General features: G+C 31.1%; 55 protein-coding genes (1 of these 55 running past the window's edge). 14 read left to right on the top strand and 41 right to left on the bottom strand.

Going from position 1 to position 57,671, the window contains the following annotated elements:
• Positions 1-684, top strand: the 3' portion of a protein-coding gene (locus K0040_RS11155) for a MerR family transcriptional regulator (protein WP_228108880.1). Its footprint begins 177 nt before the window's first position; only the last 684 of its 861 coding nucleotides appear in the window; its start codon lies beyond the left edge, outside the window; the stop codon is at positions 682-684.
• Between the two features lie 201 nt (positions 685-885).
• Here the strand turns inward: K0040_RS11155 and K0040_RS11150 are convergent, their stop codons facing one another.
• The 14 genes from K0040_RS11150 to K0040_RS11090 all read right to left on the bottom strand — a co-directional run bounded on the left by K0040_RS11150 (position 886) and on the right by K0040_RS11090 (position 15,370).
• Positions 886-2,067: a CaiB/BaiF CoA transferase family protein gene (locus K0040_RS11150; RefSeq protein WP_228108879.1), complete on the bottom strand. Its 1,182-nt coding sequence runs from the start codon at positions 2,065-2,067 to the stop codon at positions 886-888.
• Positions 2,068-2,094: 27 nt separating this feature from the next.
• Entirely contained in the window at positions 2,095-2,472 is a 378-nt protein-coding gene (locus K0040_RS11145; protein ID WP_228108878.1) for an acyl-CoA hydrolase, read from the bottom strand.
• A 44-nt stretch (positions 2,473-2,516) separates the two neighbouring features.
• Entirely contained in the window at positions 2,517-2,993 is a 477-nt protein-coding gene (locus tag K0040_RS11140) for a beta-alanyl-CoA:ammonia lyase (RefSeq protein ID WP_228108877.1), read from the bottom strand.
• A 23-nt stretch (positions 2,994-3,016) separates the two neighbouring features.
• Positions 3,017-4,372, bottom strand: coding sequence for a branched-chain amino acid transport system II carrier protein (gene brnQ / locus K0040_RS11135; protein WP_228108876.1), 1,356 nt, complete (start codon positions 4,370-4,372; stop codon positions 3,017-3,019).
• A gap of 116 nt (positions 4,373-4,488) precedes the next feature.
• Complete coding sequence (acrA, locus tag K0040_RS11130; protein WP_228108875.1) at positions 4,489-5,595, bottom strand: acryloyl-CoA reductase electron transfer subunit beta; 1,107 nt, start codon at positions 5,593-5,595, stop codon at positions 4,489-4,491.
• A 22-nt stretch (positions 5,596-5,617) separates the two neighbouring features.
• A complete protein-coding gene (gene acrB, locus K0040_RS11125) occupies positions 5,618-6,421 on the bottom strand; it encodes an acryloyl-CoA reductase electron transfer subunit gamma (protein ID WP_228108874.1) in 804 nt (267 codons plus the stop codon).
• A 22-nt stretch (positions 6,422-6,443) separates the two neighbouring features.
• Entirely contained in the window at positions 6,444-7,586 is a 1,143-nt protein-coding gene (acrC, locus tag K0040_RS11120) for an acryloyl-CoA reductase (RefSeq protein WP_228108873.1), read from the bottom strand.
• 793 nt (positions 7,587-8,379) lie between these two features.
• Positions 8,380-9,051: a hypothetical protein gene (locus K0040_RS11115; protein WP_228108872.1), complete on the bottom strand. Its 672-nt coding sequence runs from the start codon at positions 9,049-9,051 to the stop codon at positions 8,380-8,382.
• Positions 9,052-9,056: 5 nt separating this feature from the next.
• Positions 9,057-9,383, bottom strand: coding sequence for a hypothetical protein (locus K0040_RS11110; RefSeq protein ID WP_228108871.1), 327 nt, complete (start codon positions 9,381-9,383; stop codon positions 9,057-9,059).
• A gap of 168 nt (positions 9,384-9,551) precedes the next feature.
• On the bottom strand, positions 9,552-9,680 hold the full coding sequence (locus tag K0040_RS20705; protein ID WP_265588869.1) for a hypothetical protein: 129 nt from the start codon (positions 9,678-9,680) through the stop codon (positions 9,552-9,554).
• A 742-nt stretch (positions 9,681-10,422) separates the two neighbouring features.
• A complete protein-coding gene (preA, locus tag K0040_RS11105) occupies positions 10,423-11,655 on the bottom strand; it encodes an NAD-dependent dihydropyrimidine dehydrogenase subunit PreA (RefSeq protein WP_228108870.1) in 1,233 nt (410 codons plus the stop codon).
• A gap of 46 nt (positions 11,656-11,701) precedes the next feature.
• The gene (locus tag K0040_RS11100) at positions 11,702-12,907 is read right to left on the bottom strand and encodes an FAD-dependent oxidoreductase (protein WP_228108869.1); all 1,206 of its coding nucleotides are present in this window, start codon (positions 12,905-12,907) and stop codon (positions 11,702-11,704) included.
• A 319-nt stretch (positions 12,908-13,226) separates the two neighbouring features.
• Entirely contained in the window at positions 13,227-14,342 is a 1,116-nt protein-coding gene (locus K0040_RS11095) for a nitronate monooxygenase (RefSeq protein WP_228108868.1), read from the bottom strand.
• Positions 14,343-14,344: 2 nt separating this feature from the next.
• Positions 14,345-15,370, bottom strand: a complete 1,026-nt coding sequence (locus tag K0040_RS11090) for a LacI family DNA-binding transcriptional regulator (RefSeq protein ID WP_228108867.1) — start codon at positions 15,368-15,370, stop codon at positions 14,345-14,347.
• Between the two features lie 246 nt (positions 15,371-15,616).
• Between K0040_RS11090 and K0040_RS11085 the strand changes: the two genes are divergently transcribed.
• From K0040_RS11085 to K0040_RS21285, 6 genes are all read left to right on the top strand, one after another.
• A complete protein-coding gene (locus K0040_RS11085) occupies positions 15,617-16,882 on the top strand; it encodes a Zn-dependent hydrolase (RefSeq protein ID WP_228108866.1) in 1,266 nt (421 codons plus the stop codon).
• Positions 16,883-16,932: 50 nt separating this feature from the next.
• Complete coding sequence (gene hydA, locus K0040_RS11080; protein ID WP_228108865.1) at positions 16,933-18,306, top strand: dihydropyrimidinase; 1,374 nt, start codon at positions 16,933-16,935, stop codon at positions 18,304-18,306.
• 9 nt (positions 18,307-18,315) lie between these two features.
• The gene (locus K0040_RS11075; protein ID WP_228108864.1) at positions 18,316-18,810 is read left to right on the top strand and encodes a DUF1097 domain-containing protein; all 495 of its coding nucleotides are present in this window, start codon (positions 18,316-18,318) and stop codon (positions 18,808-18,810) included.
• Between the two features lie 344 nt (positions 18,811-19,154).
• Positions 19,155-19,376 carry a DUF1659 domain-containing protein gene (locus K0040_RS11070; protein ID WP_228108863.1) on the top strand — a complete coding sequence of 74 codons (222 nt, stop codon included), beginning with the start codon at positions 19,155-19,157 and terminating at the stop codon, positions 19,374-19,376.
• An 85-nt stretch (positions 19,377-19,461) separates the two neighbouring features.
• The gene (locus tag K0040_RS11065; protein WP_228108862.1) at positions 19,462-19,686 is read left to right on the top strand and encodes a DUF2922 domain-containing protein; all 225 of its coding nucleotides are present in this window, start codon (positions 19,462-19,464) and stop codon (positions 19,684-19,686) included.
• A gap of 15 nt (positions 19,687-19,701) precedes the next feature.
• Positions 19,702-19,848, top strand: a complete 147-nt coding sequence (locus K0040_RS21285) for a YvrJ family protein (RefSeq protein WP_228108861.1) — start codon at positions 19,702-19,704, stop codon at positions 19,846-19,848.
• Positions 19,849-19,969: 121 nt separating this feature from the next.
• Here K0040_RS21285 and K0040_RS11055 read toward each other — a convergent pair whose 3' ends face one another.
• From K0040_RS11055 to K0040_RS11040, 4 genes are all read right to left on the bottom strand, one after another.
• Positions 19,970-21,022, bottom strand: coding sequence for an S-methyl-5-thioribose-1-phosphate isomerase (locus K0040_RS11055; protein ID WP_228108860.1), 1,053 nt, complete (start codon positions 21,020-21,022; stop codon positions 19,970-19,972).
• A 71-nt stretch (positions 21,023-21,093) separates the two neighbouring features.
• Complete coding sequence (gene mtnK / locus K0040_RS11050; protein ID WP_228108859.1) at positions 21,094-22,296, bottom strand: S-methyl-5-thioribose kinase; 1,203 nt, start codon at positions 22,294-22,296, stop codon at positions 21,094-21,096.
• A gap of 61 nt (positions 22,297-22,357) precedes the next feature.
• Entirely contained in the window at positions 22,358-23,686 is a 1,329-nt protein-coding gene (locus K0040_RS11045; RefSeq protein WP_228108858.1) for a Na+/H+ antiporter NhaC family protein, read from the bottom strand.
• Positions 23,687-23,903: 217 nt separating this feature from the next.
• The gene (locus tag K0040_RS11040) at positions 23,904-24,494 is read right to left on the bottom strand and encodes a class II aldolase/adducin family protein (protein WP_228108857.1); all 591 of its coding nucleotides are present in this window, start codon (positions 24,492-24,494) and stop codon (positions 23,904-23,906) included.
• A 215-nt stretch (positions 24,495-24,709) separates the two neighbouring features.
• Between K0040_RS11040 and K0040_RS11035 the strand changes: the two genes are divergently transcribed.
• Genes K0040_RS11035 through megL form a run of 3 tightly spaced genes read left to right on the top strand, consistent with a single transcriptional unit; the run spans position 24,710 to position 27,902 of the window.
• Complete coding sequence (locus K0040_RS11035) at positions 24,710-25,507, top strand: DeoR/GlpR family DNA-binding transcription regulator (protein WP_228108856.1); 798 nt, start codon at positions 24,710-24,712, stop codon at positions 25,505-25,507.
• Positions 25,500-26,666 (top strand): iron-containing alcohol dehydrogenase, encoded by a 1,167-nt coding sequence (locus K0040_RS11030; RefSeq protein ID WP_228108855.1) that lies wholly within the window; start codon positions 25,500-25,502, stop codon positions 26,664-26,666. Before K0040_RS11035 ends, K0040_RS11030 begins: the two co-directional genes overlap by 8 nt.
• A 48-nt stretch (positions 26,667-26,714) precedes the next feature.
• The gene (gene megL / locus K0040_RS11025; protein ID WP_228108854.1) at positions 26,715-27,902 is read left to right on the top strand and encodes a methionine gamma-lyase; all 1,188 of its coding nucleotides are present in this window, start codon (positions 26,715-26,717) and stop codon (positions 27,900-27,902) included.
• A gap of 133 nt (positions 27,903-28,035) precedes the next feature.
• Here megL and pflB read toward each other — a convergent pair whose 3' ends face one another.
• The 9 genes from pflB to K0040_RS10980 all read right to left on the bottom strand — a co-directional run bounded on the left by pflB (position 28,036) and on the right by K0040_RS10980 (position 38,486).
• Positions 28,036-30,264 (bottom strand): formate C-acetyltransferase, encoded by a 2,229-nt coding sequence (pflB, locus tag K0040_RS11020; protein ID WP_316720029.1) that lies wholly within the window; start codon positions 30,262-30,264, stop codon positions 28,036-28,038.
• A gap of 301 nt (positions 30,265-30,565) precedes the next feature.
• Positions 30,566-31,957 carry a GntP family permease gene (locus tag K0040_RS11015; protein WP_228108852.1) on the bottom strand — a complete coding sequence of 464 codons (1,392 nt, stop codon included), beginning with the start codon at positions 31,955-31,957 and terminating at the stop codon, positions 30,566-30,568.
• A 148-nt stretch (positions 31,958-32,105) separates the two neighbouring features.
• Positions 32,106-33,104 carry a 4-hydroxythreonine-4-phosphate dehydrogenase PdxA gene (gene pdxA / locus K0040_RS11010; protein WP_228108851.1) on the bottom strand — a complete coding sequence of 333 codons (999 nt, stop codon included), beginning with the start codon at positions 33,102-33,104 and terminating at the stop codon, positions 32,106-32,108.
• A 237-nt stretch (positions 33,105-33,341) separates the two neighbouring features.
• Positions 33,342-34,655, bottom strand: a complete 1,314-nt coding sequence (locus K0040_RS11005) for a four-carbon acid sugar kinase family protein (protein WP_228108850.1) — start codon at positions 34,653-34,655, stop codon at positions 33,342-33,344.
• Positions 34,656-34,671: 16 nt separating this feature from the next.
• Positions 34,672-35,433 carry a DeoR/GlpR family DNA-binding transcription regulator gene (locus K0040_RS11000; RefSeq protein ID WP_228108849.1) on the bottom strand — a complete coding sequence of 254 codons (762 nt, stop codon included), beginning with the start codon at positions 35,431-35,433 and terminating at the stop codon, positions 34,672-34,674.
• Positions 35,434-35,684: 251 nt separating this feature from the next.
• Positions 35,685-36,404 (bottom strand): amino acid ABC transporter ATP-binding protein, encoded by a 720-nt coding sequence (locus tag K0040_RS10995; RefSeq protein ID WP_265588868.1) that lies wholly within the window; start codon positions 36,402-36,404, stop codon positions 35,685-35,687.
• The gene (locus K0040_RS10990; protein ID WP_228108848.1) at positions 36,392-37,057 is read right to left on the bottom strand and encodes an amino acid ABC transporter permease; all 666 of its coding nucleotides are present in this window, start codon (positions 37,055-37,057) and stop codon (positions 36,392-36,394) included. The genes K0040_RS10995 and K0040_RS10990 overlap by 13 nt, the downstream gene beginning before the upstream one ends.
• A 1-nt stretch (position 37,058) precedes the next feature.
• Positions 37,059-37,883: a transporter substrate-binding domain-containing protein gene (locus K0040_RS10985; protein WP_228108847.1), complete on the bottom strand. Its 825-nt coding sequence runs from the start codon at positions 37,881-37,883 to the stop codon at positions 37,059-37,061.
• A gap of 69 nt (positions 37,884-37,952) precedes the next feature.
• The gene (locus tag K0040_RS10980; RefSeq protein ID WP_228108846.1) at positions 37,953-38,486 is read right to left on the bottom strand and encodes a CD3072 family TudS-related putative desulfidase; all 534 of its coding nucleotides are present in this window, start codon (positions 38,484-38,486) and stop codon (positions 37,953-37,955) included.
• Between the two features lie 308 nt (positions 38,487-38,794).
• Here K0040_RS10980 and K0040_RS10975 point away from each other — a divergent pair, with 308 nt between their 5' ends.
• Complete coding sequence (locus K0040_RS10975; RefSeq protein WP_228108889.1) at positions 38,795-39,331, top strand: CDP-alcohol phosphatidyltransferase family protein; 537 nt, start codon at positions 38,795-38,797, stop codon at positions 39,329-39,331.
• Between the two features lie 84 nt (positions 39,332-39,415).
• On the opposite strand, the gene K0040_RS10970 is transcribed toward K0040_RS10975, so the two are convergent.
• The 8 genes from K0040_RS10970 to xylB all read right to left on the bottom strand — a co-directional run bounded on the left by K0040_RS10970 (position 39,416) and on the right by xylB (position 47,902).
• Complete coding sequence (locus K0040_RS10970) at positions 39,416-40,120, bottom strand: fibronectin type III domain-containing protein (protein WP_228108845.1); 705 nt, start codon at positions 40,118-40,120, stop codon at positions 39,416-39,418.
• Between the two features lie 235 nt (positions 40,121-40,355).
• Positions 40,356-41,768, bottom strand: coding sequence for an MFS transporter (locus K0040_RS10965; RefSeq protein ID WP_228108844.1), 1,413 nt, complete (start codon positions 41,766-41,768; stop codon positions 40,356-40,358).
• 31 nt (positions 41,769-41,799) lie between these two features.
• Positions 41,800-42,750, bottom strand: coding sequence for a transketolase family protein (locus tag K0040_RS10960; RefSeq protein ID WP_228108843.1), 951 nt, complete (start codon positions 42,748-42,750; stop codon positions 41,800-41,802).
• Positions 42,751-43,596, bottom strand: a complete 846-nt coding sequence (locus K0040_RS10955; protein WP_228108842.1) for a transketolase — start codon at positions 43,594-43,596, stop codon at positions 42,751-42,753.
• A 2-nt stretch (positions 43,597-43,598) separates the two neighbouring features.
• Positions 43,599-44,255 (bottom strand): fructose-6-phosphate aldolase, encoded by a 657-nt coding sequence (fsa, locus tag K0040_RS10950; RefSeq protein WP_228108841.1) that lies wholly within the window; start codon positions 44,253-44,255, stop codon positions 43,599-43,601.
• Between the two features lie 53 nt (positions 44,256-44,308).
• Positions 44,309-45,784, bottom strand: coding sequence for an L-fucose/L-arabinose isomerase family protein (locus K0040_RS10945; RefSeq protein WP_228108840.1), 1,476 nt, complete (start codon positions 45,782-45,784; stop codon positions 44,309-44,311).
• A gap of 21 nt (positions 45,785-45,805) precedes the next feature.
• On the bottom strand, positions 45,806-46,420 hold the full coding sequence (locus tag K0040_RS10940) for a DUF4867 family protein (RefSeq protein WP_228108839.1): 615 nt from the start codon (positions 46,418-46,420) through the stop codon (positions 45,806-45,808).
• A gap of 12 nt (positions 46,421-46,432) precedes the next feature.
• A complete protein-coding gene (xylB, locus tag K0040_RS10935; RefSeq protein WP_228108838.1) occupies positions 46,433-47,902 on the bottom strand; it encodes a xylulokinase in 1,470 nt (489 codons plus the stop codon).
• A 165-nt stretch (positions 47,903-48,067) separates the two neighbouring features.
• On the opposite strand from xylB, the gene K0040_RS10930 reads away from it, so the two are divergent.
• Together K0040_RS10930 and K0040_RS10925 are read left to right on the top strand one after the other, a co-directional pair.
• Positions 48,068-49,084 (top strand): LacI family DNA-binding transcriptional regulator, encoded by a 1,017-nt coding sequence (locus K0040_RS10930; RefSeq protein WP_228108837.1) that lies wholly within the window; start codon positions 48,068-48,070, stop codon positions 49,082-49,084.
• A 214-nt stretch (positions 49,085-49,298) separates the two neighbouring features.
• Positions 49,299-49,907 (top strand): MBL fold metallo-hydrolase, encoded by a 609-nt coding sequence (locus tag K0040_RS10925; RefSeq protein WP_228108836.1) that lies wholly within the window; start codon positions 49,299-49,301, stop codon positions 49,905-49,907.
• Between the two features lie 60 nt (positions 49,908-49,967).
• Here K0040_RS10925 and K0040_RS10920 read toward each other — a convergent pair whose 3' ends face one another.
• The 6 genes from K0040_RS10920 to K0040_RS10895 all read right to left on the bottom strand — a co-directional run bounded on the left by K0040_RS10920 (position 49,968) and on the right by K0040_RS10895 (position 56,388).
• On the bottom strand, positions 49,968-50,612 hold the full coding sequence (locus tag K0040_RS10920) for an ABC transporter ATP-binding protein (protein WP_228108835.1): 645 nt from the start codon (positions 50,610-50,612) through the stop codon (positions 49,968-49,970).
• Positions 50,602-51,537 carry an oligopeptide/dipeptide ABC transporter ATP-binding protein gene (locus K0040_RS10915; RefSeq protein ID WP_228108834.1) on the bottom strand — a complete coding sequence of 312 codons (936 nt, stop codon included), beginning with the start codon at positions 51,535-51,537 and terminating at the stop codon, positions 50,602-50,604. The genes K0040_RS10920 and K0040_RS10915 overlap by 11 nt, the downstream gene beginning before the upstream one ends.
• Before the next feature lie 9 nt (positions 51,538-51,546).
• Entirely contained in the window at positions 51,547-52,410 is an 864-nt protein-coding gene (locus K0040_RS10910; RefSeq protein WP_228108833.1) for an ABC transporter permease, read from the bottom strand.
• Positions 52,410-53,402 carry an ABC transporter permease gene (locus tag K0040_RS10905; RefSeq protein WP_228108832.1) on the bottom strand — a complete coding sequence of 331 codons (993 nt, stop codon included), beginning with the start codon at positions 53,400-53,402 and terminating at the stop codon, positions 52,410-52,412. The genes K0040_RS10910 and K0040_RS10905 overlap by 1 nt, the downstream gene beginning before the upstream one ends.
• Before the next feature lie 94 nt (positions 53,403-53,496).
• Positions 53,497-55,131 carry an ABC transporter substrate-binding protein gene (locus K0040_RS10900; RefSeq protein WP_228108831.1) on the bottom strand — a complete coding sequence of 545 codons (1,635 nt, stop codon included), beginning with the start codon at positions 55,129-55,131 and terminating at the stop codon, positions 53,497-53,499.
• Between the two features lie 231 nt (positions 55,132-55,362).
• Positions 55,363-56,388 carry a YybS family protein gene (locus K0040_RS10895; protein ID WP_228108830.1) on the bottom strand — a complete coding sequence of 342 codons (1,026 nt, stop codon included), beginning with the start codon at positions 56,386-56,388 and terminating at the stop codon, positions 55,363-55,365.
• A gap of 103 nt (positions 56,389-56,491) precedes the next feature.
• Here K0040_RS10895 and K0040_RS10890 point away from each other — a divergent pair, with 103 nt between their 5' ends.
• Positions 56,492-57,418 carry a LysR family transcriptional regulator gene (locus K0040_RS10890; protein ID WP_228108829.1) on the top strand — a complete coding sequence of 309 codons (927 nt, stop codon included), beginning with the start codon at positions 56,492-56,494 and terminating at the stop codon, positions 57,416-57,418.
• Positions 57,419-57,671 lie beyond the last annotated feature (253 nt).

Here is a 57,671-nt window from a genome sequence, read left to right as displayed (position 1 = left end):
CTTAGAATGCTAGGATTTGGACTAAAGGAAATTCATAATATTATAAATGATAATAAAGCCCATATTTTAGAAGAAAGTGTTGATTCGAAATTAGTCGAAATTTCCGGGGAAATAAAAAAACTACAACAAAAGTATACAGAGGGCTGTACCTTTTCTCAAAGATTGAAAAAGGGCGTTGATTTTCTATCTTTGTACTCAAAAGACGAGGTTGAATCAAAAGGTATAACTATTGAGGAAATTCCTCCGTCTTACTTATTTTATACTAGAAAAGTTATGAAAAATTATTCAAACAAGGATGTTTCCTTAGAAAGATGGGTTGAGCTTATAAATTTATCTAATAAAATAAATATAGAAAATAAAGGTTCAATCCTTGTTACTTATTATTCAAATCCTTTAGAACAGTTTTTATACAAAGATATTGAGATTGAATTTGGTATGTATTTGGACGCTCCTATTGAATCTTGCAATTGTAAGAAGTTTGGTGGATTTACAGCAGCAACTACTGTTCATGTGGGAGATTATTCAAATATAATAAATACACATATAAAAATGATTCAGTATCTTAATAAAAATGGATACAATATTAATGGTAATATTTCTGAAGAGTTTATTATATCTCCTTTTGATGTAAACAACCCAAATGAACATGTGACAAAGATAATAATTCCTATAGAAAAGGTATAGCTCAAAAAAATCACTTCGTTCATATCGCCAACGAGATGCCTTTGAGCAACGTGTTGGCGAATCATTTTGCTACCGCTTTAAGCCACTGTGTGGGCGCTATGAAATTTCAGGCAACCCCGTTGCTCAAAAAGAGAAGTATATCATTTTGTTAAATGAATACTTCTCTTTTATTTAATCTATTATAAATAGTATAAGGGAAATCTATATTACACCTTCTTCTTTTAATGCTTTTACTTCTTCTTCACTTAGGCCAAATACTTCTGCGTTGTGTTGGCCAAGAAGAGGGGCTGGTGTGTCTACACTACCTGGAGTTTCGGAAAGTTTCATTACGCATCCTTGGAAATATTGATCTCCTGCAGTTGGATGTTCACAGTGTACCATCATCTCACGTGCTTGAATATGTGGATGTTCAATAGCTTCCTTAACATTTAAGATAGGTCCACATGGTATTCCTGCTTTGTCCATAATGTCTTCCATTTCTTTTTTAGTATAATCCTTACACCACTGACCAATTAAATTTTGTAAATCTGGAACGTAATTTTTACAACGTAAATCATTTGTTGTAAATCTTTCATCTTCCAATAACTCTTCATGATTTATTATTTTACAGAATTTTTCGAAAAGTCTGTCGTTACCAACTCCTACAGCAACAAATCCATCCTTACATTCAAATACATCAAATGGTGCTATTGAAGGATCTATATTTCCATTACGCTCTGGTATAATTCCTCCCACTGTATAGTTAACAAGGGCATTTTCAAGTAAACTAAATATTGTATCTATCATTGCTACGTCCACAAGTTGTCCCTGGCCAGTTTTTTCTTTATTATAAAGTGCCATTAATAAACCAACTGTTAAATAAATTCCAGCAACGTGGTCTGCAATAGATGGTCCAACTTTTACTGGATTAGTTTCTTTGTAACCAGTAAGGTTTATCATTCCACCCATGGCTTGTGCCACTATGTCATAACAAGCTCTATGAGATATAGGACTGTTTTGCCCAAATCCTGAACCTGATGCATATATTATAGAAGGATTTACTTTTTTTACAGATTCATAATCTATTCCAAGTCTTTTTGTAACTCCTCCTTTGTAGTTTTCTACAACTACGTCTGCATCTTTAACTAAGTCATAAAACATTTTTTTACCTTTTTCTGATTTAAGGTTAAGAGTAACACCTTTTTTATTACGATTTACATAGCAGTAAAAACCACTTTCTCCACTTTTTTCATCTATTGGACCCCATTCACGACATTGATCCCCATTAACAGGTTCTATTTTTATAACATCTGCACCATAGTCAGCTAAAATCATTGTACAAAACGGTCCATTTAATGCGGATGTAAGGTCTACAACTTTTAATCCTTCCAGTGCTTTTTTCATGATTATTACTCTCCTTTACCTCATATTTTAAAAAGTTTCATAAACAAATTGTCCTACTGTAGATAGTACTGGCTCTGGAAGTACATCTATAGAACTTGGGAATGGTGGGTCTTTAGGTACTTCTATAACTTTAAAAGCTCTTACTTCAATTAGTGCTTTGTTTCCTTCTATTTTTTTAGCTCTTGCTATATATTCCATATAGTCTCCTGCTTGAGATGGTGTATATAAACGTATTTTTTTAACTTCTACACAATGACCTGTATTTCCAAACACCTTAGCCATTAGTCTTACTGCTGTATCGTTCATAAGAGTAATATTTCTTGCTCCATTTATTAATCCACCAAGATAAAAAACATCTCTATTTGACATTCTATAACGAAATGTTACTGTCTGTTGTTCATTCATATCCTAACTCCCCTTTTCATATTATTTTTATTTAAATTTAGAACTTATATTTCAGCTTCTGCTTCCTCTGGAAAATCATCAAGTGGGAACCATGGATCTGTAACTAATCCTTCTGGTTGTTCTCCACGTTGTAAGTGTTTTTTAACTACTAAACGTACATATCCTTCTGTACAAAGTACTGGCTCATCAAACCAGATCATCTCACCTTTTTTACAATCTGTTTTTCCTTCACGAAATGCTGGTGTAGCAAGTTTATAAACTTCTATTTTACAGTCACGAGAAGAATTTCCAATTTTCACTAATGTCGCTTTGTAATCTACCATATCTCCCACATAAACATCTTTGTAACATTTTACATCGTGATATCCTAAGCAAAGTGACTCATCACCATCACATAAAATCATTTCCTCTGTTTCAACGTCACCTATAAAATCAAACTGACGTCCAATTGATATTAACCCATCTGGATTAGCTGCATCTGCAGTTGTCATGTTATAACTTAAATAAGATACTTTTCTCATAATAACTCCTCCAAATAATTTTTTTAACTAGCAACATCTTCTATCTTTGCTTTCTTGCATATAATTATTAAACTTCCAATAATAACAACTGCCATCGTCCATGGAAACCATGCAAGCTTCTCTGATGATAGAGGAAGTGCCTCATAGAACTTGTTTAAAAAACCTAAATTTATATTTAATTTAATTCCATAAGCGTAAATTGTATCAATAGCACCAAATATTAATGCTGTTATCATTGCATAAGAACATACTTTTAATTTTCTTTCGTCTTGGTTGTTTGGTACAAGAGCATAATATATTACAAGTACTATTGCTGCTGGGTATATTCCATCAAGTATTGGTCCTAAAAATGCAAGGATTGATGAAAGTCCCATACAACCAAATATTGTACTAAGTACTAATATTGAAATAGATGCCTTCTTGTAATCAACTTTTCCCTGTGTTGTGTCTACGAAAAATTCTGCACATCCAGAAGTCATTCCTATTGCAGTAGTAAGAGCTGCAAAGAACAGTGCTATTGAGAATAATATTCCACCAGCCTTTCCAAGTAACTGTGTGGAAACTTCAGTATAAAGAGCTGTATAAGTTAAATCTATCTGGCCTCCTGTTGAAGCACCTATTAGCATATGACATAGATGTGTAATAGTTAAAAGTGTAATACCTATTATGCCTACTCTAATAATATTTTTGCTCATACGCTTTTCTGAAACTCCCTTTTCTTTTAGTGAGTTTAATATAACCACACCAAATATTAGGGCACAAAGTATTTCCGCTGTTGCATATCCATTAGTAAAACCATAGGAGAAGGCTGAACCTTCATAAGTTTTTGCTACTGGTGTTGATATTGGATCTATAAGTCCTTTTCCTACAACTATAATTACTATAATAAGAAGTAGTGGAAATAAAATTTGAGAAATACGATCCATTGTTTTTCCTGGACTAATTAAAAACACATAAGTTACTATATAAAACAGTATTGTAAATATAATAAGAGGTAACTTAGCTTGTGGATTTAGTCCAAAGGCTTGAACTACTGAGTCCCATGCTGCTGCACTCATACGAGGTATAGCGTATAGGGGACCTAGTATAACAATTGTTAGTACAGTATAAAATTTTCCTAACTTTTTACCTAAAACACGATTTGCAATTTTACTATAACTACCATTTCCTCGTGATAATGCAATATACGCAAGTAGTGTAAGTAACAATGATGTAATAAATGCTCCAGCAAATGCTATTAATACAGAAGAACCACTTTCTCTTCCCCAGTTCATTGGCCAAACCATACTGGATGCTCCAAAGTGCATAGAAAACAATGCTCCGCCCATCATAAATAAAGCTGGTAGTTTCAAATCTCCATTTTTGTTTAAATTATTCATTATATCCTCCATAAATCTAATATTCAAATATTAAAGCTACAAAGGTATTTAATATGGATTTGCAATTAGATAACTAGTGTCACATATCTACCCTCATACATCTATTGCTTACTTATTTATTTATTGTTTTTAACTTCTTTTATGTTTTCTATCATCATTGGAACAATTTTAAATAAATCTCCACTTATACCAAAGTCAGCACAGTCAAATATTGGTGCTTTTTCATCTTTGTTTATTGCGATAATCAATTCTGAGTCTTGCATACCTGCTTTGTGTTGAATAGCACCTGATATACCTAAAGCTACATATACTTTTGGGTGAACTGTTTTTCCTGTTTGCCCTACTTGGTGATCTGCTGATAACCAGCCAGAATCTACAACAGCACGGCTACCTCCTACAACTCCTCCACCAAAAGCATCTGCAAGTTCCTTAGCAAGTTGTATTCCTTTTTCAATATCCTTGCTAATTCCACGTCCTACAGAAACAATCACCTCTGCTCCTATAAGGTCCACTATTTGTTTAGCTTCTTTTACAACTTCCAAAACCTTTGTTTGTAAGTCATCTTCACAAAGGCTAACTGGATATGTTTCCACTTCACAAGCTTTTGCTTTTTCTTCACTAAACTCACCTTTTTTCATAACACCTGGTCTAACTGTTGACATACAAGGTCTAAATCTAGGACATATTATTGTAGCCATTAAGTGACCACCAAAGGCAGGTCTTGTCATTTTTAAGTTTGTATCTTCCATTTTGAATTTTGTCTTTGACAAATCTAGTGTGGAAGATGTTTTTATAAAATCAACATAATTATTCATTTCTATATCTAAGTGTGTACAGTCTGCTGTAAGCCCTGTGTGTAGTCTAGCTGCACATCTTGGTGCCAAATCTCTTCCTATATTAGATGCACCGATCAGTACAACTTCTGGTTTTTTGTCCATTACCACATCACAAAATACCTTTGTATATGCATCTGTAGTATATTCTTTAAGATTTTCATCATCACAAATAATTACTTTGTCTGCTCCATAACCGCCAAGTTCTTTTCCAAGATGAGCTATATTATGTCCAAGGATTACTCCTATAAGTTTTGAACCTCTTTCATCAGCTAGCTTACGTCCTTCACTTATTAACTCAAAATTCGTGTTCATCATCTGTCCATGACGTTGTTCACAAAATACCCAAATATCTTTAAATTCTTCTATACAAGAACTATTGAACTTCATATTTGATTGTCTCCTTTCACAATTAAATAACATGTAGTTTTTCTAATTTACTAGTTAACTGGGCTACTGTTTCTCTACTATCACCTTCAAGCATTATTCCCACTCCCTTTTGTGGTGGTGTAAATGACTTAAATATATTAGTAGGTGAACCTTTTAGACCTATAGTATCAATATCAATTAATGGTTCCTCTTTTAATGCTTCAAAATCTAAAACAGTAAGTGGTTTTTTGTAACATTCCATAATTCCGTTTATAGTCATATAACGAGGCAATATATTGTCTTCTTTAACACATGTTATAAGACAAGGAGTCTTAACTTCTACCATCATATATCCATCTTCAAGCATACGTTTTATAGTTAATTTTTTTTCTTCTTTTTTTATTGTTGCTGCATAAGTAACTTGTGGAATATTTAGTTTTTCTGCAATTTGTGGGCCTACTTGTGCCGTATCTCCATCTATTGCTTGACGTCCACAAAAGATTATATCCTCATCACTTATGCCTAAGTGAGTAATTGCTGCTGCAATAATTTGTGATGTGGCAAAAGTATCAGAACCACCAAATTCACGAGAAGATATAAGTACTCCGTCATCTGCACCCATGGCAAGTATTTCTCTAAGCATTTTTTCTGCTTGAGGAGGTCCCATTGTTATTGCTGTTACCTGACATCCTAATTTATCTTTTATTTTAAGTGCTTGTTCTATAGCTATCATGTCATCTGGATTTATAATAGTAGACATGGAACCACGGTTAAGTGTTCCATCTGGGTTAACTGCTACTTTTCCAGATGTATCTGGTACTTGTTTAACACAAACATAAATTCTCATTGTTTTATACACTCCTTCTTCCTTATTTCATAACTGCTCTTGCTATAACTACCTTGTGAATTTCAGAAGTACCTTCATAAATTTCAGTAATTTTAGCATCACGATACATTCTTTCAAGTGGATAGTCTTTCATATAACCATATCCACCATGAATTTGGAGTGCCAAATTCGTTACAAAACGTGCATTTTCTGCAGCATTTAATTTACACATAGCCGCCTCTGTTGTGTGAGGTTTATCCGCATCTTTTAGATATGCTGCAAAGTATACAAGTGCCTTGGCTGCTTCTGTTTTAGTAGCCATGTCAGCTATATACCACTGAATTCCTTGTAAAGCTCCTATAGGTTTTCCAAATTGCACACGTTCTTTTGTATATTTAACTGATAATTCTAAAGCTCCCTCAGCCACACCTACTCCTTGTGCACCTGTTCCTATACGAGCACCATCAAGAGCTTGCATTGCTATTTTAAATCCTTGACCTTCTTTTCCTAGAAGGTTAGACGCTGGAACTCTACAATCTTCAAATATTAACTCAGCAGTTTCAGAACCACTTAGTCCCATTTTTGACTCTACTTTACCAATACTAAATCCTGGAGTACCTTTTTCAACTATTATTGCTGACATTCCCTTAAGTCCCTTTTCTGGCTGAGTAAGAGCAAATATTAGTAATATATCTGCACGGCTACCACCAGAGATAAAACACTTAGTACCGTTTAAAACATACTCATTTGTCCCAGGATCAAGTATTGCTGTAGTCTTTGCAGCACCTGCATCTGAACCTGCATTTGGTTCTGTCAGAGCAAAGGCTCCCAAAGATCCACCCTTAGTAAGTCTTGGTAGGAATTTTTGTTTTTGCTCTTCATTTCCAAATTTATAAATGGCATGAGGTGCAATTAAATGGATAGATAGTATTGCTGCAGAAGACATACATTTCTTTGCAAATTCAGAAACTGCTAATACCTCTTCCAAGGCACCGCCACCTGATCCACCATACTCTTTTGGAACACCTATACCCGTAAATCCTATATCAGCCATTTTCTTGAAATTATCAACTGGAAAAGTATGATCAATATCAACATCAGCTGCAACTGGCTCTAACACATCTTGTGCAAACTGTCCAGCTAGCCTTTTTATCATTTCCTGTTCTCTAGTTAATGAAAAATCCATATGTTATTTCATCCTTTCTTTTATCTATTCTCTATATACATTCTTGGCTTTGCTTTGCCTTGCCTCAAATTACTATCTTAATTAAGTTATATCTTATATAGCAACTGTACTGTCAACGAAGTAAAAGCACCTAATTTCAACATGTTTGTACTATTTATAAAAAACTCTCCCCCTACTGTACCTCTTATATGGATGAAAGTTTTACATATTTTACTTATAAAAATAAGGCAATTTCATATTTTGTACCAAAAAAAAACATGATTCTTTGGTAGAGTTTTTTTGAAAAAAGCCCTTAATTTTATATAAATCCTTCATGAAATCTTTTATAAAAAAGCAGATTAAATCTTATTGAAACGCCTATTCATTTTTATAAAGAGTTTAAGCACTATAGTTCTTCCACTAAAATAGAAAATAAAGATAGTAGATTGAAACAAGATTTCTCAATTAAACTTACAATAGTGTCTATTTTTCCCATAACAAAACAGCCTCCTATAATGATTAAGCATTATCATTATAGGAGGCTGTTGAATTTTATTATTTATAGAGTTTTTTACACACTGTATTGCTATAGAAAATTGAAATTACTATAAAGCACAATTTAAATTCTCGTTATAATAATTATAACTCCTACTTTTTATCATAATATAATATTTAATAAATTTATCTAATAATTAGATTTAGTTTAATGAAGGGGTATTTAGCTTAATCTAATAGGTCTTATTCTATCACTACAAACTGTTGTAATAGTCATTCTTAGATGAAAGCTCTATTAATTTATATTATAAATAGTGATCTAACCCATTGTCCAATATTGTTGCATACGAAATCCTGGACCAATTTGAGTATTACTATTTAGACCTGATAATATTTTATTATTACAGTAGTACTTAAATACTTGTTTTTTACCTCCTACAGGTACAACATTGCATGTAAGTGATGATCTGGTATTACTTCCAACACTTGATACATAAGACCCACTACTAGTCGATTTTGATACTGTATAACCAGTTCCTTTAGTAAAATTTGATATTGATATAGTAGATTTTATTGATTTATTTTTATCACTAGAAGCGCTAACTGTTAATTTTATTTTGATATTACCTGAAAACACTTTTTTACCACCTTTAGATACTGATATTGGATAAGTCTTAGTTACAGGATATTCATATCTTACATTAAAAGTAACCGCATTACTGACACCAATGTTTAATCTAGAATTTACTGCTTGAGCTTGTAGCACCTCAACGGCTTCTTCTCCAGTTAAACCTTTTACTTCTGTAGTAGGCACTCCTATAACCGTCGTATATTCCCCATCTTCTATAACTGTTTCCCCATTAGAAGTAGCACCATAATTTATATCATCTTCTTCATTAGCATAGGCATTTACTAATGAATTTGATATTGACAAACACCCTATAATGCTAAGTATCATAAATGTAGATATTATTTTCTTTATTTTTTTCATGCTTACTATTTTTCCCCCTTTGTTAGTATTAGTTTAATTGTCCCATTTGAATTGACAATTTCGCCTTTTTTTAAATCAACTTCTTTTCCCACCATATCATTTATGTTTGTAAATACTGCATCTGGATTATCTTTATCTCCAATTACTGTAGTATAGTTATCATCATCAGATGTTTGTTCTTTAGCTTCCACCTTATAAGTCCCCTCTGGTATGTCAGTTCCAACTTCAAAAGTCTTTCCTTGCTCCAATACATAAACTTTTTCTTTAGAACAACCCAAAGTAGTGAATAGCACTACTAAAATCATAACTGCTAATAAATTAAACTTTTTCATAACTTTCTATCCCCCCCTCTACTTTTCAAATTATAATATTTTTATATAATATTATAATTTAATAATAGCACAAGGATGTATCATTCGTAATATATATTTTTATATAAAAAATATATATTACGAATGATACATCTCCACATTACATCCAAAAGGTAGACTTGCAATAGATTATATATGATCAAAGTTCATATTATAAACTATAGAAAGTTCAATAATAATCCCATTTATTTTGTTAAATACACCTTGTGTTGCCAATCCTATTAATAAAATTGTGAGCATTGAAAGATCAATTAACATTTCTTAGGCCTCTAGAAATAAAATTTCATTTCCCTAATCATCTAAGGTCGGCTATATTTTAGTGCCTATTAACATAGGAAATGTTTCTATACAACCACCTACCAAATATCACTTAATCCACATAGAATATAAATAATATAATATTATCTTAAAAAAGGCGCTGTTATTAATACTAAACTTTCTTTCATTATTCATATTTAGCGAGAATGTGTATCACAAGTACCAAACTTCAACTAAAATTCACAACCTATAACAATTAGGACCTTTATTATAAATAATTGTAATATTCCTTTAGTTATTGAAAAAGTTTTTTTTATTTAGTTCACCATATAGGACACATACCACAACTATATCCAGATGAACATCTAACCCTACGCATCTTTCTATTATTGCTTCCATACTTCTTTCCATAATGAAATTTAAAGCGAAATTATAACAACTGCCATTAAAAATATCCTACCCATGCTTTTAGCAAAACGCCTTGTTCTTATCAATTACTATCCCTAATTTCCTTGGTCAAATAAAAAATTCGCTTCGCTTAAGCCACTGCGTGGGCGCTATGAAATTTCAGGCAACGACCTTGCTCAAAAATACATTTTTTACATTCCCTAAATGACTTGATATAACTTGATTCCAGAGTTTATCAACAGCGTAAATTTAACTATAATTTCCTTAAATGTAAAAAAAGAGTCATACCAAGCAGTTAAACTACTTGATGCGACTCTTTTAATTTATTTGAGTATTACATAACTATTTCTTTTTCTTTTCCATCTCTAAACATTATTTCGCCTTTGCCTATTGCTCCAACTGGACATACTAGACTACATAAGTGACATCCAACACACTTATCTTTGTTTAAAGATATTTCTCTAGTTTCTTCGTTGTATGTATATGCTTGATGTCCTCCATCAAAACAAGATACATAACATCTTCCACATCCTAAACATTTATCTTCATCTATTTCTGGATAAATAACAAATGTACGATCTATATCTTCAGCAGGTATTATGTTGCTATTTGCCATACCTACTAAGTCTTGTAATTTGTCTATTCCTCTTTCTTCCATAAAGTATGATAATCCACTTATCATATCTTCAACTATTCTGTATCCATATTGCATTACAGCAGTTGTAACTTGTAAGTTACTTGCTCCTAATAATATGAACTCTAATGCGTCTTTCCAAGTTTCTATTCCACCTATACCACTTATTGGAACATTTTTCAATTTATCATTTGTTCTCATTTGTTGTATAAATCTTAATGCTATAGGTTTAACAGCTTTTCCTGAATAACCAGATATAGAAGATTTACCATTAACTATTGGTAATCCTATCATTTTATCAAAATCTATACCAGTTATTGATTTTATAGTATTTATAGCAGATATACCTGCTGCTCCACCTTCCATAGATGCTATTGCTGGTATGTTCATATCACCTATATTTGGTGTCATTTTTGCTAGTATTGGTAATTTAGATCCTCTAGCTACTGCTTCACAGTATCTTTTAACTAATTCTGGGTTTTGACCAACATCAGATCCCATTGCATGACTAGTCATTTGAGGACATGAGAAGTTACATTCTATCATATCTGCTCCAGCTTCTGTAACTAATCTAGCTAATTCTTCCCATTCTTTTTCGTTTTCACCCATTATAGATGCAACGATAACTTTTGTAGGATAATTAGTTTTTAACATTTTTAAAGCTTCTAAACTTTCTTCTAGTGGATGTTCAGAAATTTGTTCCATATTTTTAAATCCAACAAACTCAGTACTTTCTTTTCTTAAAGCGTCAAATCTTGGAGAACAATCTGTTGGTATGAAGAAACCAAGAGTTTTAAATACAACTCCACCCCATCCAGTTTCTAAAGCCTTAGCACACATTTCATAACAGTTATCTACAGGTGAAGAAGATAGAAAAAATGGATTTTCACACTTAACACCACAAAATTCAATTGATAAATCTTTTTTAAACATTATTTGCCCACCTTTCTTTATTTAGGGATATTAATTATATTTTTTATTAGCATTTTTGCGAACATGTGTTATTTACATATTCAATAACTTTATTAGCTGCTTCTTTACCACTCTTTATTGCATAAACAACAGTTTTATCACTAGAAACCACGTCTCCAGCTGCAAATATTCCTTTTGAAGCATCTACTAAGTCTTCTATATTTCTTTCACTTTCTTGACTTATTGCTAATATATACTGATCACATTTCATTGTAATTGTTGTATCATTACCTAAACTTTCAAAAGTGGCTTTTTCAACTTTTGAATTTCCTTCTATACTAACTGGTTTGAATTTTACAAACATATTTACACCAGCTTCTTTTGTTTCAACTTTTTCATCTATGTATGCTGGCATTTCATTTTCAGTTCTTCTGTATAATATATTTACGTTTTCTGCTCCTCTTAATTTTGCAGTTCTAGCAACGTCCATGGCAACGTCTCCACCACCAATTACTATAACGTTTTTACCTGCATATAAGTTTTGTGGATCTTCTTTAACTCTTCTTAAATAGTCAACACCTATTTCCACATTTTCTAAATTCATTCCATCTATATTTAATGTTTTACCTTTGTGAAGTCCACATGCCCATATAACAGCATCAAAACCTTCACTTAGTAAATCATTTGGATTTTCTACTTTAGTATTGTTTTTAAATTCAACACCTAATTCTTTTACTTGATTTATTTCATGGTCAACTAATTCTTGTGATAATCTATCACTTGGTATTCCATATGATAAGTAACCACCTAATTTTTCATCTCTTTCGTAAACAGTTACATTACATCCTTCTTTTACCAATTCCAATGCTGCTGCAAGACCAGCTGGTCCAGATCCAACTACAGCAACTTTCTTGTCACCTTGTTTTCTTTCTCTTAACAACGGAACATTTAATGTTTTATCTAATTCCATTAAATATTCTTGAAGCATTTTTATTTTTATTGGTGTTTTTAGGTCAACTCTGCTACAAGCTCCTTCACAATATGCCTTTGATGGACATACCTTAGAACAAACTCCACCTAAAACATTGTTAGCTTTTATTGTTTCAATAGCCCCTTTTGGATTTTCAAATCTTAATGATCTTATAAATTTTGCTGGATCTGTTCCAGCTGGACAAGCTTTAGAACATGGTGCATCATGACATAGTAGACATCTAGAAGCCTCTTCACGTATTACTAATTCAAAATTCTTATCTGTTTTTTTATTTTGATCCATTTTTATTTTCCTTTCTAAACTATTTTTATTTTAAGCCACAATAAGGCTTTGTTGCATTCGTACATATACCTATACCTAACATATACCTATTTGCCTTACCCTTAACCCAATTGTTAATACTTCTTTTTGTTGTACTCCTTTCTTTAAGAACAAGGACTTTAATGTAAACGTTTACATTACGTTTATACTTAAGTTATAATTCCATTTTTTGTTAATGTCAACAAGAAAATGATTTTTTTGTTATTTTTTTGTTAAAGTTTTTTTGGGCCTAAATTAAAAAGGTGCCATATAATCCCTTATACAGCACCCTTTTAATATATTAATTTTCATCATAAATTTGTAATTTATTTGTAGGACAAATATGAACGCAAAGGCCACAACCTATGCATTTAAGTTTATCAATTTTTATTTTATTATTAACAGCTTCTATTGCATTTTCCAAACAATATTCAATACATAAATTACAATCTTCCTTGCAAGATTTGTCATCACATTTACATGTCATAGGTTGCAAAGATAATTCATCTAAAGGTTTTATCTGCTCTAAAGCCTTTCCACGTATTTCATCTATTGAGCTGATTTTTTTATCTGTACACCATTTTTCCAAATCATTTTCTATTTTTCCAATTATACTATCTCCATTTAACATAAGAGCTGTACCAATTTGTACTGCTGATGCGCCCAGCATCATATACTCTATTACATTTTCATAGTTTTCTACTCCTCCTACACCACAAATAGGAATATCAACTGATTGAGCAATAGATGCTACACTTGCCAAAGCAATTGGTCTAATAGGTGCTCCAGAATATCCACCATAGGTTGGTAGTAGGGGAACTCCTTTTTCAATATTTACACCTAAAATACATCTTATAGTATTTATGGCACTTATTCCACTTGCTCCAGCATTTTTTGCTGCTTTTGATACTTCACTTATATTATTTACATGTTGAGATAACTTTACCATAACTGGTATTTTAACATTTTCCACCACATGTTTTACTATGTCGTAAACAAAATTTTGATCAGAACAAGGAACTTCTACTCCTTCGCCTAAAGGACTTGATAAAGATATCTCAATGGCATCTGCACCATACTTTTCTAGTTTTTTTGCTAAATATGTAACTTCTGATGGTGAGTGACCTGAAATACTTGTAATAACAACTCCCCCATCACTTTTGGCTATCTTTAACTCTTCTTTCCATCTTTCCAATTGAAAACGACTATAAAATCTTATATTTTGCAATCCTTGACCATTGTATGCTACTTGTTCACTTATCTTCGAATATGGATCACTTACTATGGTTTCTGTAATTACAGCTCCTGCCCCAGCTTTTAAATTATTTCTTAATTTTTTCCCATCCCCATTCCAAGGGCCAGCTGAAACAATAATTGGATTTTTTAGTTTTAATCCCATGAAGTTCGTCTCTAACATAATTAAAATATCTCCCCTATTCTATTACCATATCCACATGATTTGCGTATTTTAATCTTTGTTTCTAGCATTATCTCTTGAGTAAAACTATCTTCAGACTCTTGGTTATTAATAATATCTATTAATAATCTAGCTCCCAAAACACCTTGCTTATGTAGAGGATTTATTACTGTTGTTAATTTTGATTCAATCATTCTAGAAAGCTGAATATTATCAAACCCTATAACAGCTATATCCTCTGGTACTTTTATATCGTTATCTCTTAACGCTGCCATTGATGCAAAAGCAAAAATATCATTTGCAGCAAAAATTGCTCTTGGAGGATTTTTTAGCTTAAGCAACTTCTTAGTTAGTAAATACCCTTCATCTAGAGATATTTGAGAATGTAGAATATAATTATTTTCAATATTAATATTACTATTCTTCAAAGCTCTCTTAAAACCCTCTAATCTTAGAGCGTTTTCTCTCTTTTCTTTTGGACCGTTTATTATAGCTATTTTATCATATCCAATGTCAATCAAATGCTTTGTAGCTTTGTAACTTGCTTTTTCATAATCAATTTTTACTGTATCAATCTCTTTACAAGCATTACTTTCCCCTATAGACACTATTGGAATTCCTTTGGATTTAATTGAAAGTAACTTCTTACGGCTTATTGAACTTGAAATAATTATTAGCCCATCAGTATTTCTTTTGATTAAGCTGTCTATACTCTCTTCTTCTTTTTGACAATTATAGGAACCATCACAAATAACTGTGATATAGCCACTTTCTGACATAATATCCTCAATACCTTTTATAATTTCCATGTAACTTGGATTTAATATGTCAGGAACAATTATTCCAATTGTTTCTGCTTTACCTATGTTCATACCTCTAGCAAACCAATTGGGTGTATAGTGACATTCATCTATAACAGCCTGAACTTTCTCCCTCGTTGCTTTTGCAACTGTTTCTGGATGATTTTGCACCCTGGATACAGTTGCTACTGATACACCAGCTTTTTTTGCAATTTCACGTATATCCATAATTTACCTTCCCCAACTATTTTATAATCTTTGATTCATTTTTATTTTAACTAAGTTTTCTTATTACTGCAACGATTTCAAATTGAGATTATTGTTATATAATTATCGTATTCCATTTTTGAATAGTTAAAAATTTATTCTTTTAGTTGACTTTCTAACTTAATAGCCTTATATATTTATTATAGAAAGCGTGTAAACGTTTACATTTTTTCTTATATCAATTTAATTATATGGAGGGAAGTTTGTATGTTTAGATGTAGTACTGAAAGAATGGAAGATAAAATAAAAACATTTTCAAAGTTTGGAGATGCTGGACATGGCGGAATAACAAGATATTCATTATCTCCTGAAGCTCTTCAAGCTAGAAATGAGTTTGTTAAAAGAATGGAAGCAATTGGTGCAGTTATAGAAACAGATGATATGGCCAACATGTACGCTACATTACCTGGTACAGATCCTAATGCAAAAAGAATTGTAATGGGTTCTCACTGTGACTCTGTAAAAAATGGTGGTAACTATGATGGTATTTTAGGAGTAATGGGCGCTATGGAAGTGTTAGAAACTGTTGCTGCTGAAAAAATTTCTCACAAACATCCACTTACTGCTATGATATGGACAAATGAAGAAGGTTCTCTATATCCACCAGCAATGATGTGTTCTGGTATAGTATGTCATGATGTACTTCCTGGTGAAATTGCTAAAAACTTTGAATATGATAATATGATGAATTCTAAAAGCGTGTTAGATAAAACAACTACTTTTGGTTCTCAATTAGCTAACTTCAAATACAAAGGTAAAAAAGAAAATCGTTTAAATGTTGATAAATATAAATGTATGTTTGAACTTCACATAGAACAAGGTCCTATCTTAGAAGATGCTGGCAATGATGTTGGTGTTGTTACTTGTGTTCTTGGAATGTTTAACTGCCGTATAAAATTCCATGGTCAATCTGATCATGCTGGTACAACTCCAATGCACAAGCGTCAAGACGCTTTATATGCTGCATCTCAAGCTCTTTGCTATCTACATGAAGAAATCGATAAATTAGGAAATAAAGAATTAGTTTATACAACTGGTGAAATAGTATGTCACCCATGTGTACATACAGTAATACCTGATTTTGTTGAATTCTCTATAGACGTTCGTCACGAAGATCAAGAATTATTAGCAAAAGTATATGAAATAGTTAAAAGTTTAGAAAGTAAAGAATGGGCTAGATGTAAATGTGAAGTTCAATTAGCTTGGAATAGAGACACTGTTTACTTCGATAAAGAACTAGTAAACTTTGTAAAAAAATCTGCTGAAGAATTAAATATACCTCACCAATACATTAACTCAGGTGCTGGACATGATGCTCAGTTCGTAAATTACTTAATGCCAACAACTATGATATTTGTTGTTTCAAAAGATGGACATTCTCACTGTGAACAAGAATACTCTACTCCAGAGCAATGTGCTAACGGAGCTACTGTTTTATTAAACGCTGTATTAAAAGCTGATTTAGAAGACTAATAATTAAACATTCATAATTTAAAATAATTTAAAAATTTGAGGAGGAAATTATGAGTAAATTTGATAAAGTAATAAAAAATGGTACAATAGTAACTGCTTCTGATACATATAAAGGTGATATAGGAATAAAGGACGGAATAATAGTTGAAATAAGCCAAAACTTAGAATGTGATAATGTAATAGATGCTGCTGGTAAATTAATAATACCTGGTGGTATAGATGCACATACTCACTTAGATATGCCTTTTGGTGGAACTTTTTCAAGTGACGACTTCGAATCTGGTTCTAAAGCTGCTGCTATAGGTGGTACTACTTCTTTTATAGACTACTCTATACAACCTGCTGGTGGAACATTAGCCGATGCAGTTAGCATTTGGAAAGAAAAAGGTTCTAAATCATGTGTAGACTACGGTCTTCATGTTGCTATAACAAAAGCTGACGAAAATGCTTTAGCTGAAATACCTACAATGGTTAAAGAAGGTATAACTAGTTTCAAAGTATTTATGGTTTATGATGCTATGAGAGTAAATGATGCTGCATTTATGAATATATTAGAAAAATCAAAAGAACACGGAGCTTTAGTTGGTGTTCACTGTGAAAACTATCATGTTATAAATCACAGAACTAAACAACTTTTAGAAGCTGGTAAAACTGAACCTAAATATCATGCTGTTTCTAGACCAGCAACATGTGAAGGCGAAGCTGCTAATAGAGCTATTACTCTTGCTAAATTAACAAATGCTCCTCTTTATATAGTTCACAATAGTTGTGAAGAATCAATTTCTAGAATAAAAGAAGCTCGTGAAGCTGGACTTCCAATAATGGGAGAAACTTGTCCTCAATACGTTATGTTATCAGAAGATAACTACGATGAGCCAGGATTCAATGGTGCTAAATATGTAATGTCACCTCCTCTACGTAGTAACAAAAACTGGGATTACATATGGCAACAATTAAAAGATGGCGTAATACAAACAGTTGCAACTGATCACTGCCCATTCTTTATGAAACAAAAAGAATTAGGAAAAGATGATTTTACTAAAATACCAAATGGTGGACCTGGTATAGAAACTAGAATGTCTATAATGCTTTCTGAAGGGCCAAAACATGGTTTATCTTTAAATAAAGTTGTTGAGGTTACTTCTACAAACGTGGCAAAAATATTTGGTATGTATCCTAAAAAAGGTACAATAGCTGTAGGAAGCGACGCAGACTTAGTATTATATGATGAAAACAAAGAAGTTACTTTAACAAAAGATGTACTTCATGAAAATGTTGACTATACTGCTTTTGAAGGTATAAAAGTTAATGGATATCCTGTTATGACATTATCTAGAGGTGATGTTATAGCTAAAGATGGTGAATATATAGGTGAAAACAACCGTGGTGAATTTATCAAACGTGGCAAATCCATAGTGTTATAGGTGAATGCTATGAAAAAAATGAGCTATATATGTGCACTTGGAATAGTAACTGGCGTCCTTTGTGGTATCTGGGCTTGGGGTTCTGGTTCTCTAGGACTGTTTACCTGGGCTGGTTTCGCTGGATGTACTACATACTTTGCCAGTGGTCATCATGGAGTTGAAGGATTGAGAAAAACTATCTTACCAAACATGGCTGGTGTTCTTTGTGGTATGACAATTATATTCTTATCTGGTTTAGTTCCAGTACTTGGTACTACAGGTGTTTGGTGTGCTATAGTTACATTTGTAATGTGTATCATAGGTAAATCAAAATGGTTTGATTTTATCCCTGGTACTTTTATGGGATGTTTTTCAACATTTGCTGCTGCCGGTAATTGGATGTTATTAATTCCTTCTTTATTACTTGGTGCTCTACTTGGTATATGTTGTGATAAGGGTGGAGACTGGTTCTATAAAGTTGTAACAAATAATAACCCTAATGATAGTGATGTACAAGCTGAATAAAAGTATTTACTTCATTATATATATATAAAAGGCCATATTGAGATTTTACTCAATATGGCTTTTTATGTTACATCTTAAGTTGACCTTCTCTAACTTCTTTTTTCTTCTCTTCAAATAACTTATCAAACTGATCTACTGCTTCTTTATGGTCACTAGGGTTTACATTTCTAAGTACTAAATTAAATCTAAGTTTATTCTAACATATAACTTCTAAATATTTTTTTCAACTTTATTTTTAATTTCCCAACTATTATTTAAATAGAAAGGGAGCTCACAAATAAAATTCGCAAGGCTCATGTCATAGGCGATATATCCTTTCAAAAAAATCTTAAGGAGGTAATAATATGGCAGTTGTTTCAACACCCAATGCGTCATCTATAAAGGTTAAATTTGATCATGGTACAGATTTAAATGGAGACAGAATAGTAAAAACTAAGACTTTTTCCAGTATAAAGTCAGGTGCTTCAAATGAGGATATTATGGCTGTAGTAAATGCTCTAGCAGCTATGCAACAACACACTTTAGCTGGTACAAACAGAGTGGATAACTCTTCTTTATCAGAGTAGTAAAATTCCCTTTGCTTAAACCACTGTGTAGGCGCTACATTTCATAGGGCCAACGAGTTACTTAAAAAATTTAGGAGGTTAAAATATGAATGAGAAAAAACTTGTAATGACGTTTAAAAATACTTTAGGAAATAGCTTTTCTGTTGCTGTTGAAGATCCAAGGGAGGACCTTGGTGAACAGGAAATAATAGATGCTATGAACTTAATAAAGAATAAAAATATCTTCCAGCCAAAAGGTTATGACATAGTGACTTGTGTATCTGCTAAAGTGGTTGATTCTACAACTACTGAGTACGATTTGGAAGTATAGACTGAGGTGATATATATGGATAATATTCAATCTATCATTGCAAATCTTGGTTTTCCCATTGCAATTTCCCTGTATTTGTTGGTGAGAATTGAAGGAAAGATGCAAGGTTTGACAGATAGTATAAACGAGCTATCCAAAAATATTATTAAACTTAGTAAATAAAACAAAGTGTGAATTTCCCTCTATGGAAAATTCACACTTTTTATATTGTTAAATAATGCAAATTGTGCCTTTGTAGCAAGTGCACAATCAGCAGTATATTAGTTTTCTATTGTTAAACAACTTAATAAAATTCTTTAACTTCACTATCAAAATATCTATTTAGATCATATGGTGAATATATTCCTTTATCAGTAACAATACCACTAATTAAGCTAGGTGGTGTTATGTCAAAGGAAGGATAAATTCCCTTAACTTCTTCTAAAGTGTTTTTAATTCCTCTATAACTTAATACTTGCTCTGGATCTCTTTCTTCAATTATAATGTCCGTACCTTTTTCTTTATCAATATCTGGTATTCCAGTAACAAAATAAGGTATAGAAAAATGTTTTGCTAACAGTGCAATTTGATAAGTTCCTATTTTATTTGCAATATGGCCATCTTTAGCTATTGTATCTGCTGCTGATGTAAATAAATCTATATTTTTATGCTCCATTGCATAAGCTACCATATTGTCTGTTATTACAGTTGTATCAAATCCCATTTGTGAACAACAACTAGATGTAAGTCTAGCTCCTTGTAAATAAGGTCTTGTTTCTGCACAGTATACTTTTATATCATTATTTCTTTTTTTAGCTGCACGTAACATCATTCCTATAATTGTCTCCCCAAAACATTGAGTAAGTATTGTTCCATTTTTAGGAAACATATCAGCCAAATATTCTCCTACTATTTCCATAGTAGAATATCTTCTATTTAATGAATCTATGGTTCTGTTAAATACAGCATCCACAGGGTCTTGTCCACTATCTAGGGCTTTTTTCCATTCTTTAAAACATCCATCTGTTATAAGTCCCATACGATTGGCCGTAGTTGGTCTTGCATGAGAAATAGTGTAAGATGCTTTTTCCATATACTCCAATTGATCTTTTTCTTTTTTGTCCTTTGCTTCAAAGGCTGCTAGGGCCATTCCCATTCCTGCTGCTGTATATGGTCCTGCACTTTGAGTAACCATATCTTTAATAGCTTTTGCAACTTCTTCGTGTGTTGTACACTCAACAAATTCTACTTGTGTTGGGTAAATACGTCTATCTAATATTCTAACTTTTCCATCTTCATACCATGCCACATTTTCATACTGAAGCATGAAAGCTAAATCTTGATCCATTCTCTTCATAATAATAAACCTCATTTTAAGTAACAGAGTAGTAATTATAACTACTACTCTGTAAATTTTTTATATTTTGATTAAGATAATAGTAACTTAAACTCTTTTACTACATCCTTTCCTTCTGAAAATTTATCTCTATTATTAATCAAACTAATACCCATTTTTATTAGGCTTCTCTCCATTGGCAACCTTTTACTAATATCTTCTACAGATGTTACTTCTATTACCTTAGAGTCACCAACTACTCTGCGTATTATTTCTGTTCCAGCATAGCCAAAAGAGTCTGACAACACTTTCTTTGTGTAATCTTCTTTAAAATCCTTATTATATAAATTAAAAGTAACTAATTCATCATATTTTACTGAAAATTTACTTATAAATAAGTTTATAGTGTCTTCAATAGTAGATGAGATCCAGCTAAGGAAATCTTCATTATCCCTATCAGTATAATATTTATTGGCCCAAGCAAAGAATAGATTACCTATTACATTTCCAACATCGTATCCCATAGGTCCATAAAATGCAAATTCTGGGTCAATAACTTTTAGCCCTTCTTCGTTTATAAATATAGAACCTGAGTGTAGGTCACCGTGTACTAAAGCTTGAGTTTGATTCATAAATTTGTCACGAAGAATAGCCACTTCTTTTTTTAATTTATCGTCATTATACAAAAACTCTTTTACAAATTCTTTGTTTTCATCTAAAATTATATTTCTACCTTTATAATCATAATATGGTTCAGTAAAAACTAAGTCCTCACTGATATCACATAGTTCAATATTAGTAAACAATTTTACATATTCTTTTTTTCTTGCTCTATCAAGAACTAAATCCGTAGTAGGCAATAAAGTATTTACTAAAAATGTTGAGATACCATCTGCCAAACAATCAAACGTTTTCCCTTTCATCAATTCAGTTCTAAGATTTTTATAATCAGATATATCTTCCATTGAAAGAGCACACATATTCTCATCATAATGAAATACTTGTGGTACAAATTCCTTTGCAAGTTTACCTTCAATCATAAGAATTTCCGCTTCTATCTTATTTCTATATACATCAAGTGGTCTTCCCGATGATCTTAAAAATTTATCTGCTTGTTTAATTATAATAGATTTTCCTGTTGATTCTTCCCATACTTTGAACACATAATTAATATTTCCATCTCCAATTTCTATACATTCTAGTTCAGATTCTGGTTGAAAATATTCTAATTTATCCTTTGCGTACTCTTTTGCAGTATTAGTATCCATTAAAAAGTGTTCTAAATATTTTTCCATGTTACGCCCCCCAATATATAAAATAGATAATTTAAATTATAATTTTTATTCTTCAAGTTGATTAACTACTAATTTGGGCTTTGTTTTTTGATGACATATTAGGCCAACCTATTAAAATAAACACTATTCCAAATACTATCATTAGCATAGAATACCAGCAATAAGGTAAAATTGAACCTGGTGATATGCCTGCTAATGCACCCGCTGTTAGTAATTGCCCTGCATAAGGTAGTAACCCTTGGAAACCAGATGAGAATAAATCAAGTATACTTGCTGTTCTAGCTCTTGAAATATTATATTCATCAGCTATATCTCTAGCTATAGGTCCTGCTGCTATAATTGATACAGTATTATTAGTTGTTGATATATCTATTAAACTTACTAATGCTGCTATTGATAACTCTGCACCACGAGCAGTTTTTGTTTTTCTAGTTAACTTATAAAGTAACCAATCTATACCACCAAGATGATCCATTAGAGCAACTAAACCACCTACTAATAAAGCTATCAAGGCCATATCTTCCATCCAAGTCATACCTTCATGAATTACTGCCAACGATCCTATTAATGTAAAATCACCATGCATAACTCCTATTATCACTCCAACAAGCACTCCTGTACTCATTACTGTTATAACATTTATTCCTAGTAATGATAAAACTATAACTATAACATATGGAATCATATTTATAAAACTATAATCTCCAGCAGCGTCAGTTGATGCACTACCCATTGGTTGTAGAGATAATAAAACTAAAGTAATAATAACTGCTGGTAAAACCATTAATATATTTGCTTTAAATTTGTCTCTCATTGGTATATCTTGAGTACGTGTAGCTGCTATTGTAGTATCAGAAATAAATGATAAGTTATCACCAAATAGCGCACCTCCTACAACTACTCCACACACTAAAGCCATATTAAATCCTGTTGCCTTAGAAAGAGATACAGCAATTGGCATTAAAGCTGATACTGTTCCCATTGAAGTACCCATAGAGAAACTTAATATACACCCTATCAAAAACAATCCCGGCAATACCATATTAGAAGGTAATATGCTTAGCCCAAAATTAGTAACAGAATCACTAGCATGCATTGCACCTGCAATTCCATAAAAAGCTCCTGCTAATAAAAATATAATTACCATAAGTACTAATGTACTATCTCCTGCCCCTTTACAAAACAACGTAACCTTTTCTTCAAATGTAAGCTTTTCTTCTCCTTTTTTGTTTAAAACAAAAGCTACACCTATTGCAATTGATATGCCTATCATTAAAGGCATATTATCGAAACTTCCTGTTCCTATACCAATAGCAAAATATAAAACTAAAAATACAACCAGTGGAACTAATCCTAAAAAACTACCCTTTGATTTCTTATTATTTTCCATTTTTTCCTCCTAAAATAATTTATTGGATTTTTATAATCTATAAAATAATTTTGGAGTATGAAACTTATATGAATCCTTTTATAATTTTTGAATAAGTACGATTAGATTAAATTCTTTGTTAATGATTTATATATAATTGAATTGTGTTTATGTATGAAAATAAATATAGATCTATTATTAGAATACAGATTCATCTAAAGCTTCATACTTATTATTTTTAGTCTAAAATAACTGGAACTCCTGATGTTTTTGCATAGTAATAAATTTTTGCTGCATCTTCCACATATTCTGCTGCTACGAAAGCATCTTCCATAGTTTTACCAACTGCAATAACTCCATGGTTTGCTAATAAACAAGCTGTACGGTCTTTCAAATAAGGTAATATAACTTGAGCTAACTCTTCAGAACCAGCTGGTCTAAAAGGAGCCACCTTTACATCTCCCCCTAAGAAAGGTTTCATTTCTATTAATATTAAAGGTATATCTTGATGGTTAACTGCAAATCCTGTAGCTACTGATGAGTGCGTATGAACAATTGCATTTACTTGTGGGTATTTTTTATATACCTCTATATGCATTTTCCACTCTGATGATGGTTTTTGACCTTCTACTTTTGAATTTCCTTCTCCGTCAATTTCTACAATATCTTCTTCAGTCATAATATCGTAAGACAATCCACTTGCAGTTATTAAATAACTGTCGTCCCCTTTATCAACATTTCTTATACTTATATTTCCACTTGTTCCTGCTACTAATTTTTCATTATATAATTTTTTTGCTGCGTCTAATACTAGCTTTCTCGAGTTCATTTATGTCTCCCCCTCCTCTATTTACCATAAATATATCACAGAAATAATCACAAAACAACATTTTCTCAACAAAAAAAACGTTTTTTCTTTTGTTTTTTGACTGTTTAATTTGATTATTGTTGTTTTTTGTGACTTATTGTTAATTTCATATTGCATTCTAAAATCAATTCCTCTACAATTGAATCATACAAATATTGAATACCAAGGAGTTAATTATGTTAAAAATTGATAGACATAATGTTATAGAGAGAGAACTACATAAAAAAAGAAGCGTACTAATCTCTGATTTAAGCAAGCTACTAGAATGTAGCGAAGAAACTATAAGAAGAGATTTAAGAGAAATGGAAAAGACAAATAAATTATGTAGAATTCATGGAGGAGCATATCTACCAGAAAAATACGACAAGGGTGTTCCAATACAATTAAGAGAAACTTTTTATATTGAAGAAAAAGAACAGATGGCTCAAAGAGTCTTAAACTATATTAAAGATAACGATGTTATAATGCTTGATTCAAGTACCACATGCTTAAAACTGGCAGAAGCACTGATTACTTCTCAACTTAATGTAACACTTATCACTAATTCACTTAGAATTTGTAATTTATGTGAAAGTTACCAGTCAAATATTAATCTAATATGTTTAGGTGGCAAATTTCACTCAAGTACAAGCTCTTTTGTGGGGTATCATACTTTAGATAATCTAAGTGTTTATTATGCAGATAAGTGCTTTATAAGTTGTCCATTTGTAGACACTAAATATGGTCTATCAGATAATAACTTTGATAGTGCCAAAATTAGAGAATTAATGATTAAGAATTCAAAAGAACATTTTTTATTAATGGACCATACGAAAATTGGCAATAAATCTGATATATTATTTGCAAATCTTAAAGATATAGATGTTTTAATAACTGATTATAAATTATCTAAAGAATGGAATGAAACTTGCAAAAAATTAAATTGTAAAATAGATTATGCTTTAACAAATAAGGAGGTTTTAAATAATGATTAATTTCCAGTACTATAATCCATCAAAAGTTATATTTGGTAAAGGTTCACACCAAAATATAAAACAGCTTTTAAAAGATTATAATGTAACTTCTCTGTTCTTAATTTATGGTGGAAGAACTGTAAAAAGATTAGGAATATGGGATACAGTTAGTAGGGCATGTGAGGAATTAGGAATTAAATTTACTGAAAGAGGTGGTGTAGTTCCTAACCCTAAAATAGAACATGTTAGAGAACTTATAGAAGTAGGTAAAGAAAATAATGTGGATTTCGTTCTTGCTGCAGGTGGTGGTAGCTCTATGGATACAGCTAAGGCCGTATCTGTAGGTATACCTTATGAGGGAGATGTATGGAACTTTTTCGAAGGCAAAGATTCAATTTCATCAGCTCTTCCAATTGGAGTTATCTCAACAATACCTGCAAGTGGTTCAGAAACATCTAACTGCTCTATTATTTCAAATGGGCTTTATAAGCTAGGTATTGAAAGCGATTTCATAATTCCAAAATTCGCAATTATGAATCCTGAGTTTACATTATCTCTACCACAATATCAAACTGCTTGTGGAATAGCAGATATATTCTCTCATTTATTAGAACGTTACTTTACTGATACTAAATATGTAGATACAACAGACTATTTAATTGAAGGAGCTTGTAAAGCACTTATTCTAAATGCACAAAGACTAATGAAAAACCCTAATGATATAAATGCACGCTCAGAAATTCAGTGGTTAGCTTCTATAGCTCATAATAATTTGCTAGACACTGGACGAGTACCTGATTGGGGATCACATAGAATAGAACATGAACTAAGTGCTCAGTATGAGCTAACTCATGGTGAAGGTATGGCTATAGTTTTAGTAGCGTGGACAAAATATATGGCTTATAACAAACCTTCAAAACTTGCACAGTTGGCTAATCGCTTATTTAATATAGATTACAGTAATTACTCTGAAGAGGAAATGGCACTTAAATTATCTCATCACTTAGAGGGCTTCTTCATATCACTAAATTTAAATACTAAATTATCACAAAAAGGCATAACAGATGAACATTTTGAATTAATGGCAATGCGTGCTACTAATAATAATCAATCCACAGTTGGCAACTACATACCTTTAGACGCATCCAAATTTGTAGATATTTTAAAACTAGCTTTATAATTATTAATTTTATTAATAAAAACAATATATACTTAGGAGGACTTTACAATGAAAGTTAAAGGATTTGCAACAAAAGCTATACATGCAGGACATCACAAAAACGCAGCAGGTGCATTAGGACTACCAATTTACCAAACTTCAACATTTGTCTTTGACAGTGCAGAACAAGGAAGAAAAAGATTTGAGGGAGAAGAAGAAGGATATATATATTCTAGATTAGGCAACCCTACTAATACATCATTAGAAGAAAAAATTGCTGAACTTGAAGGTGGAAAAGCTTGTATCTCAACTGCATCTGGTATGGGTGCCATATCTTCAACATTATGGACAGCATTAAAAGCTGGAGACCATGTGGTAGCTAGTGATACTCTTTATGGTTGTACTCAAGCATTATTATCTAGAGGTTTAACTAAATTTGCAATCGAAGTTGACTTTGTTGATTTCACTGATTTAGAAAAAGTAAAAAATTCTATGAAACCTAATACAAGAGTTGTATACTTTGAAACACCTGCTAACCCAACACTTAGATTATACGATATTGAAAAAATATGTGAAATTGCTCATAGCCAAGAAAATGTGTTAGTTATGGTTGATAATACTTTCTGTACACCTTATATCCAAAGACCTTTGTCACTTGGAGCTGATGTTGTCCTACACTCTGCTACTAAATTCTTAAACGGACATGGTGATGTTATAGCTGGTTTTGTAGTTGGATATAGCGAATTTATAAATGAAGTTAGATTTGAAGGTATAAAAGATTTTACTGGTGCTGTTCTAAGCCCAAATGATGCCTTTTTAATAAATAGAGGACTTAAAACATTGGCAGTTAGGATGGAACAACATTGTTCAAATGCTATGAAAGTAGCTAAATTCTTAGAAAAACATCCAGCAATAGAGAAGATAAACTACCCTGGATTAGAAAGTTTCCCTCAATTTGAGCTAGCAAAAAAACAAATGTCTTTACCTGGCGCTATGATATCTTTTGAAGTAAAAGGTGGTGTTGAAGCAGGGGAAAAACTAATGAATACATTGAACCTTTGTACATTAGCTGTAAGTTTAGGAGATGCAGAAACATTAATTGAGCATCCAGCTTCTATGACACACTCAGCTTGTACTCCTGAAGAACGTGCAAATGCAAATATAACTGATGGATTAGTAAGACTTGCTGTTGGACTTGAAAATGTGGAAGATATAATAGATGATTTAAAAAGTGCCTTAGATTTACTTATTAAGTAAACTATCTGCATACTAGTGTAATCCCTATATATAAAAAGAGAGTATATATTTTCTTATTGAAGATATATACTTTCTTTTATTTTTTTAACATATTATAATTTTTCCACTTATAATATGTTTATTTTAAGATATATTACATCTTTCCATGGAATGTTCTATTAATTACATCCATTTGTTGTTCTCTACTTAATTTAATAAAGTTTACTGCATATCCAGATACTCTTATTGTAAGTTGAGGATATTCTTCTGGATGGTCCATAGCATGAAGTAATGTTTCTCTAACAAGTACGTTTACATTTAAGTGATGAGCTGATTGTGAGAAATATCCATCCATTAAGTTGCTTAAATTTCTTATTCTTTCTTCTCCTGATTTACCTAAAGCATCTGGAATAATAGAGAAAGTATTTGATATTCCATCTATAGAATGATTATATGGTAACTTGGCAACAGATGCTAAGGATGCCAATGAACCACTTTTATCTCTACCATGCATTGGGTTTGCTCCTGGTGCAAATGGTTCTCCTGCTTTTCTACCATCTGGAGTTGAGCCTGTTTTCTTACCATAAACCACATTTGAAGTTATAGTAAGAACAGATTGAGTATGAATAGCATCTCTATAAGTTTTATTTTTTCTTATTTTGTTCATCATGTTTTCAACTAAATATACAGCTATGCTATCTACTCTGTCGTCGTTGTTACCATAGGTAGGGAACTCTCCTTCTATTTGGAAATCAACAGCTATACCTTGTTCATTTCTTATAGGTTTAACTTTTGCATACTTAATAGCTGATAAACTATCTGCACAAACTGATAGCCCAGCTATACCACAAGCCATAGTTCTAATTATATCTCTTTCATGTAGAGCCATTTGTAAACGTTCATAGCAATATTTATCATGCATAAAATGTATTACATTTAATGTATTTACATAAAGTTTTGCTAACCAATCAGTATAATGTTCAAATTTTTCCATTACTTCATCATAATTCAAATATTCGCTATCTATTTTCCCAAAATCCGGTGATACTTGTATTCCTAGTTTTTCGTCTATACCACCATTTATAGCATAAAGTAATGTTTTTGCTAAATTTACTCTAGCTCCAAAGAACTGCATTTGTTTACCAACATTCATAGCTGACACGCAGCATGCTATGGCGTAATCATCTCCATAGTAATCTCTCATCAAGTCGTCATTTTCGTATTGTACTGAACTTGTGTCTATGGAAACTTTTGAACAAAAATCTTTAAATCCTTGTGGTAATTTAGTTGACCATAAAACTGTTAAATTTGGCTCTGGTGATGGTCCTAGTGTATAGAGTGTATTTAACATTCTAAAAGAAGTTTTAGTTACTAAAGTTCTTCCGTCACTACCCATACCACCAATACTTTCTGTTACCCAAGTTGGGTCCCCTGAGAATAGCTCATTGTAGTCAGGAGTTCTTAGGAATTTAACTAATCTTAACTTCATAACAAAGTGATCTATCATTTCTTGTGCTTGCTCTTCTGTAATTAAGCCTGCTTTTATATCTCTTTCAATATAAATATCTAAAAAAGTTGAAGTTTTACCTAAAGACATGGCAGCACCATTTTGGTCTTTTATAGCTCCCAAAAATCCAAAATATAGCCATTGAATAGCTTCTTTTGCATTAGTTGCAGGTTTTGAAATATCAAATCCATAAGACTGTGCCATTTCTTTTAATTGTTCCAGAGCTCTTATTTGTTCTGATAATTCTTCTCTTAATCTAATTACATCCTCTGTCATTTCTTCATTATCTAGCTCATCTTTTTCAACTATTTTCACTTCTACTAATCGATCTATACCATATAGTGCAACTCTTCTATAATCTCCTATTATTCTACCTCTACCATAAGCATCTGGAAGACCAGTTATAATTCCAGCCTTTCTTGCTAATCTCATCTCTTTTGTATATGCATCAAATACTCCTTGATTATGAGTTTTTCTATATTTTGTAAATATTTCTTTTATTTCATCATCTAACTCAAAGCCATAAGCTTTACAAGCAGACTCTACCATTCTTATACCACCAAAAGGCATTACTGCTCTTTTAAATGGTTCATCTGTTTGAAAACCTACTATAGTTTCTAAATCTTTATTTAAATATCCTGCTTTATAAGCATTTATACCAGATACAGTATGAGTATCTACATCTAATACTCCGCCATTTTCTCTTTCCTTTTTATTTAATTCCAATACTTGTTCCCATAATTTTTTAGTATTTTCAGTAGCACTTGCTAGGAATTTACCGTCCCCTTCATATGGGCAGTAATTACCTTGTATAAAATCCCTAACATCAATTTTGTCTTGCCAAATTCCATCATTAAAATCTTTCCAAGCATTCACTTTCATTTTGAGTTATCCTTTCACATTTATGTCATAAATAATTTTTTTATCTAATAATAAATATCCCCAAATTTGCATTTTATTATTTAATGATAAAAATTCGCTTCGCTCATATCGCCAACGAGATGCCTTCGCTATCGCTTCAGACAACTCCGTTGCTCAAAATTCACTTTTTTACTTCTTTTTTAAATGAATTGATATAACTTAATTTCAGAATTTATCAATAACGTAAATTCAACTATAATTTCCTATTATGTAAAAAATAGGTGTTTCACTATTTCAGCGAAACACCCTTATATAATTACATAAACATATTTAATATCATTAACTCTACAAATCCTACAGCCCATACTATTGTACTTGCTACAGAATAACCTCTTAATTGTTCCTTAACTTCAGTAACTCCTAAAGTTCTGTTAACAACCCAGAAATATGAATCATTAAAGTGAGAGAATACTAATGAACCCATACAAGCTGATAATACTGCAAGGTCTGGTGATAATCCAAGTGTTGCCATCATTGGAGCTGTTACAGATGCTGCTGTTGTCATGGCAACTGTACCACTTCCTTGTATTAGTCTTACTATTGATGATATGGCAAATGGTATTATTACTGCTGGTAGTGCTGTATTTGCTATAAGTCCTGCTATGTAGTCTCCTGCGCCAGAATCTCTTATTATCATTCCTAAGGCTCCACCTGCACCAGTAACTAACATTATTACTCCTGCTGATTTTATACCTTTTTCCATAGTATTTGTAATTTCTTTTTTGTCTTGGCCTTTACCTAAACCATATATTGCTATTATTAAGCCTAAACCAACAGCTATAACTGGAGCTCCTAAAAAGTTTATTACTTCTATATATCCACCTTCTAACCCCATTTGTGTAGTAACTGTTTTTAATAATATTAATATTATAGGTGCAAATATTGGCATAAATGACATAAATGCTGATGGTAATACTTCTTCACTGTCTATTAAAGTTGCTGCTACTTGGTCATGAGCCATTGCTCCTAAATCTTCACTACTTAAATAACTTTCACCATCTTCACCTGGTACTTTATATTGTTTTTGTCCTATATACTTAGCATAAAGAAGTCCAATAAGTGTCATTGGTATGGCACAAACAATTCCAAGTAATAATGTTGTCCCTACATTTGCACCGTATATTCCAGCAACTCCAACTGGTCCTGGAGTAGGTGGTACTAATGTATGTGTAATAACTAAACCTAGTGCTAGTGATAAACCTAAAGATATAACTGATTTTTTTGTGTTTCTTGATATTGATTTTGCCAGTGGTGATAAGATTACAAATCCTGAATCACAAAAAATTGGTATTGATACTAAAAACCCTGTAATAGCTAAAGCTAGTTCTTCTCTACCTTTACCTAGTTTTTCAACAAATATTTGAGCCATCTTTTTTGCTGCTCCTGATACCTCAAATATTTCACCCATCATAACACCAAATCCAATAATAATACCTATACTACCAAGTGTATTCCCAAATCCAGTTGTTATACTGTTTACTACATCTCCAGCTGGCATTCCTCCAACTAATCCTGTTATTGATGCACTTATTATCATTGCTAAGAATGGATGCACCTTTGTTTTTAACATCATAAATATTAATAATGTTATTCCAAGGCCTAGACCTATTAATATTTGCGGTCCTGATACAACTAATTCGTTATTCATTATGATTCCCCCAAGTTAATAAATTTTTAATTTTAAATTTTATATAAATTATATTTAATAAACTTTAATAACAATGTATCTAAACTTCGCACACCCATTAGCGTATGCGTTGATTTAGATACATTGTTTTATATAAATAAATTGTTGTTTACTTTTTATTAAAATTTGGAGCATAATCTCCTGCCAGTCTTACGGCTTCTACTAAACTTATTTCGTTTGCTATGTTTTTCCAAGCTATATCAAATGCCGTTCCATGGTCAACTGATGTTCTAAGGAAAGGCATATTGTTTGTTATTGATATTGTTCTATGGAAATCTACAGTTTTTGTAGCTATATGACCTTGGTCATGATATAGAGAAAGCACTGCATCAAACTTTCCTTGAAGCCCAAAGAAGAATACTGAGTCTGCTCCTATTGGACCTACCACGTCTATTCCTTCTTTTCTTGCTCTTTCAATTGCTGGTTCTATTTCTCTTTCTTCATCTCCAAATAATCCATGCTCTCCACAGTGAGGATTTAACCCTGCCACTGCCATTTTAGGATTCTCTATCCCAAGTTGTCTTAGTGCTTCTTTTGATCTTATTATAAATTCATACATATTTTCATCAGTAACTAAGTCGCAAGCTTTTTTAAGGGATACGTGTCTGCTTAAGAAGAATACCCTTAAATCTCTTACTTGGAACATAGTTAAAGGATTGTATGTTTTTGTTAAGTCTTCCAATACCTCTGTGTGACCTATGTAAGGCACATTACCAGCTTTAAAAGACTCTTTATTCAGTGGTGTAGTTGCTATTGCTTTAACTTTTCCCTCCATTGCATAATCTATTGATTTGGCTAAATATTCAAAAGCAGCCTTTCCACACATTCCACTAACCTTACCTGGTTCAAATTTGTTCATATCTATATTATCTATATTTACTAAATTTAATGTTTTGTTGTTGTAGTCTCCATCTTCTGGATTTTCAATAGTATTTATTTTCATATCCACTTCACAAACATCTATAGCTTTTTCTAATATTTCCTTATTTCCAAATACAACTATGTTTGCATAAGTATTTGTTTCCTCCTTAGCTATGGATTTAACCACAATCTCCGGTCCTATTCCTGCTGGATCTCCTAAAGGTACTCCTATATATTCTTTATTCATAACTATTCCTCCAAATTTAATGTCATAATTTATACTATTTAAGCAACGGATATATCTGAAGTGGTAACGAAGATATATCGTTGGCGCTATGAGCCTAGCGAATTTTAAGCAACGGGAATTGCTGAGCTTGCGAAGCAATTACGTTGGCGACATGAGCCTAGCTAATTTTAAGCAACGGATATATCTGAAGTGGTAACGAAGATATATCGTTGGCGCCATGAGCGTAGCAAATTTTCACTATTTCATATAATATTGTGTTGATATTTTTGTTGCTAAGTAATCTATACAAATGGATAAGGTTTTCTTATCTCCTATAAGACCACCCTTTGTTATTGCTGGCATATTAGAGTATTTACCTCCAATAAATCTGCCATACACTGCTAGTGGTATTATTTCATCTTTTATGTCTATACCTTCAACACCTAGCCTTTTCATGACTTCCATAGTTACATCACCGCCACTAGTATATAGAGCTCCTATGGATGAATTTGATAATTCTAAAGCCAGCTCTGTTATTTTAGCTAGGCCTTTGTTTATCTTAACTGATATGGACTCTTCATCTATACCAAGTTTCTTGGACAGTTCACTTAAATTTAAAACCTCATCTTCCCTTGTTGTTGTAGTTATTCCAACAATATTAGATGTACTAAACTTTAATTTTTCTTCTATTATGTGTAATACTCTTTCAATCTCTTTATCTATTTTTTCATCATCTATAAGCTTCAATGGATTTACTTTCACAAGAGCTGGTGATTTTGTTGCAACTAGATTTTCTATTTGGCCTATGGTAGTTTTACTTACACTTCCTATGGCAAAGAAAACTTTCTTACCTTGTTCTACTTGAGATGATCCATATTTAGCATTCATTAAACATTTAGTAAATGGTCCTGGGTCAACTGGAATAATATTTAATTTTGTCAGCTCAGATGCTTTTGCTATTGTTTCTATTTCATCATTAGTTACTGCATCTACAACAATTATTCTATTTCCTTCATCTACTAATAAATTTATTTTTCTACTTAAAAATTCTTCTCCTCTTAACACATCACTAATTTGTATGTCAGCCACCTTAAACTTACTTTGGCTTTGTATTATTTCTTTTACACTTGAATTAGTAACTGGACATTTTGGATCCTTTGCTACCAAAGTATTTTGAAGTGGCACTGAGTTTACTAATAAAAATCCACCTATGGAAATTCTTCCTGAATCAGGATAAGATGCCACAACTACAGCTATGGATTTTTCATCTTGATCTAAGATGGCATCTATTTCTGAGCCTATATTTCCTCTTAAAGTTGAGTCTATTCTTTTTGTATATATGGGCTTTAAATGCTTTACTCTTTCTACTTCCTTACTAACTCTTTCATAAGCTTCTTCTTTTGTAACGCCTCTACTATCAGTGCTTATAGCTACTACGTCACAAAGGCTCATATTTTCATCATTTAAAAGTGTAGAATCTATAAATGTAGAACATTTAAAGCCTTCTTTTGCTAATAAAACACCTGTTGCATTTGCGCCTGTAAGATCATCGGCTATTACATATAATTTCATATGTCTCCCCCATCTTCTAAACTAGTTTTATGTTTACACCTTTATCTTTCATTTTCTTTAGTATTTCCTCTTCTAATCCTTCATTAGCAATAACTATTTCAAAATCTTTTAAATTTCTAATTTTATTAAAACTTCTTTTGTTGAATTTTGAATTATCAGTTACAAGCACTCTATGCATAGATACGTCTATCATAGTTTGTTTTACCTTTGCTTTGTTTGGAACAAAAGTTGCTAGTTCTAAGTTTTGATTTATGGCGCTTGCTCCCACAAAACATATATCTGCATTTATATTGTTTAAAAAATCTATTGTATAAGTATCTAAACAGCTTCCTGTGTTTCTTTGAATTCTTCCACCGGTACAATAAACTTCTAAATTTTCATACTTCATTAAATAAGCTGCAATTAATATGTCTGTTGTGATTATTTTCAAATTATTTTTCTTTACTAATAATTTTGCAATTTCCATACAAGTTGTACCTGAATCTAAAATAACTATGGAATTATCGTTGACAAGTTTTACTGCTTCTTTTGCAATTCTCACCTTTTCTTCCATATAACATTTTTCTTTTTCTTCATAGTCAACTTCTTTTACCATGGAACTATCTATTACAGCTCCACCAAACACCCTAGTAATAAGACCGTCTTTTTCCATCTTATCTAAATCTCTTCTTATAGTCATAGTTGCCACTTGGCAAATATGAGCTAGTTCATTTACTGTAGCATTTTTATTTTTCACTATGTAATCATAAATTTTTTTATGTCTATCTAACTGGAACATTTTCATACCTTCTTTTCATGTTTATTTTGAAGTTCGTTTATGTTCATCTATGTTTATATTATTCCACAAACTTTCATAATCCGCAATATGTTTTGTTTATTTATGTTTGTTTATTTAATAACTAACAAATTCAAACATATTTGAACATATTTTATTATACATTAATTTAAGAAGCTAAGTCAGACTCTTAATAATTAACAATAATAAATCCCAGGATACAAAGTACCCTGGGATTTATTATTATATTACTTTTATATAATTATGTTTTCTAAAAAATCCTTTAATCTTTCACTTTCATGAGTATAAAATTCATTTGGCTTCCCATCAAAATATATTTTCCCCTTATCTAAAAAAACTACTCTAGTTGAAATGTCTAAGGCCATTTTTATTTCATGAGTCACAATAACCATTGTATATCCTTCTTCTACCAATTGTTTTATAGTTTTAAAAACTTCAAAAGATAGTTGAGGATCTAGAGATGATGTAGGCTCATCAAAAAGTATTATCTCTGGTTCCATTGAAAGGGCTCTTGCTATAGCTACTCTTTGTTTTTGTCCTCCAGACAATTCATTTGGATAATAATTTGCTTTATCACCTAGTTTAACTTTTTCCAATAAAGACTCAGCCATTTTTTTTGCCTTATCTTTTTTTATTCCCCTCACATTAACTAAAGGATTTACTATATTATTTATAACAGTATAGTGGGGAAACAAGTTAAAGTTTTGAAATACCATTCCAACCCTACCTGCAACAGAGTTGTGACTATTTACTTTTTCACCCCTTATATAAATGTTTCCACCTTGTATTTTTTCAAGTCCGTTAATACATCTTACTAAAGTACTTTTACCAGAACCACTGGCTCCTACCAAAGATATAATCTCACCTTTTTTTATATCTAAAGATATTCCTTTTATTACATCTAATTTGTCATAACTTTTATGTACATTTTCTAATTTGATTATTGACTCCATCTTGTGCTTCTCCCTTCTATAAACTTAGCTAGAAGTGAAATTGAGTAAGTCATTACAAGATATATTAATGCAATTACTAAATATACTTCAAAAGGTCTTAATGTTCTAGCATAAATCTGATTTCCTACCCTAGTTATTTCAGCAATTGAAATTATAGATACTAAAGAAGTTTCCTTTATTATGCTGGCAAAAGAATTCATTAATGATGGCAAAGCTACTCTAAATGATTGAGGTAATATTATTTGAATATAAGTTTTTACCTTTGAGTATCCTAGGGAATATGCGGCTTCATATTGTCCTTTATCTATGGATAAAATTGCACCTCTAATTATTTCAGACATATATGATGCTGAATTTAGTGATAATCCAATAATTGCACATGTCATAGGATCAAGTGTAATATTAAAATATGGTAATCCATAGTAAATTAGAAATAGCTGCACCAATAAAGGTGTGCCTCTAAATACTTCAACGTAAACACCTAACATAAATTTAATTATTTTTGGTGTTTTGTATGCTCTTAAAAAGCCTATCATAATTGATAGCAATAAACTTATAAAAAATGTCCATACTCCCAATTGCAAAGTTATTTTTCCTGCATCTACAAATTGATGCATATATGGCATTAAAAATTGAAAATCTAAATTATTCATTTTATTTTATATCTAACCATTTCTTTACAAGCTCATCATACTTACCATTTTCTTTAATTGCTGATATGGCATCATTTATTTTATTTGTTAATTCATCTTCACCTTTATTCATTACTACAACTAAATCACATTTTTGAATTGGGTCATTAATAATTTTAAGAGCGTCATTATCTTTTATTTGAGATGCTGCAAAAGCAATCCCTGCTGCTACTGCATCAATTCTACCATTTTGTAAGTCTAACACAGCTTCTTGGGTTCTGTTATACTTTCTTATGTCTTTAAGCTTTGTAGTCTTGTTTAACTCTTCTATTGCTACCTCGCAACTGCTTGTTGCTTGAAGGCCTACAGTTTTACCTTTTAAATCTTCCTTACTTTTTATATCATTATTATCTTCTTGAACAATTATAATATCACTAAGTTCGTAATAAGGATTACTCATATTAACGTTTTGTGACGCTGATGTTGCTTCTTGTGGAGACATGGCAGATATTATTGCATCATGATCACCCTTTTGTAATCCTGCTACTAGTCCTTCCCATGGTGTATCTTTAATTGTTACTTTTACCCCTAGTTCTTCTCCTAAAGCTTTTGCAAAGTCAGCATCAAAACCTTCCACATCCCCAGCTTCATTTCTTGTTGAAAAAGGTGGATACTCTGGACACATACCTACTACTAATTCGCCTTTTTCTTGTATTGTATCCCAAGCTGTACTTTTACTTTCTTTAGATTCGGCTTTTTCATCTTCTTTCGGAGCAGAACACCCTACAGCTCCTATACATAGTATTGTTGACAATACTAATATCAATGATTTTTTTAATTTTTTCATAACATAACTCCCTCTTAATATGTAATATTTATATTTTAAACACAATCACTTTATATGACTTATGTTCAATTAACCAGATATTATCATTTTTAAACTTTCCATACTTTTAATTGGATCTTCTTCATTTATTCCTACAAACTTTAACCCCAAATTGTACTTTTCATTTTCTTTCATCAAAGTATCCATAAATACACCTTGACCTTCTCTTGTTTCATATCCATCAAAATCTAAATTTTCTCCACCTGCATTACCATAACAAGTTAAATTCACTCCACAAGTTGGACTTCCATCTATGCCAATAACATACTTGACTTCATAGCCATTTGTTATGTAATTTCTAACACTTTTAATTACATCTTTTGCTAGTTTTGTACAATGTTCTTCATAAAAAGGATTATTATATTGATTTATGGACTGCCCCCATCTTTTTATTCCCATGCATGTAAGTTCAGGGCACTGCAATTGCATGATTCCATAATCATTGTCATAAAGATGATCGATAACTTCTCTTACACAAGCTTTTGATGTAGCAAGACCTTCTACCTTTGAATTTATATTCAATATACAATGACTAACTAAGACAATTTTTTTCGACCTTTTCATCATAACACCCCCTTTTCAATACTCCTATTTAAAATCCTATTTTATTATACAATAACAACAATTTTTTTAGTGTTATTTGGCAATTTTTCATTATTGTATGTTTTTATATAACATTGGTTATATAGATTATTTTTATATTAGTACTTTGAAATTCACTACCCACTATAAAAATTTATTTATATTCAATGTAATAAGATATTAAGCTAATTAATTAATAAGTCTTATTACACTAGAGAGAAGTATTATTGAAATATTTACTAATTTAACATAAACTTATAAATAAAAATAATTAATTATGAGGTGGTCTTATTAATAACTTAGCGAATGCTATTACATGTCTACGAATTCTATGTTCACTTTTTATCCTATTTACAAATCCATTCACTTTATTGTTTTGGGTGTTATATATGTGTTGTGGTATTAGTGATATTTTAGATGGAGTTATAGCCAGATCAATGAAAATAGAAAGTGAAATAGGTGCAAAGCTGGATAGTATTGCAGATCTTACTTTTATCATTACAATGATATTTGTTTTTCTTCCCATATTACATCTTCCTAGATGGATTTGGTTATGGATAATTATCATCGCAGTTATTCGTATGTTGTCATACTTATTTGGTTTTATTAAATACCATACTTTTGCTTCTCTGCACACTTATACAAATAAAATAACTGGTTTATTACTTTTTACAACACCAGTTTTATATATTTTGTTTGGAGTTAATGTTACAGGAGTAATATTATGTGTCAGTGCATTATTGTCCGCCTTAGAAGAATTATTAATTACAATAAAATCAAAAGAACTTGATAGAAATATAAAAAGTATTTTTAGTATAAAACTCTAAGTAGTAATGAAAATAGCTTAAAGAAATAGTTATTTTTTTACATAAAACAGCACCTATAATAGGTGCTGTTTTTATATGAGTATATTATTTCTCCGTACATATAGTTAAAACATCTGAAAAATCTCCAAAGCATACTTGACCGTTTAATTCTTTAAATGCTCTTACTTTATAGTAGTATTTTTTTCTGTTTTTTAAATTTTTATCTTTGTAACAACTTTTTCCATTGTCTGTAAGTGTGGCTATTCTTGTAAAATTACCACTTTCATTAGTTGCTCTATAAACTTCATATCCAGAAGATTTATATACAGTCTGCCAGTTAAGTTCCACAAAAGAGTTAGATACACAATTGGCATGTAGTCCTTTTACAACCGGTGGACAAGTTGTAGTGTCTAGTATGTCTGATGAGTCTCCTAAGCATATTTTGTCTCCTGCTCTTTTCAACGCTCTAACCTTGTAATAATAATTTGTTCCACTATCCAACTCTTTATCTATATAACATGTAGTTTTGCCATCTACTTCATCAATTTTTCTGTAAAATCCATTTTTCATAGTTGTTCTGTAAATTCTATATCCACTGGCACCTTTTACTTTGCACCATTGTAATTTTATACAATCAGATTTTTTCATAGTCACTCTTAATTCTGTTACTTTATCAGGTTTATAATCTGTAGTAATATTTTGTTTTTCTATGTTTGTTTGGGCAAATGAATGAGCTAAGCTTCCCATGTTACTCATTATTAGTCCTAAAGTTAAAAGTGTTACTGTAATATTTTTAAGTTTTTTTGTCATTACTTTTCCTCCTATTTTAATTTTTACGTAACAAGGTTATTTTTATTTATAATTTACCCTCTATTCACTAAAAAATTCTATTTGAATAATCTAATATAATATATCCTTTCCTACACAACTTAATATTAGTTTTTTACAAAGTTTTAAAATCATGAAAAAGCTGATTTAAATAGATTATTCTTCTATCTAAATCAGCTTTCTGATTTTATTATTCTTTTTTATTTTATTATTCTATTTAATTTTCAATTCTTCTAGCATCTAGATCTCTTTTTATTCTTGGGTATAATTTATCTATTCCCATAAATAAGAACCATATTATACAAACTATAACTGTTATAACTAAAGGTAGGTATAAGAATAATGATTTTATAGCTGTTATTGCTGATGCTGATTGTACTAAAGCTGTTCCATCATAATTTCCTAGTGCTAATATCCATCCTAAAGCTGCAGTTCCAAGACCTGTTCCAAATTTCATACCAAAACTTGTAACACTATAAGTTAATCCTTCTTCTCTAACTCCATCTTTCCACTCACTATATTCAACAACATCTCCTACTACTGCAAATAGACAAGAATATAATGCTGCATGTCCAATTCCTTGAAGTACTAATCCTAAATATATTCCTGGAAGATAAGTTGGACCTGTTATCTGTACAATAAGGCCTATTCCATATAATACAAATCCTGAGAATAATACTTTTATCTTACCAAATTTTTTAGTGAATTTAGGCATAATCATCATAGCTAATATAGTAGGTATATAGTTATACATTGTCATTGAACTATTTATCATTTCATTTCCAAGTATATATTTAGCATAATATATTCTTGAACCACTTGTTAAACCTAATGATATATATATAATCGCAAAAGCTAATGTTATTAATATAAAATATTTATTTTTACATAGAACTTTAAATGTTTTTAAAGGATGAGTTTTTTCCTTAGCTTTCGTATCTTTTTGAACAATTGGCTTATATCTTTCTTTTGTTCCTGCAAATGTTGTTACGAATGCTGCAAGAGCGATTACAGCATATATTATACTTAATGTAGTCCAAGCTTTTTGGTCTCCACCAAAATAACTTACTAATGGTATTGTAATAACATTTATCACTAATTGTGCTATCATTGTCAAAGTAAAACGCATAGAGTTCATTATATTTCTATCTTCTTGATCAACTGTTACTAATGATAACATTGTATTATATGCTAAATTATTTGCTGTATAACATACTGCCGCCATAAATATATAAACTACAAGTAAATATATCATCTTATTTGTATCACTCATATTAGGAATAGAGAATATCATAACTAAACTGATCGCTAAAGGTGGTGCACTCCATAATACCCAAGGTCTAGCCTTTCCCCATTTTGTATTTGTTTTATCTATAAGCACACCCATAAATAAATCTGAAACACCATCGAACACTCTGGCTATTAACATTACTGTTCCAAGTATTCCTGCTGATAAACCTGCCACATCTGTACAATAAATCAATAAAAATGATGCTACAGTAGTCCAAACTAGGTTTGCCCCCACATCTCCTACTCCATAACATAATTTTTCTCTTACAGATACTTTTTCATTATCTAAATCCTTTCCCATGTTGTTATATGATACATTCTCCCTCAAATTTATGTCCATTTTTGCTCCTCCAAATTCTGCTTTTTCACTTTTATAAAACTTCTTTAACTACTTTTACAATATTATCTGCACATAATCCAAACTGTTCAAGTAAATCTTTAGCTGGACCTGAATGACCAAACTCATCATTTACACCTATTTTTCTAACAATTACAGGGTTTATTTGAGATAAATATCCACTTACTGCATCACCTAATCCCCCTATGATTGAATGTTCTTCACATGTTATTATTTTTTTACATTCTTTAGCTGTATCTAAAAGAAGTTCTTTATCTAAAGGTTTTATTGTAGGTAAATTTATTACACGTGCATTTATGCCTTGTGATTTCAAAATTTGTCCTGCTTCTATTGCTTCACTTACCATAAGTCCTGTAGCTATGATTGCCACATCTTTTCCTTCTTGTAATATTTCACCCTTACCTATTTTAAACTCAAAATTCTCTTCATCATGAAATACTGGTACTGCCATTCTACCAAATCTTATATATACTGGTCCTTCATGTTCATAAGCTGCTTTTACACAAGCTTTAGCTTCCACGTCATCTGAAGGAGATAATACTACCATACCTGGAATACTTCTCATTAAGGCAAAGTCTTCACAACATTGATGACTTGCACCATCTTCTCCTACAGATATTCCACCGTGAGTTGCTCCTATTTTTACGTTTAAATGAGGATATGCTATTGTATTTCTAACTTGTTCAAAAGCTCTTCCTGCTGCAAACATTGCAAATGTACTTACAAAAGGAACAAGTCCCATTGTAGACATACCTGCTGCTACACAAACCATATTTGCTTCTGCTATTCCACAGTCAAAGTGACGATTTTCAAATTCTTTTTTAAATATGCCTGTTTTAGTAGCTGCTGCAAGATCTGCGTCTAAAACTACAAGATTTTCATTTGTTTTTCCTAACTGGGCTAGGGCATTTCCGTAGCTATCACGAGTAGCTATTTTTTTAATTTCTTTTACTGGTGTAGTCATCTATCTAGCCTCCCATCTTGCATATTCTTCATTTAATTCATTCATAGCTATATCATATTCTTCATTATTAGGTGCTTTTCCGTGCCATGATGCTTGATTTTCCATAAATGATATACCTTTACCTTTTGTAGTTTTCATAACTATTGCAAAAGGCTTATCCTTAGTATTTCTAGCTAAGTTAAAAGCTTCTTCCAATTCATTAAAATCATGTCCGTCTATTGCTTTTACTTCACATCCAAAAGCTTCTAACTTCTCAACTATAGGATATGGACTCATTACATCATCTACTTTTCCGTCTATTTGAAGTCCATTATTATCAACTATTACACAAAGATTATCTAGTTTATAGTGAGATGCAAACATAAGAGCTTCCCAAACTTGTCCTTCTTGTAATTCTCCGTCTCCTAGAAGAGTATATACTCTGCTATTAATATTTTTGTATTTGGCTCCTTTTGCCATTCCAACTGCTGTGGAAATTCCTTGTCCTAAACTACCTGTACTCATATCAACTCCTGGTACAGTATTCATATTAGGATGACCTTGCAAATAACTATCAATTTTTCTCAATGTTTTCAAATCTTCCACTGGGAAGAAACCTCTGTTAGCAAGGGTAGAATAAAGTCCTGGTGCAGTATGTCCTTTGGATAATACAAATCTATCTCTATTTACCTCTTTAGGATTTTTAGGATCTATATTCATTTCTTTAAAATATAAATAAGTAAATAAATCAGCTGATGAAAGGCTTCCTCCTGGATGACCTGATTTTGCATTAAATGTACTTTCTATTATTCCCCTACGCACTTTAACTGCATTTAATCTTAATTCTCTTTCTTCATTACTTATCATATTTATTCACCAAATACTTTCTTATAGTCCGCTTTAAACTTTTCTATTCCTTGCTCAGTAAGAGGATGTTTTACCATTTGTTCTATTACTGAATATGGAATTGTTGCTATATCTGCTCCTGCTAAAGCACAATCATTTACATGTATTGGGTTACGTACAGATGCTGCTATTATCTTCGCATGAATATCATCATATTTAGAGAACATATCTGCTATTGATTTTATTAAATTTATACCTGGCTCAGATATATCATCTAATCTTCCTAAAAATGGTGATACATAAGTAGCTCCTGCTCTTGCTGCAAGTAAAGCTTGGTTTGCTGTAAATATTAAAGTTAAATTAGTTTTGATTCCTTCACTACTTAGTACTTTACATGCTTTTAAACCTTCTATTGTCATAGGTATTTTTACAACCATGTTTGGGTGAATTTTTGCTATTTCACGACCTTCTTTAATCATACCTTCTGCATCTTCTGTTGTTGCCTTTACTTCTCCACTTATTGGTCCATCTACTATACTTGCTATTTCAGCAATTACTTCTTCAAATACTCTTCCTTCTTTAGCTATTAACGATGGGTTTGTTGTTACACCACATATAACCCCTGTATCATTTGCTTTCTTTATATCCTCTACGTTTGCTGTATCTACAAAAAATCTCATAAAATTTTCCCCCTATTTTAATTAATAATATTTATATTTAACAATTTTTATAATTAACAAAATGGATTTTCAGTTTTATAACGAGTACCTTTTGGTTGGTTATAATCTATTTCTTCAACACAAACACCTAAGTATTTGAATACTTCATATAATGTTTTTCCAAAGTGTCCAAATGCTACTGCACCATGATGTGGGTAATTCTTTTCTATTAATACATGACGATAGAATCTTCCCATTTCAGGTATTGCAAATACTCCTATAGCTCCAAATGACTTAGTTGCTACTGGTAATACTTCTCCTTGTGCAATATAAGCACGAAGTTTTGCATCAGAAGTACTTTGTAAACGGAAGAAAGTTATATCTCCTGGAACTATATCTCCTTCTAATGTACCTTGAGTAACTTCTTCTGGTAAAGAACGAGCCATTATTTTTTGGTATTTCATTTCACAGAAAGATAATTTATTTGATGCAGTATTTCCACAATGGAATCCCATAAATGTATCTTTTAATGTATACTCATATTTAGGTTTTATATCTTCCATATACATATCATTTGGTACTGTATTATTTATATCAAGTAAAGTAACTGTATCATTACTTACAACTGTTCCTATAAACTCACTAAGTGCTCCATATATATCAACTTCACAAGAAACTGGAATTCCTTTAGCTGTTAAACGGCTATTAACATAACATGGTACAAATCCAAATTGAGTTTGGAATGCTGGCCAACATTTACCTGCTATAGCTACAAAATCACGAGATCCTTTATGTGCTTCTACCCAATCAAGTAGAGTAAGTTCATATTGAGCTAGTTTGTCTAATATTTCAGGTTTTTTATTTCCCTCTCCAAGCTCAGCTTCCATCTCTTTTACTATAGTTGGTATACGATCATCATTTGCATGATTTTTAAAAGCTTCAAATAAATCAAGTTCTGAGTTTTCTTCTATTTCAACGCCCAGATTGTAAAGTTGTTTTATTGGAGCATTACAAGCAAGGAAATCTTGAGGACGTGGACCAAAAGAAATTATTTTTAAATTTTCTAATCCATAAACAGATTTAGCTATTGGTTCAAATTCATGTATCATATGTGCACATTCACTTGCAGTTCCTACTGGATATTCTGGTATATATGCTTTTATATTACGAAGTTTTAAGTTGTAGCTTGCATTTAACATTCCACAGTAAGCATCTCCTCTATCATCTAAAAGCTTATCTCCACTTTCTTCTGATGCTGCTATAAACATAACTGGTCCACCAAATTCTTTAGCTAATAAAGTTTCTGACGTTTCAGGTCCAAAGTTTCCAAGATAAACAACTAATGCATTACAATCAGCTTCTTTTACTTCTTTAAGTGCTTTTCTCATATGTATTTCATTTTCTACACATGTTGGACATTCATATATTTCACCATATTTTTGTGTATACTCTTTTACTACTGCCCTACGTCTATTTTCAGAAAGTGACATTGGAAAACAATCACGACTTACTGCAACTATTCCTATTTTAATTTTTGGCATATTATTCATAACAAAACTCCCCTTTTCTTTTTATAATGTTATATTTTCTCCATGTATTCCATTTACTGCATTTTCTATATTTGCTTCTTCATGAGCTATTAACCATTTATTTCTGGCAAATAATAAAGCGTTTTCATCTTCCCTACAGATTTTAAAATCTATGTCTGTGTTTGTTCCTTTTGGTAAAACTACTACACATTTGAACATTTTATTATCTACTCCACAAGGTGCATAGTGTAGAGTAGTTGCATAAACCTCAATTGCAGTTCCCTTTGGCACTAGGAAAGCCTTTACTTTTGAACTATCATAAGTAAAATCTTCTGTAATATCTTGTTGTGATCCAAGAAGTAATATTAAATCTGTTGCTGCAATATTTATCTCACTATCTCTGTGATATTCTAATGCATTTAATTTATTATTATAACCATTGCAATATCCTATTTGAATTGGCATACCACCATATAGCTCATTTTGTAATATCTTCATATCATTTGTGTTTTCCAATTCTGATATGGATGGATAATAAACAACGTTTTCACCACATTCAGACTCTTCCATTAAATTTAATATTTCATCAAATTTATAATTTTTAAGTACTTTTCCATACTTCTTGAAAGAAGCATCATTTATGCTACAAATCTTCATATTCCACCTCTATTATAATAATTCTTTATATAAATTTTTAACAGTAGGATATATTCCTTTGAACTTTTTATAAGCATTATCATAAAGTGCTACAAGCTCAGGATCAGGCTTAACAGTGTTTACAACCTTTACAATTTTGTCTGTTGCATCTTTTACACTTTCAAACTCCTTACAACCTACTGCTGCTAAAATTGCAGCTCCTAAGGCAGGACCTTCTTCCACCTCAATTTTTTCAACATTTACATTTAATACATTTGCTATTATTTCAACCCAAATCTTACTTTTAGCTCCTCCGCCACAAATCTTCGTACTATTTATGTCAATTCCTAAAGATTTAGCTACTTCAAAACTATCTCTTAGAGCAAATGCTACTCCTTCAAGAACAGCTTGTGACATTTGTTCACGAGTTGTGTCCATGCTCATACCAATAAAACATCCTCTAGCATCTGGATCATTATGTGGTGATCTTTCTCCCATAAGATATGGTAAAAAGAATACTTTGTTTTTACCAAGTTCTTTTATATTATTTAATTCATTATTATATTCTTTAGTTTGTAATATTTCTTCTATCCACCATTTATTACATGAACCTGCACTAAGCATGCATCCCATTAAATGATATTTTCCATCTGCATGTGCAAAAGAATGAAGTGCATTGTTATCATCTACTCCAAATTTTTCACTTGCAATAAATACTGTTCCAGAAGTTCCAAGGGATATATTACACACTCCATTTCCTACTGTACCAGTACCTATAGCAGCTACTGCGTTATCGCCCCCACCTGCTATAATTTTTACATCTTCCTTAAGGCCAAGTTCTTTAGCAACCTCTTTTGTAAGATTACCTACTACCTCATAACTTTCAAATATTTTAGGTAATTGATTCTCTTTTACTTCACAAATTTTCATCATTTCAGCTGACCAACATTTGTTTTCAACATCAAATAATAACATTCCCGATGCATCAGAAACATCAGTACAAAACGTATTACTAAGCTTATAAGCAAGATAATCCTTTGGTAACATTATTTTTTCTATCTTATCAAAATTTTCTGGCTCATTATTTCTCATCCACAGAATTTTTGGTGCTGTAAATCCTGCAAAAGCAATATTAGCCGTATAATGTGATAAGGTTTTTTTGCCTATAACATTATTCAGGTATTCTGTTTCTTTTCCTGTTCTTCCGTCATTCCAAAGAATAGCTGGACGAATAATATGATCATTTTTATCTAATACTACTAGTCCGTGCATCTGGCCACCAAAGCTTATTCCTGCAACTTGACTTTTATCAAATGGTTCCACTAATTCTTTAATACCTTCTATAGACTGATCGTACCAATGTTGCGGATTTTGCTCTGACCATCCATTCTTAGGGAAAAATAATGGATAATCCTTTGATACAATGTTTTTTATTGCTCCACTTTCATCCATTAACAGTAACTTTACTGATGATGTCCCTAAATCGATACCTATATATAACATGTTCATCCCCCTTTGAGTTATGTGTTCGAGCACACTTTTATTGTATATGCATATTTTATAAAAATCAACAGTTATTTTATTTTTTATGTGCCTAAGCACATTTGACTTTTTTAAATTCATATGATATTCTAACTATATATAAATCATTACTAAGAGGAGTTTAAAATGGCTACTATAAAAGAAATCGCTAAATTGGCAGGCGTATCTAGAGGTACTGTCGATCGTGTACTAAATAATCGTGGAATGGTTAATCCTGATACAGCTAACAAAGTAAAAGAAATAGCAAATGCACTTAATTATAAACCAAATAAAGCTGGTCTTATTTTGAGTGCCCAAAAAAAGAAATTAAAATTAGGTGTAATTTTATTTGGAGCTAATAATCCATTTTTTGATGATGTTATAAAAGGTATTAATGAAAAAAGTAAAGAACTTGAAAGTTATAATTGTACAATAAAAATAAAATCTATTCCTTTATGTATAGATGAACAATTAAAATCAATAGATGAATTTGTAAATGAAGGTATTAATGGTATTGCTCTTACACCATATAATGATAAAAAAATTGTATCAAAAATTAATGAACTTTATGATATGGGAATTCCTGTAGTAACTCTAAATACAGATATAGAAGGATCTAAGAGACTTGCTTATGTTGGCAGCAATTATTATGATTCAGGTAAAACTGCTGCTGGTTTGATTAATATAATAACTAAGGGAGATGTTAATCTAGGAATTGTAAGTGGTTCCAAAAATGTTATGTGTCATAGTGAGCGTATATCAGGACTTAAAGATTGCATTAAAAAAAATTATCCTCATATTAAAGTAATTGACACAGTTTACAACGATGATGATGATATTAAAAGTTATGAACTTACTTCTAGGTTACTTGAAAATAAAGATATTAATGCATTATTTTTTGTTGCTGGTGGTGTATATGGAGGTTGTAGTGCAGTTATTTCCTCAAAAAAAGAAAATAATATAACAAGTATTTCTTTTGATAATGTGCCTACAACAAAAAAAATGATTGAAAATGGATTGATTAAAGCTACTATATGTCAACAACCAGAACTTCAAGGTTCAAAACCTTTAGACATACTTTTTTCATATTTATCTACTGGTGAACAGCCTAAAAAAGAACATAATTACTTACGTTTAGATATTCGTATAAAAGAAAATATGTAATATTAAATATTAACTATTACATATTAGCTATTACATATTAAATAAGCATATTCATAAGTATATTCAATTGAATATACTTATTTTAATATAAAAATTTATTTTTAATCCAAATAATTACACTCATCTAAAATTACTACTTTTCTGTTATTTTTTTAGCAACATAATAAAGTCCACATGCAGGATAATATATATAAACAAAAAAATAGGAGGCAAAATGAAAGTCAACGACAATATATATATGCTAAAAATACCAACAAAAATACATCCTGATAAATTTACTTATCCTGTAGTAATTTTAAATAAAGGAAAAATGCTTTTAGTTGATAGTGCATATCCTGGAGAGTTTGAAACTATCAGAACTGCCTTTTATAATGAAGGACTGGATATTAGATATTTAAGCCATATGCTTTTAACACATAAAGGCTTTGACAACTTAGGTTGCACAAAAGATATTGTAAATACTATACCCGATGTAATAGTTATGGCTCCTTCACTTGATAATAAATTTTTAGTTCATATAAAATTAAATGATAACGACACAACTCCTCATTTTGACAATATTAAAGTAATATCTACCCCTGGTCATACTCCAGGCCATGTTAGTTTATATATAAAAGATGAAGAACTTTTAATTGCAGGGAATTTGCTCGATATACAGCTCAATTTGTTAGGACTTACTGACAAAGGTTTGAATTTTGATAATGAAACTTATCTTGATTCTGTAAAAAAAGTTTCAAAACTACCTATAAGTAAAGTTATTTCTTATCATGGTGGCATGTTGGAAGGAACAATAAATGCTGGGATTAAAGCTTTGATTAGTTAACTTTGTCAAAAATTTCAATATACTAAAAAGAGTAGAGAATCTCTTCTCTACTCTTCAAATTTACACTATATTTTTATCAACTTCTATCAATCTATTCTCTTCACTATTTTCTTCCAAATTAATAACTCTATCACAAACAATATTCACCAAATCCTTATCGTGACTGATAACAATAAGTCCAATACTGTTTTTCTTGCAATAATCAATAACCACATTCCAAATTTGAGCCTGTGTTATAGCATCTAACATGGTAGTCATCTCATCAGCTATAAGAAACTTAGTTTCAGGACTAAGAGCTCTAAGAACGCAGAACCTTTGCAACTCCCCACCAGAAAGTTCACTTGGCCATCTATTTAACCATTCTTTCTTAATTCCCATAGCTTCTATCATTTCATCACTTGGTACATAAGCTTCATTTATAATTTTTTTCATTTTCCATTTTGGATTTACTGATTTTTCTGGATGTTGGAAAATTAGTTGGACAGGGTTGAAAGCATTTTTCTTTTTCTCACAACCTTCTAGTATTACATTTCCTTTGTCTGGTTTAATATATCCAGCCAAAATCTTAGCAAAAGTAGTTTTACCAAATCCACTACGTGCTACTATTCCAACCACTTCATTATTTTTTACAGATAAATTTATATCTTTTAATATATATTTATCTCCTCTATATTTAAAGTTAATATTTTCAGCTTTAAGTAGCATATAAACATCTCACCTTTCCATCTCTTATTTCTTTCATTTCAGGTTTTATGTTTTCACAATCAGGTGTTCTTATTTCACATCTATCATAAAATAAACATCCTACAGGTAGCTCACTGGCCAGTGGTTGACTACCTTTTATTGGTGTAAAACTGTTGTTAGGCAGTGCATTAAACAGTGCCTTTGTATATGGATGCCTTAAGTTTTCTCCACCGTTTTTGAAGTCTTGCGCTTTTGCAATTTCCAAAGTAGTTCCTCCATAGAAAATTGCCACCCTATCTGCAATTTTTAAAGCAGCAGATATATCATGGGTGATTACAAGTAATGCACAGCCACTGTCAGCCAAATCTCTAAAATCTTTTAAGACTTCATTTAAAGATTTTTCATCTAAGCCTGGCGTTGGTTCGTCTGCGATTATTACTTCACAGTCACTAACTAAAGCGCTTGATAAAAGAACCTTTCTTGCCATTCCACCTGATAGTTGGAAAGGATAATATTTTTCTACCTTTTCTTCTAAGTTATATTTTTTAAATACATTTCTAAGTATACTATTACTTTTCTTTTTATCTTTTATGGAAATCTTAACTTGTTTTCCCACTTCCATTAGTGGATCTAAATAATTTACTGATTGAGGAATAAATACAATTTCTTTTCCCCTAAGTTTTTCTTTTCTTTTTTCGTCTAATAATTCATTTTTATAAGTTATATCTCCTCTTGTCACTGCATTACTTGGTAGTATCCCCAGAATTGAGTGAGCAAGTAGACTTTTACCTGAACCACTAGACCCAACAACTGCTAATATTTCACCTTTATATAAATCTATATCTAAATTATTTATAGCCTTTGAATCTATTCTATTTAATCCCTTTGTATATTGGCTAAAACATATCTCCAAATTTCTAACACTTAAAATTGGTTCCTTATTCATAGCTACCTCCTAATTATAAGCTGTTTTAGGATCAATTAATTTTCCTATTTTTTTACCCATATTATCCACCATCATAGAAACTAAAACTAATGATAATCCTGGGAAAAATGCTAACCACCATTTTCCACTAGTTAGATATTTCATGGATTCTGACAAAATTATTCCTATGGCTGGTTCATGTGATTGTAAACCAAATCCTAAGAAAGTAACTGAAGCTTCATGTAAGATAGCATGAGGGAAAATTAATACAATTCCAACTAAAAGCTGAGGTATTACATGAGGTAAAATATGATTTTTAGCTATATATAAATTTGATTTTCCAAAATTCTTTGCAATTTTCGTATAATCAGATTCTTTTACTTGCATAACTTCTGCTCTTATTACTCTAGTAAGTGAAGTCCAGTGAGTAAGGGATACTCCAAGAACTATTCCCTTTAATCCTCCACCTGCTGCCATAGAGATTAAGATTATTATTAAAGTATGAGGTACTGATAAAACTAAATCTATAAACCAAGTTATAACTAAGTCTACTTTTTTACCACAAGTAGGTCCGATTACCCCCAGTATTACTGCAATTATTCCACTTATAATAGAAGATAAAACTCCTATTTTCATACTTATACTAAGACCTTTTAATGTTCTAAAAAACATATCGCGGCCTATCCAGTCTGTACCAAATACATGAGCTAATGAAGGCCCTTGATTTTTATTAATTAAATCTATACTAAACTTTTCAGTATCAATAGCACTTCCTACAACTAGTATAACTATAAAAAATACTATAAATATTCCCAGGGAAAGTATGGTTTTTTCTCTAATTCCAAATTTAAAGGATGAAGATTTTCTTTTTACACTGCTATTTACTTCACTCATTATGCCACTTCCCCTCCTTTAATTCTTGGGTCTATTATTCTATATAGTAAATCTGCTATTACATTTCCACTATAAACAAAAATACAACTGATTATTACTATCCCCATTAAAAGAGGTAAATCTCCCTTAAGACCTGCTGAAACTGTGGCCTGCCCAAGTCCTGGATATGAAAATACTTGCTCTGCAAATATGGTTCCTGCAAATAATTCACTAAATGATAAAAACTGTAATGTTATGGCTGGAAGTGAAACATTTTTTATTACGTGATTAAAAATTATACTTTTTTTACTTTCTCCACGAGCTTTTGCAAATAAAACATAATCACTATTCATAACTTCTATTACTTTCTCTCTTGTGTGCAAACAAATATTAGAAACACCTATAAGACTTAACGTGATTGCAGGAAGTATCATGTGACTAAGTAAGTCCATAAAGGTTACATCTGCTGTGCTTACACCTATTGGAACTCCCAGGGCTACTGGAAACCATCCTAGAGAAACAGAAAATACCATAATAAATAAAATACCTAGCCAAAATGTTGGTGTTGACATAACAATATAACAATACCCACGTATTATTTTATCTATTACCTTATTTTCATTGCTACCACTGATTATTCCCATTACAAAACCTAAAATCCCGGAAATAACCCAAGCTATAATCATTAAGTATAAAGATGCTTTAAATTTTTGCCCTATAATCTCCAAAACTGGTCTTCTGTATATTAGTGAAGTTCCCCAGTCTCCCCCCACTATAGACTTAAACCAACACATAAATCTTTCAACTGGCGGCTGATTCAACCCCCAGTGCTCTGCAATTAATTCTCTTTGCGCTGCACTTACTTTTGTACTAGCTCCCACATAAGCTGTAACTGGGTCTATTGGAGATAGCTCCATTAATACAAATGTAATTATACAAAGGGCAACTAATAAGGTAATTAGTCTTATTATTTTTTTAGATAGGAAAACTCCTATACTTTTGCTATTTTTCATCCAATAAACTCCCCTTTTTTGTATTTCTTATAATTCAAATGTGAGGACACCCTAAATAAGAATGTCCTCATAATATATTATAGCTTATTTTGTCTTATTTCCATGCCCATTCTGTAACATTGTCGAAAATTCTTCCACCATGAGGTTGAACAACTGGCTTGCCTATATCAAATCCTTCACTTACTATATAAACGTGATTTGCATTAACTAACCAACAGTATGGAGCATCACCTTTTGCACAAGCACCAGTTTTTCCATCAAATTGAGCTTTTTGCCAGTAAGGTAGCGCTTCTTTTTCATCTTCACTATTTAAAGCTTTGTCTATATATTTATCTACAGTTTTATTATCATAGAATCCTGCATTGTCCCACTCAACTGGTGTATTTGCAGCCTTACCATAATATAAGTTGTAAAGTTCTGATGGATCTCCTGAACCCCATCCAAATAATACAGCTTCTTTATGTATGTCTTTTAATATAGTATCCCAAGTTCTTTCTTCTAAAGTTATTTCTATACCTAATTCTTTAGCTATCTTTTGGAATTCTAATCCTAATGCCTGTCTATAGTTTCCTGGAGTATATAATACTTTAAAAGACGCTTTAGTTTTATCTTTTTCTAATATTCCATCATTGTCACTATCTTTCCATCCGCCGTCTTTTAATATTTTTTTAGCTTCTTGGATATTGTTGTAGTCAGATTCTTCAAGAACTGATTCTTTATTTAACCAAGGCATTTTTTCAAGACCAGTTGTAGATACTGAACCATATCCATTTAACACACCATCAACCATTCCTTGTCTATCAACAGCAGTATTAAACGCTTTTCTTATTGCTTCATCACTTGTAACATTGTTTCCTATTTCATAACCTGTTTCAGTTTTCTTACCAGTATTTGCAACCATTGGGAATTCAACACCATAAGTTTCTATACTTGGTATATCTAAAATTTTAGTACCTTCAACTTTTTCTTTAGCAAGATCTCCATTTATTGATGCCATGTCAACGTCACCTGATTTTACAGCAGCATAAGCAGCATCAATTTCTAAAAATACCATAGTTAATTTTTTTATACTTGGTTTTTCACCATAATAATCTGCATTAGCTTCTGCTATAACTTGTTGTCCTTTGTCCCATTGTACAAATTTGTATGGTCCAGATCCTATTGGATTATCTTTAAATGAGTCATTATATGCATGTTTAGGGACTATACCACAAGCACCTAATTTTTCTACAAATGTTGACATTGGTCTTTCTAATTTAAATTCAACAGTTGTATCATCTTTCGCTTTTACTTCTTTTATCATTGTTAAATCTATTTCTGTAGAACTTTTCTTAGTTGTTTCATATGTAAATGCAACATCCTGAGCTGTTACAGCTTTTCCATCAGTAAATTTAGCATCGTCTCTTATTTTAACTGTCCAAGTTAGCTTATCCTTTGATATTTTATAATCAGTTGCTAAATCATTTTCCCATCCAAGTTCTTTGTCTCTTTTCATTAATGTTGAGAAGAACACCTTAGTTATAGATCCATGTCCCCCTGTTATAGCATCAAATCCAGCTTCTGGTTCTGCTCCAACAGCAACTACTAACTCATTATTTTTTTTTCTTTGTTCCACACCAGATTTAGTACTTGTGTCTGATCCTGAATTAGATGAATTAGAACATCCGGCTAATGCACCTACTAATAATACCATTGATAATAGCTTAGCAATATTTTTCTTTAATTTCATTTTCTTTAGCCCCCCAGTATTTGTTTTCCCTGTAATTCTTCATTTTTCCCTATAATTCGCATTTTTGACAAAAAAAGCCACGAAAGTATATTAACCTTCATGGCTTTTTTTTGATCTTCATAGATCTATTTCATATTCAAATTATGATAAAATTATAACACTACTTTCCCTTATTTTCAACATATATTAAACATATATTAAATATTTTTTATTTTATAACGAAAGTAAATTTTATATTTTATACTTAATCATTAATTTTTCTGTATGACTATCTACGATATATTTCTGCTTTTTTCTTAAATTGAATTTCTTGTCCATAAATATTGCCACAATTACATAAACTAAAAATGCAACTTTAAACATACTGAAAAAGGAAACTATTGTAATAGCAAAGTATAATAAACTCAAACTTTTCTTCTTATATTTAATGTTTATATAATTTCCTATTAATATATTCCCGTCTCTAAATATAAAATATAATGATAAATACTCTGTACAAGTTATTATAGTATTTAAATAAACATTGTTAATTTTTATATTAGAAAATCTCAATAAGCTTACTAATGCAACATATCCTAAAGCATAATAAAAATATTCTTTTTTCATACACATAAAATTACTATAATTTCTTATGGATCTCATCATAAAATATTTTCTTTTCCCATTTTCATTTAGTATTCTAAGCTTTTTACCAAACATAATTGATATAAAATATATAGAAAATACCATTCCAAAAGGAAATACTGCTATAAATAAATAATAAATAACTTGTAAATTGATTTTAACAAATGGCAATAACTTTGACATATTTTCAAGTATTGCTGGATTGCCATTAAAGTAGTATATGTATCCTTGGAACTCTTCCATAAAGCTATATCCTATAATATTTCTAGCATAAATATCTACTAATATCATAAAAATAACACCAACTATAGAACCTAAAAATAGATCATCAAAAATATCTGATGCTTTTGCAATTAAATAGCCACATAAAATACCTAAAAGGAAACTTTGGCTTACTAATATTGCAGCAGCAAAGTTTCCAAGAACAAGTAATATTAAAGTTACACTACTAATGCCGCACATTAATGTGTATTTGAATTCACATCTGAAATATATTAGTGCAAATATTATTGGCACTCCAAAATCTAAATACAGTCCATATCCCAAACCAGTTGAAAGAGCAATCATTGTAAGTACGATGAAAGTAGATGATAATATGGCTGCTTCTGTTAATTTTTTTACTGAACTATTCAATTTTTATGCCTCCAAAAACTTTTAAATTAAACCTAGTATACCACTTTTTAGGAAATTTATCTGTTATAATATATGGTATAGGTTAAGGTTAGGGGGATTTATTATGACTTTTGAACAAATAAAGTCTTTTTTAGCCATAGTAAAGTATAATCATTTTACCCTAGCATCACAAGAATTATATATTTCTCAATCATCCATTTCAAAACATATAAAATCTTTGGAAAAAGAACTTGGAGTTGAGTTATTTAATCGACAACATAGAAGTATAAAACTCACTGATGCAGGAGAAGAGTTCTACAAGTTTGCACACAAATCTATGGCAGGTTACAAAAATATTTTATTAGATATGAAAAAATACTCTTGTGAAGAGAGTAGCTCTATCTCTATTGGTGTTATAGACACAATGGTTGAATACGGTGTAGCATCTCTTATTGGGGATTTTCAAAAGGAATATCCTAATATTCAAGTAGATTTAATTGAAAGGTCCAACAGTAAAATAATAGAATACATTAGCGGCTCTATGGTAAATTTAGGGTTTATCAATTCCCATTATGAGCATAAAAACATTCTAAACCTTCATAAAATAATTGATGATGAGTTAGTTCTTGTAACATCAAAAAAACACGCTTTATCAATGAGATCCTCTGTGGATATTTTTGATACTGCTAAGGAAAAATATGTTTGCGTCAATGGTGATTATTATTTACATAATGTATTTTTAAATACTTGGGGTAACCTTAATTATTTTCCAAACACTTTATATATAGACTCTCAAACAAAAACACTTTTAGCTTTAGTTTGTGAAAATATAGGTATTACCTTACTTCCTTATAATGTTGCTTTATCTTACAAAAAAAATATTGATAATAGCATACATATTTGTCATTTGCAAAATTCTTTTTCAGCAAATATTTTTTTAGCTCAATTAAAAAACAGACGACTTAGTAAAAATGAACATATATTTAAGGAATTTGCTACTAGATGGTTTGAAACAAATAAAACACCATGTAAATTGTTAGAGACAAAATAATTTTTATAAAAATTCACTTTTATCTTGTGTCAGTCATAATGATCAGATAAAGTGATTAAAAATAAAAGATGCTTAGATCCATAATATGGACTTAAGCATCTTTTTATTTAACTGATTTAATAAACCAAGGGACTGTAGGTAGATTTGTGTAAAACAAACTTACCTACAGTCTTTTTTGTATGTAAAATTGGTAAGTTTGGAATAATATTCATATTAAACTTTTGGAGGTATTAAAATGAAAAATAAAAAAGAA

The sequence above is a fragment of the Terrisporobacter petrolearius genome, assembly GCF_020748185.1.
GTDB lineage: Bacteria > Bacillota > Clostridia > Peptostreptococcales > Peptostreptococcaceae > Terrisporobacter > Terrisporobacter petrolearius.
Note: the sequence above shows the minus strand (reverse complement) of the source record. Positions and strands in the feature narration are given on the sequence as shown.

Coding starts and splice junctions, on each gene's coding strand:
- K0040_RS11055 (WP_228108860.1), bottom strand. CDS start 21,022: ATGAAGAGAATGGATCAAGATTTAGCTTTCATGCTTCAGTATGAAAAT.
- K0040_RS10955 (WP_228108842.1), bottom strand. CDS start 43,596: ATGATAAGTAATGAAGAAAGAGAATTAAGATTAAATGCAGTTAAAGTG.
- K0040_RS10990 (WP_228108848.1), bottom strand. CDS start 37,057: ATGAATAATTTAGATTTTCAATTTTTAATGCCATATATGCATCAATTT.
- fsa (WP_228108841.1), bottom strand. CDS start 44,255: ATGAGATTTTTTGTAGATACAGCAAACGTAGAGGATATAAAGAAAGCA.
- megL (WP_228108854.1), top strand. CDS start 26,715: ATGAAAGTTAAAGGATTTGCAACAAAAGCTATACATGCAGGACATCAC.
- hydA (WP_228108865.1), top strand. CDS start 16,933: ATGAGTAAATTTGATAAAGTAATAAAAAATGGTACAATAGTAACTGCT.
- K0040_RS10920 (WP_228108835.1), bottom strand. CDS start 50,612: ATGCTACTTAAAGCTGAAAATATTAACTTTAAATATAGAGGAGATAAA.
- K0040_RS11110 (WP_228108871.1), bottom strand. CDS start 9,383: ATGAAAAAGTTTAATTTATTAGCAGTTATGATTTTAGTAGTGCTATTC.
- acrB (WP_228108874.1), bottom strand. CDS start 6,421: ATGAGAATTTATGTTTGTGTTAAACAAGTACCAGATACATCTGGAAAA.
- K0040_RS11095 (WP_228108868.1), bottom strand. CDS start 14,342: ATGTTAGAGACGAACTTCATGGGATTAAAACTAAAAAATCCAATTATT.
- K0040_RS10995 (WP_265588868.1), bottom strand. CDS start 36,404: ATGGAGTCAATAATCAAATTAGAAAATGTACATAAAAGTTATGACAAA.
- brnQ (WP_228108876.1), bottom strand. CDS start 4,372: ATGAATAATTTAAACAAAAATGGAGATTTGAAACTACCAGCTTTATTT.
- K0040_RS11145 (WP_228108878.1), bottom strand. CDS start 2,472: ATGAATGAACAACAGACAGTAACATTTCGTTATAGAATGTCAAATAGA.
- K0040_RS11065 (WP_228108862.1), top strand. CDS start 19,462: ATGAATGAGAAAAAACTTGTAATGACGTTTAAAAATACTTTAGGAAAT.
- K0040_RS10905 (WP_228108832.1), bottom strand. CDS start 53,402: ATGAAAAATAGCAAAAGTATAGGAGTTTTCCTATCTAAAAAAATAATA.
- K0040_RS10925 (WP_228108836.1), top strand. CDS start 49,299: ATGAAAGTCAACGACAATATATATATGCTAAAAATACCAACAAAAATA.
- K0040_RS10985 (WP_228108847.1), bottom strand. CDS start 37,883: ATGAAAAAATTAAAAAAATCATTGATATTAGTATTGTCAACAATACTA.
- acrA (WP_228108875.1), bottom strand. CDS start 5,595: ATGAAGTTCAATAGTTCTTGTATAGAAGAATTTAAAGATATTTGGGTA.
- K0040_RS10930 (WP_228108837.1), top strand. CDS start 48,068: ATGGCTACTATAAAAGAAATCGCTAAATTGGCAGGCGTATCTAGAGGT.
- K0040_RS11005 (WP_228108850.1), bottom strand. CDS start 34,655: ATGAAATTATATGTAATAGCCGATGATCTTACAGGCGCAAATGCAACA.
- K0040_RS11045 (WP_228108858.1), bottom strand. CDS start 23,686: ATGGAAAATAATAAGAAATCAAAGGGTAGTTTTTTAGGATTAGTTCCA.
- K0040_RS11035 (WP_228108856.1), top strand. CDS start 24,710: ATGTTAAAAATTGATAGACATAATGTTATAGAGAGAGAACTACATAAA.
- K0040_RS10900 (WP_228108831.1), bottom strand. CDS start 55,131: ATGAAATTAAAGAAAAATATTGCTAAGCTATTATCAATGGTATTATTA.
- K0040_RS11100 (WP_228108869.1), bottom strand. CDS start 12,907: ATGGATCAAAATAAAAAAACAGATAAGAATTTTGAATTAGTAATACGT.
- K0040_RS11030 (WP_228108855.1), top strand. CDS start 25,500: ATGATTAATTTCCAGTACTATAATCCATCAAAAGTTATATTTGGTAAA.
- K0040_RS11040 (WP_228108857.1), bottom strand. CDS start 24,494: ATGAACTCGAGAAAGCTAGTATTAGACGCAGCAAAAAAATTATATAAT.
- K0040_RS20705 (WP_265588869.1), bottom strand. CDS start 9,680: ATGTTAATTGATCTTTCAATGCTCACAATTTTATTAATAGGATTGGCA.
- K0040_RS11150 (WP_228108879.1), bottom strand. CDS start 2,067: ATGAAAAAAGCACTGGAAGGATTAAAAGTTGTAGACCTTACATCCGCA.
- K0040_RS10980 (WP_228108846.1), bottom strand. CDS start 38,486: ATGAAAAGGTCGAAAAAAATTGTCTTAGTTAGTCATTGTATATTGAAT.
- K0040_RS21285 (WP_228108861.1), top strand. CDS start 19,702: ATGGATAATATTCAATCTATCATTGCAAATCTTGGTTTTCCCATTGCA.
- pdxA (WP_228108851.1), bottom strand. CDS start 33,104: ATGAATAAAGAATATATAGGAGTACCTTTAGGAGATCCAGCAGGAATA.
- K0040_RS10915 (WP_228108834.1), bottom strand. CDS start 51,537: ATGAATAAGGAACCAATTTTAAGTGTTAGAAATTTGGAGATATGTTTT.
- acrC (WP_228108873.1), bottom strand. CDS start 7,586: ATGGATTTTTCATTAACTAGAGAACAGGAAATGATAAAAAGGCTAGCT.
- preA (WP_228108870.1), bottom strand. CDS start 11,655: ATGTTTAAAAAAGATTTATCAATTGAATTTTGTGGTGTTAAGTGTGAA.
- K0040_RS11140 (WP_228108877.1), bottom strand. CDS start 2,993: ATGAGAAAAGTATCTTATTTAAGTTATAACATGACAACTGCAGATGCA.
- K0040_RS10945 (WP_228108840.1), bottom strand. CDS start 45,784: ATGAATAATATGCCAAAAATTAAAATAGGAATAGTTGCAGTAAGTCGT.
- K0040_RS11075 (WP_228108864.1), top strand. CDS start 18,316: ATGAAAAAAATGAGCTATATATGTGCACTTGGAATAGTAACTGGCGTC.
- K0040_RS11000 (WP_228108849.1), bottom strand. CDS start 35,433: ATGTTCCAGTTAGATAGACATAAAAAAATTTATGATTACATAGTGAAA.
- K0040_RS10970 (WP_228108845.1), bottom strand. CDS start 40,120: ATGACAAAAAAACTTAAAAATATTACAGTAACACTTTTAACTTTAGGA.
- K0040_RS11115 (WP_228108872.1), bottom strand. CDS start 9,051: ATGAAAAAAATAAAGAAAATAATATCTACATTTATGATACTTAGCATT.
- K0040_RS10965 (WP_228108844.1), bottom strand. CDS start 41,768: ATGGACATAAATTTGAGGGAGAATGTATCATATAACAACATGGGAAAG.
- K0040_RS11070 (WP_228108863.1), top strand. CDS start 19,155: ATGGCAGTTGTTTCAACACCCAATGCGTCATCTATAAAGGTTAAATTT.
- xylB (WP_228108838.1), bottom strand. CDS start 47,902: ATGTTATATATAGGTATCGATTTAGGGACATCATCAGTAAAGTTACTG.
- K0040_RS11090 (WP_228108867.1), bottom strand. CDS start 15,370: ATGGATATACGTGAAATTGCAAAAAAAGCTGGTGTATCAGTAGCAACT.
- K0040_RS11085 (WP_228108866.1), top strand. CDS start 15,617: ATGTTTAGATGTAGTACTGAAAGAATGGAAGATAAAATAAAAACATTT.
- K0040_RS11015 (WP_228108852.1), bottom strand. CDS start 31,957: ATGAATAACGAATTAGTTGTATCAGGACCGCAAATATTAATAGGTCTA.
- K0040_RS10940 (WP_228108839.1), bottom strand. CDS start 46,420: ATGAAGATTTGTAGCATAAATGATGCTTCTTTCAAGAAGTATGGAAAA.
- K0040_RS10960 (WP_228108843.1), bottom strand. CDS start 42,750: ATGACTACACCAGTAAAAGAAATTAAAAAAATAGCTACTCGTGATAGC.
- K0040_RS10910 (WP_228108833.1), bottom strand. CDS start 52,410: ATGAGTGAAGTAAATAGCAGTGTAAAAAGAAAATCTTCATCCTTTAAA.
- K0040_RS10890 (WP_228108829.1), top strand. CDS start 56,492: ATGACTTTTGAACAAATAAAGTCTTTTTTAGCCATAGTAAAGTATAAT.
- mtnK (WP_228108859.1), bottom strand. CDS start 22,296: ATGGAAAAATATTTAGAACACTTTTTAATGGATACTAATACTGCAAAA.